The sequence below is a fragment of the Okeania sp. SIO2B3 genome (genome assembly GCF_010672525.1).
GTDB lineage: Bacteria > Cyanobacteriota > Cyanobacteriia > Cyanobacteriales > Microcoleaceae > Okeania.
This window is the reverse complement of the sequence record NZ_JAAHGH010000037.1, coordinates 1-57,671: the sequence shown is the minus strand read 5'-3', so window position 1 is coordinate 57,671 and position 57,671 is coordinate 1. Positions and strand designations below refer to the sequence as shown.

44 protein-coding genes and 3 pseudogenes (1 of these 47 running past the window's edge) are annotated in these 57,671 nt (G+C 38.7%); 14 read left to right on the top strand and 33 right to left on the bottom strand.

The features are described 5' to 3' along the window. A protein-coding gene (gene mutT, locus F6K15_RS21680) for an 8-oxo-dGTP diphosphatase MutT (protein ID WP_293064173.1) crosses the window boundary here: on the top strand, positions 1–159 show its 3' portion. 258 nt of this gene lie to the left of the window's left edge; only the last 159 of its 417 coding nucleotides appear in the window; the start codon falls outside the window, past its left edge; the stop codon is at positions 157–159. A gap of 68 nt (positions 160–227) precedes the next feature. Here the strand turns inward: mutT and F6K15_RS21675 are convergent, their stop codons facing one another. From F6K15_RS21675 to F6K15_RS21645, 7 genes are all read right to left on the bottom strand, one after another. After that, entirely contained in the window at positions 228–2,519 is a 2,292-nt protein-coding gene (locus F6K15_RS21675; protein ID WP_293064170.1) for a dynamin family protein, read from the bottom strand. A gap of 10 nt (positions 2,520–2,529) precedes the next feature. Further along, a complete protein-coding gene (locus tag F6K15_RS21670; RefSeq protein ID WP_293064167.1) occupies positions 2,530–3,384 on the bottom strand; it encodes a hypothetical protein in 855 nt (284 codons plus the stop codon). A 3-nt stretch (positions 3,385–3,387) separates the two neighbouring features. Continuing rightward, a complete protein-coding gene (locus F6K15_RS21665; RefSeq protein ID WP_293064164.1) occupies positions 3,388–5,802 on the bottom strand; it encodes a dynamin family protein in 2,415 nt (804 codons plus the stop codon). Positions 5,803–6,268: 466 nt separating this feature from the next. Next, positions 6,269–7,177 (bottom strand): metal ABC transporter permease, encoded by a 909-nt coding sequence (locus F6K15_RS21660; RefSeq protein WP_293064162.1) that lies wholly within the window; start codon positions 7,175–7,177, stop codon positions 6,269–6,271. A gap of 263 nt (positions 7,178–7,440) precedes the next feature. After that, a complete protein-coding gene (locus tag F6K15_RS21655) occupies positions 7,441–8,286 on the bottom strand; it encodes a metal ABC transporter ATP-binding protein (RefSeq protein ID WP_293064159.1) in 846 nt (281 codons plus the stop codon). Positions 8,287–8,435: 149 nt separating this feature from the next. Continuing rightward, positions 8,436–8,588 (bottom strand): hypothetical protein, encoded by a 153-nt coding sequence (locus F6K15_RS21650; RefSeq protein WP_293064158.1) that lies wholly within the window; start codon positions 8,586–8,588, stop codon positions 8,436–8,438. 274 nt (positions 8,589–8,862) lie between these two features. Further along, positions 8,863–9,861 (bottom strand): metal ABC transporter substrate-binding protein, encoded by a 999-nt coding sequence (locus F6K15_RS21645; protein ID WP_293064157.1) that lies wholly within the window; start codon positions 9,859–9,861, stop codon positions 8,863–8,865. 528 nt (positions 9,862–10,389) lie between these two features. Between F6K15_RS21645 and F6K15_RS21640 the strand changes: the two are divergent. After that, positions 10,390–11,473: pseudogene (locus F6K15_RS21640) on the top strand (IS701 family transposase). A 1,103-nt stretch (positions 11,474–12,576) separates the two neighbouring features. Then, entirely contained in the window at positions 12,577–15,189 is a 2,613-nt protein-coding gene (priA, locus tag F6K15_RS21635; RefSeq protein ID WP_293064156.1) for a primosomal protein N', read from the top strand. Between the two features lie 906 nt (positions 15,190–16,095). Here the strand turns inward: priA and F6K15_RS21630 are convergent. After that, complete coding sequence (locus tag F6K15_RS21630) at positions 16,096–17,151, bottom strand: serine protease (RefSeq protein WP_293064154.1); 1,056 nt, start codon at positions 17,149–17,151, stop codon at positions 16,096–16,098. A 360-nt stretch (positions 17,152–17,511) separates the two neighbouring features. Here F6K15_RS21630 and F6K15_RS21625 point away from each other — a divergent pair, with 360 nt between their 5' ends. Further along, positions 17,512–17,784, top strand: coding sequence for a Uma2 family endonuclease (locus F6K15_RS21625; protein ID WP_375341082.1), 273 nt, complete (start codon positions 17,512–17,514; stop codon positions 17,782–17,784). Between the two features lie 596 nt (positions 17,785–18,380). Further along, positions 18,381–19,145: an alpha/beta fold hydrolase gene (locus tag F6K15_RS21620; protein WP_293064152.1), complete on the top strand. Its 765-nt coding sequence runs from the start codon at positions 18,381–18,383 to the stop codon at positions 19,143–19,145. A 468-nt stretch (positions 19,146–19,613) separates the two neighbouring features. On the opposite strand, the gene F6K15_RS21615 is transcribed toward F6K15_RS21620, so the two are convergent. Continuing rightward, the gene (locus F6K15_RS21615) at positions 19,614–20,132 is read right to left on the bottom strand and encodes a tetratricopeptide repeat protein (protein ID WP_293064149.1); all 519 of its coding nucleotides are present in this window, start codon (positions 20,130–20,132) and stop codon (positions 19,614–19,616) included. Positions 20,133–20,726: 594 nt separating this feature from the next. Here F6K15_RS21615 and F6K15_RS21610 point away from each other — a divergent pair. Next, the gene (locus F6K15_RS21610) at positions 20,727–20,924 is read left to right on the top strand and encodes an NblA/ycf18 family protein (RefSeq protein ID WP_202224006.1); all 198 of its coding nucleotides are present in this window, start codon (positions 20,727–20,729) and stop codon (positions 20,922–20,924) included. 429 nt (positions 20,925–21,353) lie between these two features. Here the strand turns inward: F6K15_RS21610 and F6K15_RS21605 are convergent, their stop codons facing one another. Beyond that, entirely contained in the window at positions 21,354–21,803 is a 450-nt protein-coding gene (locus F6K15_RS21605; RefSeq protein WP_293064144.1) for a hypothetical protein, read from the bottom strand. Positions 21,804–22,699: 896 nt separating this feature from the next. Beyond that, complete coding sequence (locus tag F6K15_RS21600) at positions 22,700–24,343, bottom strand: DUF2079 domain-containing protein (RefSeq protein ID WP_293064141.1); 1,644 nt, start codon at positions 24,341–24,343, stop codon at positions 22,700–22,702. A gap of 736 nt (positions 24,344–25,079) precedes the next feature. On the opposite strand from F6K15_RS21600, the gene F6K15_RS21595 reads away from it, so the two are divergent. From F6K15_RS21595 to F6K15_RS21585, 3 genes are all read left to right on the top strand, one after another. After that, entirely contained in the window at positions 25,080–26,327 is a 1,248-nt protein-coding gene (locus F6K15_RS21595) for a histidine kinase (RefSeq protein WP_293064139.1), read from the top strand. Further along, a complete protein-coding gene (locus F6K15_RS21590) occupies positions 26,287–26,445 on the top strand; it encodes a hypothetical protein (protein ID WP_293064138.1) in 159 nt (52 codons plus the stop codon). Before F6K15_RS21595 ends, F6K15_RS21590 begins: the two co-directional genes overlap by 41 nt. 291 nt (positions 26,446–26,736) lie before the next feature. Then, positions 26,737–27,597: an aldose epimerase gene (locus F6K15_RS21585; RefSeq protein WP_293064136.1), complete on the top strand. Its 861-nt coding sequence runs from the start codon at positions 26,737–26,739 to the stop codon at positions 27,595–27,597. Positions 27,598–28,312: 715 nt separating this feature from the next. Here F6K15_RS21585 and F6K15_RS21580 read toward each other — a convergent pair. The 6 genes and pseudogenes from F6K15_RS21580 to F6K15_RS21555 form a co-directional block, all read right to left on the bottom strand. After that, entirely contained in the window at positions 28,313–31,036 is a 2,724-nt protein-coding gene (locus F6K15_RS21580) for a DUF4347 domain-containing protein (protein WP_293064134.1), read from the bottom strand. 207 nt (positions 31,037–31,243) lie between these two features. Continuing rightward, positions 31,244–31,726 (bottom strand): annotated as a pseudogene (locus F6K15_RS21575) (RNA polymerase sigma factor); the annotation flags it as partial. A gap of 220 nt (positions 31,727–31,946) precedes the next feature. Next, positions 31,947–32,207 (bottom strand): RNA polymerase sigma factor, encoded by a 261-nt coding sequence (locus F6K15_RS21570; RefSeq protein WP_293064131.1) that lies wholly within the window; start codon positions 32,205–32,207, stop codon positions 31,947–31,949. Positions 32,208–32,716: 509 nt separating this feature from the next. Next, a complete protein-coding gene (locus F6K15_RS21565) occupies positions 32,717–33,982 on the bottom strand; it encodes a tetratricopeptide repeat protein (protein WP_293064128.1) in 1,266 nt (421 codons plus the stop codon). A 433-nt stretch (positions 33,983–34,415) separates the two neighbouring features. Then, positions 34,416–34,802 (bottom strand): VOC family protein, encoded by a 387-nt coding sequence (locus F6K15_RS21560; protein WP_293064125.1) that lies wholly within the window; start codon positions 34,800–34,802, stop codon positions 34,416–34,418. 420 nt (positions 34,803–35,222) lie between these two features. Beyond that, positions 35,223–35,618 (bottom strand): Fur family transcriptional regulator, encoded by a 396-nt coding sequence (locus tag F6K15_RS21555; protein ID WP_293064122.1) that lies wholly within the window; start codon positions 35,616–35,618, stop codon positions 35,223–35,225. Between the two features lie 200 nt (positions 35,619–35,818). Here F6K15_RS21555 and rd point away from each other — a divergent pair, with 200 nt between their 5' ends. Both rd and F6K15_RS21540 read left to right on the top strand, forming a co-directional pair. Next, on the top strand, positions 35,819–36,532 hold the full coding sequence (gene rd, locus F6K15_RS38535; RefSeq protein ID WP_363268439.1) for a rubredoxin: 714 nt from the start codon (positions 35,819–35,821) through the stop codon (positions 36,530–36,532). 273 nt (positions 36,533–36,805) lie between these two features. Further along, the gene (locus F6K15_RS21540; RefSeq protein WP_293064119.1) at positions 36,806–39,277 is read left to right on the top strand and encodes an AAA family ATPase; all 2,472 of its coding nucleotides are present in this window, start codon (positions 36,806–36,808) and stop codon (positions 39,275–39,277) included. A gap of 253 nt (positions 39,278–39,530) precedes the next feature. Here the strand turns inward: F6K15_RS21540 and F6K15_RS21535 are convergent, their stop codons facing one another. After that, on the bottom strand, positions 39,531–40,163 hold the full coding sequence (locus tag F6K15_RS21535) for a ThiF family adenylyltransferase (protein ID WP_293064117.1): 633 nt from the start codon (positions 40,161–40,163) through the stop codon (positions 39,531–39,533). A 528-nt stretch (positions 40,164–40,691) separates the two neighbouring features. Between F6K15_RS21535 and F6K15_RS21530 the strand changes: the two genes are divergently transcribed. Continuing rightward, the gene (locus F6K15_RS21530; protein WP_293064114.1) at positions 40,692–41,045 is read left to right on the top strand and encodes a four helix bundle protein; all 354 of its coding nucleotides are present in this window, start codon (positions 40,692–40,694) and stop codon (positions 41,043–41,045) included. A gap of 26 nt (positions 41,046–41,071) precedes the next feature. Here the strand turns inward: F6K15_RS21530 and F6K15_RS21525 are convergent, their stop codons facing one another. The 4 genes from F6K15_RS21525 to F6K15_RS21510 form a co-directional block, all read right to left on the bottom strand. After that, positions 41,072–41,959 (bottom strand): hypothetical protein, encoded by an 888-nt coding sequence (locus F6K15_RS21525; RefSeq protein ID WP_293064111.1) that lies wholly within the window; start codon positions 41,957–41,959, stop codon positions 41,072–41,074. Positions 41,960–42,468: 509 nt separating this feature from the next. Continuing rightward, positions 42,469–42,600 (bottom strand): hypothetical protein, encoded by a 132-nt coding sequence (locus F6K15_RS21520; RefSeq protein ID WP_293064108.1) that lies wholly within the window; start codon positions 42,598–42,600, stop codon positions 42,469–42,471. 2 nt (positions 42,601–42,602) lie between these two features. Further along, positions 42,603–42,791, bottom strand: coding sequence for a cyanobactin biosynthesis PatC/TenC/TruC family protein (locus tag F6K15_RS21515; protein WP_293064106.1), 189 nt, complete (start codon positions 42,789–42,791; stop codon positions 42,603–42,605). Positions 42,792–43,088: 297 nt separating this feature from the next. Continuing rightward, positions 43,089–43,286 carry a cyanobactin biosynthesis system PatB/AcyB/McaB family protein gene (locus F6K15_RS21510; RefSeq protein ID WP_293064103.1) on the bottom strand — a complete coding sequence of 66 codons (198 nt, stop codon included), beginning with the start codon at positions 43,284–43,286 and terminating at the stop codon, positions 43,089–43,091. Positions 43,287–43,947: 661 nt separating this feature from the next. Between F6K15_RS21510 and F6K15_RS21505 the strand changes: the two genes are divergently transcribed. Together F6K15_RS21505 and F6K15_RS21500 are read left to right on the top strand one after the other, a co-directional pair. Then, positions 43,948–46,242 (top strand): PatA/PatG family cyanobactin maturation protease, encoded by a 2,295-nt coding sequence (locus F6K15_RS21505; RefSeq protein ID WP_293064100.1) that lies wholly within the window; start codon positions 43,948–43,950, stop codon positions 46,240–46,242. Between the two features lie 590 nt (positions 46,243–46,832). Then, entirely contained in the window at positions 46,833–48,812 is a 1,980-nt protein-coding gene (locus tag F6K15_RS21500; protein ID WP_293064098.1) for a PatA/PatG family cyanobactin maturation protease, read from the top strand. 349 nt (positions 48,813–49,161) lie between these two features. Here F6K15_RS21500 and F6K15_RS21495 read toward each other — a convergent pair whose 3' ends face one another. The 11 genes and pseudogenes from F6K15_RS21495 to F6K15_RS21450 form a co-directional block, all read right to left on the bottom strand. Continuing rightward, positions 49,162–49,383: a zinc ribbon domain-containing protein gene (locus F6K15_RS21495; RefSeq protein ID WP_293064186.1), complete on the bottom strand. Its 222-nt coding sequence runs from the start codon at positions 49,381–49,383 to the stop codon at positions 49,162–49,164. A gap of 164 nt (positions 49,384–49,547) precedes the next feature. After that, a complete protein-coding gene (locus F6K15_RS21490; RefSeq protein ID WP_293064184.1) occupies positions 49,548–50,096 on the bottom strand; it encodes a transposase in 549 nt (182 codons plus the stop codon). A 4-nt stretch (positions 50,097–50,100) separates the two neighbouring features. Beyond that, positions 50,101–50,214 carry a helix-turn-helix domain-containing protein gene (locus F6K15_RS21485; RefSeq protein ID WP_293064097.1) on the bottom strand — a complete coding sequence of 38 codons (114 nt, stop codon included), beginning with the start codon at positions 50,212–50,214 and terminating at the stop codon, positions 50,101–50,103. Positions 50,215–50,259: 45 nt separating this feature from the next. Further along, entirely contained in the window at positions 50,260–52,488 is a 2,229-nt protein-coding gene (locus tag F6K15_RS21480) for a caspase family protein (RefSeq protein ID WP_293064096.1), read from the bottom strand. 111 nt (positions 52,489–52,599) lie between these two features. Next, positions 52,600–53,004 carry a hypothetical protein gene (locus F6K15_RS21475; protein WP_293064094.1) on the bottom strand — a complete coding sequence of 135 codons (405 nt, stop codon included), beginning with the start codon at positions 53,002–53,004 and terminating at the stop codon, positions 52,600–52,602. A gap of 57 nt (positions 53,005–53,061) precedes the next feature. Continuing rightward, the gene (locus F6K15_RS21470; protein WP_293064092.1) at positions 53,062–53,502 is read right to left on the bottom strand and encodes a CHAT domain-containing protein; all 441 of its coding nucleotides are present in this window, start codon (positions 53,500–53,502) and stop codon (positions 53,062–53,064) included. Beyond that, a complete protein-coding gene (locus F6K15_RS21465; RefSeq protein ID WP_363268433.1) occupies positions 53,405–54,976 on the bottom strand; it encodes a tetratricopeptide repeat-containing protein in 1,572 nt (523 codons plus the stop codon). The genes F6K15_RS21470 and F6K15_RS21465 overlap by 98 nt, the downstream gene beginning before the upstream one ends. A gap of 3 nt (positions 54,977–54,979) precedes the next feature. Then, a pseudogene (locus F6K15_RS38530) lies at positions 54,980–55,069 on the bottom strand (hypothetical protein); the annotation flags it as partial. Positions 55,070–55,212: 143 nt separating this feature from the next. Next, positions 55,213–55,497 carry a hypothetical protein gene (locus tag F6K15_RS21460; RefSeq protein ID WP_293064089.1) on the bottom strand — a complete coding sequence of 95 codons (285 nt, stop codon included), beginning with the start codon at positions 55,495–55,497 and terminating at the stop codon, positions 55,213–55,215. A gap of 5 nt (positions 55,498–55,502) precedes the next feature. Then, positions 55,503–56,111 carry a hypothetical protein gene (locus F6K15_RS21455; RefSeq protein WP_293064088.1) on the bottom strand — a complete coding sequence of 203 codons (609 nt, stop codon included), beginning with the start codon at positions 56,109–56,111 and terminating at the stop codon, positions 55,503–55,505. 778 nt (positions 56,112–56,889) lie between these two features. Beyond that, positions 56,890–57,671: Rpn family recombination-promoting nuclease/putative transposase (locus F6K15_RS21450; protein ID WP_293064086.1), on the bottom strand; the 782-nt coding region annotated here is incomplete at its 5' end.

The window sequence follows — 57,671 nt, the reverse complement described above, 5'->3', positions numbered from 1 at the left end:
TATCATTGTCGCTATTTGCGGGGAACACCAAAAGCTATAGAATGTGATGAGTTTAAGTGGGTGATATTAGATAATATCGAGGAATTTACATTTCCTCAAGCAAATAGTCAGATTATTACTGCTCTGAAAAAAACCCACATTACTGGCAGCTACAGTTAATGTGAGCTTAAAATTGCCTTGTTTGCAGGCCGAAGCGTTTTTATTTGCAAGCCGTTACATATACTCCTTCAAAGGACAAAGTTTTTCAAAGCAGTAGATAACTGACGTAAGCGATCGCTAACTTCTAAATTGACTTCATAAGCCTTTAAATTATCGGGTATTTCAGCCATAAGTAAGGGATTTTCTTCTAACCATTCATTCTGGGCAACTCCTCGCCAAACGGCTTCATATCGGATAAAGCGATCGCGCAGGTCATCAAGTTCTTGTAGACAAAACTGCTCAAAACCCGCTGCGTCAAAAATAGCTGACCGTAAATAGGTTCCAAGAGCTTTAATATCTGTTTCAATTTCTAAGATTACTTCTTCTGCGGAATTATTAGGTGGTTGTGGCACATCCTCAGAAACTTCACGAACACCTAGTATTTCATAGCGTATATTTGAATTATAGAGCAACTTGGAACCCCGATTTACATATCGCTTTAGCACGCTGAAAGCCTTCTCCTCCCCACTATAATAATTATCAACTATTTCTATATCTACTCCCAGTCTTTTGACAATACGCTTACGAGTTTCACTATCTAAAGGTCCAGGAATTAAAGAGTCTGCTACTGGACGTGCAAAGCGAAGAAATAACGCAGTCAAACTATGACTTAATACTTCTACAAATTGTTCTGTATTACCAATCAGTCGTGCTTTCACTTCTGGACTTTCCCAAAGTAAAGTAGTTAGATATTTGACTAACTTTAAAGCCTCCTCTTTGATTTCAAGGGCAAGTTGATGAGCAATATCTAATAAAAGAGTGCTAATATCGCCATCAAGTTCTTCACGCCATTCATAGTCGGTTCGTTTTGGATCAAATTCCTTGCGAGTTGTTTGCTCAAAAATTTCTTCTTTTCGTTTGCTGGTCTTTGATTCCAACTCTTTCATCTTTGTATCAATATCTTGGAGATACCGGGCGCGAAATTGTTTGACTATATCTGAAGAATATTCTACCCCTTCATCTATAGTCAGCTTACGAATATTTTTACTATAATATTTTGTAAAATCTCCTTGAATCTCCGCCCACTTTTTCTCCCACCACTCAGAAAATTCAATACGACGCTGATTTTCTTCTCGTCGTTTAGCTTCGTCTGGATTTTCTGGATAACGCTTACTAACGACCTCAAAAATTTCTTTCGATGTTGTTAATATCGTTTTAATAATAGCATTGCAACGTTTCTCTAAAACTGTAACTCGCTCATTATTAATATAATCATTAATTCGCCCTTTAATTTCCTCAATACCAGTCGCTTTTTGTGGTAAGATTTCTTCATCTTCGATAGCAGTCAAATACTTCAAGTGACTTAAAATGGATTTTGAATCGCCAACTGCTTTAGATGTTTGTTCATTTGCCCTACCATTCAAAACTAAATAAGCTCCAGCAGAACCATGAACAATTCGCTCCGGGGGTAACTTTGCTCGTCGATACCAATCTTCTGATGCTTCTTTAAGGTGTTCTTGCAAATCTTCTGGAGTCTTAAAGCGATCGATCTGACTCAAGAAAACAAAAAGTTTATCTGCTACTTTGACATTTTTATCACCTTGCTCAGTAAACTCTACAATTTGAAGTTCTGCACCCCGAATATTAGAAAATTGCTGCACCACAATTACAGCATCACAATCTGAGAGCATTTCTCTAGATTCATCTATATGCTTGGCTAAACCTGAGTCTAATCCAGGCACATCATAGAAAACAACCCCTTCAGCTTGTGCCAGCTTATTAGTATATAGTCTGGCTTCTAATACCGCATGAGCATATTGCTCATCAGCAACATATTTGTTCAGAGGTTGGTGAATATCTTCCAGGCGAGTAAATGGAACATTTTGCCGACCTTCGTAACGAACTTGTCTCAATGTATCTTCATATTGTCGGATTGTCTCTAAATCTCGTTTAGCTCCATCACTATGTTTAGAATTACTTTGGGATTCTAACTCTAGTTCATTCAAAAGCTGATCGAATTGTTCCTCTGTTTTGGGTTGAACTTCTAGCCTCTGCTGAGAATCTTGTTCAACGGAATAAATTTGTGTGGTTGTAAATGTACAACGAGCTTTTTTTGCAGGTAATAAATCACAATCTAACCACCCATTAACAAATGTACTTTTTCCCGCCTTCTCCAAACCAACAACAGCAATCCTAAATTCTCGTTTCTTCAAACGTTCAAGCTGACGACGAGCGGGTTTTTCTTCTTCTAATAAAGTATCTTTCAGGTGAGCTGGAACTCCAGCTTGGGGAAGACGAGCTAAATCAATTGCGTATCGCAGAACATTTAATGCGTCATCCAAACGAGTTTCATAATATGACGAAGCAGTTTTCCAATCCATTTTTTATGCCTTAAACACGATTAAATTTTTCTAACCCAGATAAATCTTTGAGACAAGCCAGTTTTTCTAAGGTAAACTTTGCATTATCTGGTAAATTGCTCTTCAACCCATAACGAGTTGTTTTATCAATAAGATTTCGGCCTCCTTCACTGACATTAATCCTGATATAAACTTCTCGTTGACTATCAGGTAAAATCTCTTCATCTGTGAGTTTTAAGTATTGCTCAGATGAGTTTGCTTTTTTAGGTGTTGTAGATAAAAAGTATACAGTATCTTCTAAGATATCTGCGACAAAACTGGCATTTAATAGCCCAGAGTTGGTTTCCAGAGTGCTGGCTATCCTCGCTGGAACAACGAGACATAACGAAGCCGGGATTGGAGGAGGAGGAGGAGAATACTGTTGTTGCCTTTCGCTTTGAGCTAAACGCCTTTCTCGTCCTTGTTTTTCTTGTTTAACATCGTCAAGATATTTAATACAAACCCCAACTCCAACTAACATAGAAGCCCCTATGATAATCCATTTAGTTTCTATCATTTCATTATCTCCTGTTTTTATTCCTATTTTGGCTTTCATTTTTTTTACATTATCACCTAACTGTTGTCTGAAACCTTTATTTTTGCTAACAATTGGATGATAGTTTTCTATCTTTTCTATTAAAATTTTGTCAAGTTTTTTTAAGTCTTGCTTTTTATGATCATTTTCATTTATACCCAGACATCTGCATATTGTCTGAGTCTTTTCTTTGTCCTCTCTATGTATTATCGTAATTACCGTATATAGGACACCTCGTTTTTGCCCTTGCACATGAGGATGTACTTCCTTTAAAACTTGCTCAAATATATCTTTATCTTCCCCTTCTACCACAACCTAAGACTCCTTACTTAAGATTTTTGCCAAGCTAGAGAATTCTTCCGTAAGTTGTTGAGCTTTTTGTGCCATAGGTTCCCAAATATTTTTTTCTTTTTCATAATCTATCGTGACTTCTTGGCGAGCTCGATCGAGCCTTGACTGATAACGATCGATAATATCACTCTGAACCTGGCTTACATTTTTTTTAAGACAGTCAATTTGCTCTAGCAACCAATGTGCTATTTGCTTAACATTTTCCACTTCTGCTTGTTTAGATTGAAGTACCCAACCCTCTAACAACTTTTCCACACTAGGTATCTCAGCGTTATCGCTAGAGCGTATTTCATATTCCATTTCATAAAATGTTGATGTCCCCAACCATAACTTCCACCAAACTCTCTTCTGAACAGCTTTTTGTACACTCTCTTCCCAAGTGCCTTTTGTAATGGGAAATCCTGCTTTAAACTTGAAGTTAAATTTGAGCTGCCTATCAACTTTACTGACTTGAGAATCTGGAAACTTAATAGCTATGTTTGGTGCAATGTCATTTGAACCTTTTTCCAGATAAGATAAGTGAAAACTAAAAAGCTCTTCAACCGCTTGATGCATTCTATTTAATTCTTGATTTGAAATTTGATTGACTACATCCTCAAGCACAAGATTCAAATGAATGGCTAACTCGTTTAATTCTTCATTCAGTTGTTTAAGTTCTTTTTTTTCATTCTCAGTTCTTGCCTCCATATTTTTACCATTTTTGGCAACAGAAGCAGTATAGCCTAAATCCACAAGTCTATTTAATTTTCTTTCAAGTAAGTTTACTTTTAAGTAATTTGCTTTTTTTAAATTTGTACTCTCTAGATTTACTTTTCCTTTTTCCAGAGACTCTGCAACTGCTTCCAAAACTTGGCTTATTCCTTGTCTCAATTCTCTTATCCATCCATAGAGTGGATATAACTTTTCTCCTAGTGAGTCATAGGGTTCGACATACTTAAGTTTTATGATTGTGTTTTCTATAGACACAATAGGATCATTTTCATCTTCAGGCTGTTGCTCTAAAAGTTGTTGAATTTTTTTACCTATTTCTTCAAAAGGTTCTCTTAAATTGCGATCGTGAATTTCCAGGAAATGTTCAATGGCTCCTCTAATGTGTTCTATCTCTTCGCATTCTTGCTGATAACGATCCTCTGAACTATTAAGAATAGCAGTTGTTGTTTGTTTCGCCCACTCTGCTACAGCGTTTCCCGCAGCGACATTAAAGCGTTCTACCACTTGTGGTATCACCAATTGCGGAAAATGCTGAGTAATATGATTATTCAAGTTGTCGAAAAATTCACCTGCATAAGACTTTTGCCGTAAAGCGTCAGCAACCCGTTTCCGATCGTGTCTAGACCAGTTTTGTGTTTTACGAGGCAGGTCTTCTAGTATATCTTCAACCATTCCATTGAAGTGATTGTCCGCTTTTTTTGAAGCTTGAAAACTCAATTCATCATGTTCACTTTGTATCTGGAGAGCTAGAAGAGCAGGCCATGTACTAAGTTTTACGACCTGTAAATTCTCAATTTCTTCTGTATATTCCTTCAGTCGGTCAATTAACTCATTTTTTATACTATCGATAGTATTTTTAACAAAACGATTTTCTGTTTCTGGCCAATTTTTATCAGTTCTGAAAACATCAATTTTATTAAGAACAAAAAGCATCCGTGCAGGAGACCCTCCTAAATCTTTAACCTGTGTGACGACTTCCTGTAATAAATTACTAACTTTTTGCCGATCTGTTTCCGCACTGTTGTATGTAACAATACATAAAGCTTCACGGCACTGTCTAATCACACTTGCATTCCCTTCATCACCTACATAGGCTAAACCAGGCAGATCCATTATCCGTATCTTAGTACCTCTAGGAAGTTCAATATCAGACTCTTTTAAGAATTTGAAGGGATAACTAATTGCAGATTGTGGGCAAGCTAAGTTGGGGTTTCCTTCTCTTCGATCGATGTAACTTATCATTACTTGATATAAGCGTTCAGAAATTTCTTCTTCACTAATACCTTGCCATTCTCCACACTCCCAGGTAGCTCCTGGTGTTTCATGGATTACTAAAGATATTTGATCGCTATATTCAATAGTAACTACTCCAGCACTCATTTCACTTACTGCCATAGGAACAATCTCAGCTCCACATAACAAATTCACAAGTGTGCTTTTACCACTGCTGGTAGTTCCAGTTGTTGCAATAGTGAGTGTCGGATTACGAAGTTCTCCAAGCAGGTTTTCTAGTGCTTTCTCTAAATTATTAGAGAGTTTTATCATCTCAGGCTGATATGTATCAGGCAAATGCTGAGATATTTCCATGTAGAAGTTATCCCAAGATTTAGCTAGAAGTTTTGCTCTATCTTCAACATCTTCAAATATTTCGTATACAGGGCTACTCATTTTGATTTTGTTTTTATAGGGGTGATTAACTGTTAAACTTAAACCGTAGAAAATAGTTGTAAAATTTACAAAAGTGTTGTAATATTAAATAGCTAATAACTAAAGAAATTCCCAGAGGCATTTACAGCCGAGGGAATAGTGAGCTGTGCCGTACAGCCAGTATTGGTTAATCCAATATCAAGATAAAAGCTGTCACGATTTTCTACAGTTTTTTTCGTACGGTTATGGGACTTTGCTGATAGAATTAACAAGCTGTTAAATTCTATTCACATCTGTGGTCAAACTATTTACCTACCTATTATACCAATTTTATAAATTTTTACTACAAATAGCTAGTAGCTAGGTTATTGCTTGGGATTCAGGAGTCAGGAGTCAGAATGAATAGCTTTTATATCATTGAAATATTTATCAAATTGATATTACAAGAATTTTCGAGATGTCTAATAGTAAAGCTACATTCAAGTCTCTAAAAATTATCTGTACCTTCCGCTTCATTCAAAACTGTTTGAGAGTTCCGTCTCCAATTTTGAACCAAAATCCCATACTTGGGCGCAAATACTATTGTCACTAAAAATAAGAAGGTCAAAAGCACCACAATAGCACCGCCAGTTGATATATCCAGATGATAGCTGAGATATGTTCCCATCACACAAGAAAACACACTGCTGATAACAGAAATAATTAACATCCGGTCGAAGCGATCGCTCAATAAGTAGGCAATTGAACCTGGTGTGACTAACATGGCAATAACTAAAATAATCCCCACAGTTTGTAAGGCAGTTACGATAGTTAGAGCTAATACAGAAAGTAGGGTATAGTACATAAATTGCGTATTCAGACCAATTGCCTTAGCATGATTAGAATCAAAACAAAATAGCAATAAATCTCTACGTCGCAGCAAAATCACTGCCAGAGTAATAGTACCTGCAATCACAGTCTGAACAATATCTCCGTCAGAAATTCCCAGAACATTCCCAAATAAGATATGAAATAGATCAATTGAACTGGGTATCTTAGTCTGCAGTACAATACCAAAGGCAAAAAAACCCGTAAAAATCACCCCGATAACCGCATCTTCCTTGAGACGGGTGTTTGATTTGATATAACCAATAGCAACAATTGAACCAAAACCAAACACAAACGCTCCCACCGCAAAAGGAATATTGAGAGCGTATGCAACTACCACTCCTGGTACTACGGAATGGGAAACCGCATCCCCCATCAACGACCATCCCTTGAGGGTAATATAACAAGAAAGCACCGCACAGACTAAACCTACAAAAGCACTGACCAAGATAGCTCGAATTAAAAATCCATACTGTAAAGGTTCGAGCAACCAATCTACAACAGGAATAGCAGCAATCAAATTATTCATGTCAAATCCGTTTAATTCACTATCAGGACTTACGCAAAGGCACTATTTATAGAGTCCATTAACTATTGTCCAATAGTTGTGAGCGCTATATATAGCATATCTGCGTAAGTCCTAACTATAAAAAAATGCTCTATCTGAGCGCCATTAGCAAATCTTTCCCTATCTCCCCATGAGGAAACGGAGACACATCGGACGTGGTGTGTCGGTGACATCCCATTCTCTGCGTCTCCCTCTCTCCCTATCTCCGTGTCCTTAAGCAATTTTCAATTTTCCCTCCTGACTCCTGACTCCTGACTCCTGACTCCTTCTTCAATAGCTTGTTCTTGAGAAAACTGACTGGTTTTTTGGGAAAAATTTTGACGCAGACTATTGATCGGTAAACCACCGAAAGTTACAGATAAATTTTCTTCAGTTAAAATATCTTCTGTTTTTCCTGAAGCAAAAATAGTACGGTTGAGCAGAATAGTGCGGTCGCAAAAAGTATAAATTGATGCTAAATCGTGAGTAGACACTAGGATAGTATGACCTTCTTGACGTAGTTGCATCAGTAGATCGATAATTCGCTTTTCTGTTTTCACATCTACCCCAGTAAAAGGTTCATCTAACAAAATCACCTTACCTTCTTGAGCTAACGCTCGTGCTAGAAATGCTCGTTTTTTCTGTCCTCCTGAAAGTTCGCCAATTTGTCGATCGCGAAAATCAATCATCCCCACTCTTTCTAAACTTTCCATCACTAAACGACGGTCTTTATGACTCTCGATCCGCAATAGGTTCATATATCCGTAACGACCCATCATTACGACATCAAACACGCTCACAGGAAAATTCCAATCTACTTCGTCTGACTGAGGTACATAAGCCATCAACTGACGTTTTTGCGCCTTTTGCACGGGCAAACCACCGATCCGAATTTGCCCTTGACTTGGTTGTAAAAATCCCATAATGGATTTGAATAAAGTAGATTTCCCAGAGCCATTTGGTCCGACTAAGGCTGTAATTGTACCAGGTTCTACTGTACAGGTGACATTGTAAAGAGCTAACCGTGCATTACTGTAGGTAACGCTAAGGTTGTTGACTGCAATGTCTAGAAGTTGAGTTGTTGTTTGCATAATTTTTAAACTTTCAGTTAATTTACTGGAGAGTACTAAAGTTATCCTCAAAAATGATTTACTTGCAAGGATAAAAGTACTACTGGGAAAGGCTTATAGCACCGACAGTTCTCAATAGATAGTTTCTAATCTTGAGATGGCTGAAATCCTTAGCTAGCAATAGTTATTTCAAAAACTTTCCACTGTCTAGTTAATTTACTTATTATCTTTTTTTTTGGGTTTAATATCCCGTCGTCTACAGGGTGTTTACAAGCTTGTTGGGGTTTGAGTGCCCATCCACTTGTTCCATCTTCCTTCTTCACTTAATTAATTAGGGATTGCTGATTAAAGCTAAAACCATTGATAGATAAAAAAATTAGCTGTTTGAGGTTGAAAAAATGCCTGGGAATCAGCTCTTCATTCTCAAAAAGGAGAGTATTTTAGGCTCATAGTTGGGAAGAAAAATCATTCTTACAATTCTTACTTCTACCTCCTCTTAATTCCCATTTATCCCCTCCTGGGAGGGGTTAGGGGTGGGTTGTCTCCTGTCTCCTGTCTCCTACCCCTACTAAAAGACTAGTGAAGCGCAAACCCTAATTATTCCTGAGTTTTACTACCAGCTAGTAAACCATTAGTAATAGTGCGGACATCATATTCAAGCAAGTCTAAAAAGGTAGGAACTGGTCCTTCTTCAGTAGATAGTGAATCCACATAGAGGTTGCCCCCAAACCGTGCTCCTGTTGTTTTGGCTACTTGCTTTTGCCCTTCACTACTGACGGTGCTTTCACAAAAAATAGTCGGCACATCATTCGCTTTCACTTCCTCAATTACAGATTGCATCTGTTTAGGAGTAAACTGTTGTTCTGCATTGATCGGCCATATATAAATTTCTTTCATATCGTAATCACGGGTCAAATAAGAGAATGCTCCTTCACAAGTGACTAAAATGCGTTGATTTTCAGGTACTTTAGCTAAATCATTCCTGAGCTGTTGGTCAATTTCTTTTAGCTTTTCACTGTAGGTTGCTGCATTAGCGTTGTAAGTTTCGGCGTTCTCTGGGTCTAGTTCCACAAAAGCTTTACGAATATTCTCTACATAGATTAAAGCATTTTTGGGTGACATCCAGGTATGAGGATTGGGTTTATCGGTATAGAGTCCTTCCGCAATCTGAATAGGTTCAATTCCTTCTGTTAGTATTACCGCAGGAACATCTTCTAAATTCCCTAAAAATTGCTCGAACCAACGCTCAAGATTCATACCATTATAAAGAAGTAGGTCGGCATTTTGAGCTTTAACTAAGTCGCTGGGAGTAGGTTCGTAGCCGTGAATTTCTGCACCAATGCGGGTAATTGATTCCACTACAAGCTTATCTCCTGCCACATTTTGAGCCATATCTGCTAAGACAGTAAAAGTAGTCAAAACTTTCTTTTTGCCCTCAGTATTGGCAGTTTGATTAGAATCAACTTCCGTTGTTTGAGTATTATCTGGAGTAGCAGAGTTTGAAGTTCCTTCAGTTCCACCACAAGCAGTCAACCAAACTCCTAAGATTATACTAGAGAGGAGAATAGTGCTTCGCGTCCAAAAAAAGTTTACCATTCGAGAAATAAAGTATATTCATTTCATAATTTTATCATAATTTTATCATAATTTTATCATAATCATTAATTTTTCTTGAATCTGTAAGATTGCTCTCAAAACCTTTGTGTTGCAAAAAAGAAAAAGTCCAGATAGAAGCAATTTGTATAGTTAAAGATACGGAGATGAGGAGATGGGATCATTTTTCTACTTTTTTCCCCTATTCTATTTCTGAATTTCCTGACTTCACCAGGACTGAGGGATGAGGACTGACTTCTATGCTATAGCAGTCGCCACTATAGTTAAGACATTGGTTCAACAATTAATAATTAACAGGACTTACGCAAGGACACTATATATAGCGTATGTCAAATAGAGCGATTGCTGACGCAAAGCTTCGCTAACGCTATGATTTTTTAAGCGATCGCCTGAACAACAAAATTATCATAACTAACACAAAGATACGCTCATATAATTGATTTTAGCTCTATAATATATGGCTAATTGTAAATGAATTTTGCTCAAATACCCTGATTATTGTAGAATAATATGATTGTTAAGAGCGAGCTAACACTCTGGAATTTTAACTATATTGATTATTGTCAGTATCTACTTAACTCTCATACAAATTATACTATCACGCTCTGTAGCAAATCACTTAGAAAATGTTAGCCATGACAAGATCAATCGTTATTTGAAAATCGAAAACTTTGATAATCAGGAATTAGGTCGAAATGTTAAAAAAGAAATTGTAACTAATACACTTATGTTATTTAATCTTTGATGATACAGTCCTTAACAAGAAACATAGTAATAAAATTGAATTGGTTCGGCGACAGAGAGCGTGGCAATGAACATCAAGTAGTTTGCTGACGCCAGGCTACGCCAACGTGGTATAGGAATAGTAAATTGTATATATTTTCATCCAAAAATCGAACAATTTTGGCACTCTTGATTATCGCGCTTTATGACCCAGATACTGATAAAAAAAACGTGAGGAGCGCTCATGTAGAAGAAATGATTTTATGTGTGGTAAATCAGAAAAAATTACCATCATTGACGGTGTTAATGGATAGTTGGTATGCAACACAAAGATTAATGGGATTGATAGATAATATGGAAAAAATTTCTTACTGTCCCTTAAAAACAAACCGCGCGCGTAGATGATACTGGTGGTATAGAAAAATATAAAAATCTTGGAGAATTAAGTTGGAACTCCTCAGAAAAAATATCAGGTAAAATAATTAAAATTAAAGGTTTCCCAAGAGATAAAAAAGTCAAGCTCCATACGGGCAAATATTTCTACCAATAGGACAGAATATATTGCAACTAATGACTTATGTCAAGCTTCAGTAGATGCAGTAGAGTTTGAATCTCAAACCAGATGGAAAATTGAAGAATTTAACGCCAGAATTAAACAATTAACACGCAAGCGAATTCTGTCAATGTCGTCTCAGAAAAATTCAGAAAAATCATATAGCCTGTGCTATATTAGTCTGGAATTTTTTGAAAAGATTAGCAGTAAAAATAGGAAAAACTATTTACCAACTCAAGCATGAATTACTCTGGTGATTATCTGATACAAGAGCTGGAAAAGCCCACAATAAAGTTCAGAGCTATTTTGATTTTATAGGTATTTTTGTTACTCTTGAATGAATAGCAAAAATCTTGAGGCGATCGCTACATTTTTTTAAGTGATCGCTCTATTTACTATGCGCTATATATAGTGTCCTTGCGTAAGTCCTGATTAATAATGGCTTTGTTGCACAAAAGACGATCTGGTAAGCTATTTTTTTGCTAGTCCCTTACTCAAGCGTTGGCGGAGCCTAGCGGTAGCTATATCGCTCAGTTGAGGCAGATTAATGTTTAATTTAACTATTGTCCAATAGTTATGTTGATTTATATACAGTCACAGGAAGCGATCGCTCAGTTGAGGCAGATTCATGTTTGATTTAACTATTGTCCAATAGTTATGTTGATTTATATACAGTCACAGGAAGCGATCGCTCAGTTGAGGCAGATTCATGTTTGATTTAACTATTGTCCAATAGTTATGTTGATTTATATACAGTCACAGGAAGCGATCGCTCAGTTGAGGCAGATTCATGTTTGATTTAACTATTGGACAATAGTTATGTTGATTTATATACAGTCACAGGAAGCGATCGCTCAATTGAGGCAGATTCATGTTTGATTTAACTATTGTCCAATAGTTATGTTGATTTATATACAGTCACAGGAAGCGATCGCTCAGTTGAGGCAGATTCATGTTTGATTTAACTATTGTCCAATAGTTATGTTGATTTATATACAGTCACAGGAAGCGATCACTCAGTTGAGGCAGATTCATGTTTGATTTAACTATTGGACAATAGTTACAGCAGTTTCCGCGCATTATTGTTGTACATATCGGGAGTCTAGTCGCAGCTATATACTTTCATGCAACAAAGCCCATAAAAAGTACAGAGATTAACAATTAGATATCTCCGGAAAAGATGGAGTAGGGAGTAGGGGGAAATAATTGATAATTTCTGTGCGATAATTAATTTTATTTTTTGGCGTTGGTGAAAAAAGGTATGATATCATGTCTCGATAAGAGTGCAATAGAACTCTATGACCTTTACGTAACCAAAATCCTAAAAGCCTTACCAATCAATACTTTTGACTTTTTACTTTTGACTTCCGCGTAGCGGCACTAGCAAAACTCCCTAATTGTCCTCTAGTTAATTTGACAAAATGTCCCAAACTACTCAAGCACTCTCAAAACTAATATTGGCTGAACCTGGGTCTTCTTACACGAGCAACCATCCTCAAGAGTCGCAAGAGTGGGTGGAAGTTTTAGTTGATGTTCCTTTCAAAACTTCAACAGATGATACTGAAGAGCAGGAAAAATTATTTACCTACAAAATACCTCCCGAACTGGACATTCAACCAGGAGACATTTTAACAGTACCTTTTGGCAGTCAACAGGTAGGAGCGATCGCTATTCGCAAAACTTCCCAACTACCAGAAGGGTTCACAAGGGAGCGCATAAAAAATGTATCAGACATTATTACTAGAGGTTTTTTCCCTCCCACTTATTGGCAACTTATAGAAAAAATTGCTAGTTATTATCAAACACCTATTATTAGAGTTATTCGCACAGCTTTACCACCAGGATTACTCAAACGTAGTCAAAGACGCATCCGCATTATAGAAGAAGCAATACCAACAGGTGCAGAAATTTTTCTCAATGCTACCGCTAAAAAAATTCTGGAAGTTCTGCAAAATTCCAAAACCAAAGATTACACCTGGCAATATATCCAACGTCAAGTCAAAGGTGCTAACAGAGGATTAAAAGATTTGCTCCAACGAGGTTGGGTAGAAAGTTATCTGGAACCTCCTTCTCCTCCAAAACCAAAATTGAGACAAGCTGTAACTTTAGTTGTTCAAAACTTACCCAAAGATTTAACTCCACGTCAACAAGAAGTTATGGAAGTACTACGGCGAAATGGTGGGGAAACATGGTTAACTGAATTGCTTAACAGTTGCAAAACAAACTCTTCTGTGGTCAGAAAACTAGAAGAAAAAGGCTGTGTCATCATAGAAGCACAGGAGGTGTTGCGACGTGAAGAAGGTAGGGGCAATATTAGAGATGAAATCAAAATGCTCACCCCCTATCAAGCAGAAGCATTAACAACCATTACCCAGATTCAAGAATTTGCTCAAATATTGTTGCATGGAGTTACGGGGTCTGGAAAAACAGAAGTATACTTACAGGCGATCGCTCCCATCCTGGAAAGTGGCAAATCTGCTCTGGTACTTGTTCCCGAAATTGGTTTGACTCCCCAACTCACCGATAGATTTCGCGCTCGTTTTGGAAAAAAAGTCTATGTTTACCATAGCGCTCTATCTCCAGGCGAACGTTACGATACCTGGCGTAACATGACATGGGGTATTCCTCAAGTTATTATTGGCACTCGCTCCGCTATCTTTGCTCCATTACCAAAATTAGGTCTAATAATATTAGATGAAGAACACGATAATAGTTTCAAACAAGACCGCCCCGCGCCTTGTTATCATGCTCGCACTGTAGCAAAATGGAGAGCAGAATTGGAAAACTGCCCATTAATATTAGGTTCGGCAACTCCCTCTTTAGAAAGTTGGTTAGAAACAAGAGAATACCATCCAGAAAACCTGAGTCAAGCATCTCCTAATCTACCAGAAAATGTAGATGAAAATGTTTCCCCAAAACCTAACACCCAAAACCTCACACCTAAAACCTATTACCTGTCATTACCAGAGCGCGTCCACTCACGACCGATGCCACCCATAGAAATAGTGGATATGCGCCAACAACTGCGACAGGGAAACCGCACAATGTTCAGCTATCCTCTACAAGAAGCACTGCAACAACTACAGGAAACTAAACAACAAGGCATTTTATTCATCCATCGTCGCGGTCATAGTACATTTGTGTCTTGTCGTAGTTGCGGTTATGTAATGGAATGTCCCCACTGTGACGTTTCACTTTCCTATCATTATACCCACGAAGGGGGGACTCAACTGTTACGTTGTCATTACTGCAATTACACTCAACTACAACCCCAACGTTGCCCTGAATGTGATTCTCCTTTCTTTAAATTTTTTGGCAGCGGTACTCAAAAGGTAACTCAAGAGTTAACCAGACAGTTTCCTGATTTACGATGTATTAGATATGATAGCGACACTACCCGCACTAAAGATGCACACCGAATATTGTTAACTCAGTTTGCTAATGGAGAAGCAGATTTATTAATCGGTACTCAGATGTTGACCAAGGGTTTAGATTTAGCTCAGGTAACATTAGTAGGAGTTGTTTCTGCTGATGGGTTACTACATTTTTCAGATTATCGCGCCAATGAACGTGCTTTTCAAACATTGTTGCAAGTAGCAGGACGTGCTGGTCGTGGAGATAACCCAGGGCGAGTAATTATTCAGACTTATACTCCCGAACATCCTGTGATTCAAGCAGTGCAACGTAATGATTATGAGTCTTTTGTGGAGACTGAATTACAACAACGGGCAGAACTACACTATCCTCCTGATGGGCGGTTAATTTTGTTGCGTTTGAGTAGTTATGACCCGACTGAGGTAGCGGTAACTGCTAGAAAGTTAGGGAGTGTTTTGATGGAAAAAGCGGAAGCAGGAAAATATGATTTATTAGGTCCTGCACCTGCTCCTATTGCTAGAGTCGCTAATCGTTATCGGTGGCAGATTTTGTTAAAGTTATTGCCTGGATGTGATGATGTACCCGATATGACTAAGTTGATTAATTTTTGCAGCCCTGGGGTGAGTTTGACTGTGGATGTCGATCCTATGAATTTGTGATAGTTTGTAGTAGGGTTTTAGCCCGAACTATTGATGTGGCTAAAGAGTAGTTTTTCGCTATTCCAAATATTTCAGTGCGTTACTATTGTCCAATAGTTACAGCAGTTTTCGCACGTTATTGTTGTACATATGCGCAGCAAGTAAAGAACAACTTTTTCTGATTGTCAAGGGATTAGGGTTTGGAGACCAAACTCCTACGGTTATTCAGGTTCTAAAAAAAGAGCCACTATTTTTCCACAATACCAATCTAATATGAGAATATAGCAACTTTTTCTAGTTGTCAAGGTGCGATCGCTATTAAATTACAAAAAACTACTGGACTAATTTCAATGAGCATAAAATATTCTCTGTCTTTCCGAAAACTCCTCAGAGAAAATTGGTTGACGTTCTCCTCTGCCTAAAGGCGAGAGGATTCTAAATATCACTATCTAGAATTTCTCTTTCTTCAACAAACCTTAAAACCAACTATCTCTTACGAGCAGTGTCTAAACCAACTAACCGTTCTACAGAACTAATTAGCGAGTCTAGTTTAGTTAGTCCCAGAGGGCTATATCTCCAGAGACGTAATAGGATACTGGCCTAGCGTTATCGTGCGCCCCACGATACGATCAAAAACCGAAAACTTGATTTTTTCTGGAATTGAATTATTTTTGGTTCGTTGGCTATGTTTTTCTTGGTATTCGCCACCCAATGTTTGTATCCTTAAGCGATACTTTTAAGTTCGAGCATATAGCAACACTCTGGGGTTTCAAACCATTATGATCATAACATCAAAAACAAAAAAATGATAACTAATAGAAAAAAAAAGCCGTCCTCAAAGGACGGGGCTTTAGGCCCAAAATTCCTGTAACTTTTTTCTACTCACGGCTGAAGCTGTTAGATGTTAAAGTATAAATTTTTTCTTATTCACCAGTTCCTCAAGACCATCAAAACCAATGCAAGACCACAAAGAAAAAACGACACAGAGAACCAAAATTTTTGGTGGAAATTTTCTTTTGTCTCTCTGTCAGCCCAGGTAAATAAGCATCTAAAACCAAAGAAAACGCAGACCCAAAAGCCCAAGCCAATCATCAACAAATCTAAAAAATGTTCAAACACTAATCCCAAAAAAAATTCAATTATTGCTTGATAAGGCTGAGTAGAAGAAGTGTTATCCCTTATCTTCTCTTCGTCTTGCAGATCAGTTTCTAACTCTCGCACTCGCCGTTCTGTTTCTTCAAGCTTCTGCCGTTCTTCCTCCAGTTGTTCTTGTAATTTTACTTTCTGTTTTTCTATGGCTTGAGCGATCGCTCTTTTCCTCTCTTCTTCCTGCTGATACTCCTGAAACAAATTAATAGGTATACCCCAACGAAAAGTCAAACCTTCCTTTCCTTCCTTACTCGTTCCATGCACTGCCACAACCTTACCATTCACATCCACAACAGGGGATCCACTCATCCCACCCACAGCCAAAGCATCATAAGAAATTCCATAACCCTCCGTGAAGCTACCAAAACGGGTAACATTACCCAAAATAAAATCCGGTCCTGAATTTGAACCCCCAATTGGAAAACCAGAAATATGAATCAAACTACCCTTGTTCAGACTGTCAGAATTACCTATTTTCAGCGCCGGATAATTACAATTTCTTCCCTCTGGGCGAAAAGTAACCAAAGCCAAATCTATACCACCGGGAAATATTTCCACCCTAGCAACATCCCAGGCTTTTCCATCCTTAGTCTCTAATGCTCTTTCCCCTTTATCTCTCACAACATGAGCAGCCGTTAGTACAGTACAGACTCTCTTTTCTCCAGCCACGAAAAAACCAGTTCCATGTCCTGGTACATTTCTATAGAATACTCTGACAACACTAGGCTCTAGTCGAGAAAATATTTGTTCTGAGGATAAAGAACAATTTGCCAGAATTAGAGTCAGGATTAGTGCTAGGAGAGCTAAACCAAGGAATCTGCGTAGATGTTTCATCTGTTTTAGAAGTTCGGAAATTAGATTTTTCTTGATTTTGCCTACAAATTAAATTATAGGTTTTCCTTTGCCATAGAGAAAATAGAGAAAATTGAAAAAGTAATTGCCCTAAAAAAAGAGCCACTATTTTCCCATAATACTAATCTAATCTCAGAATATAGCAACTTTTTCTAGTTGTCAAGTGCGATCGCTATTAGATTACAAAAAATTCCTGGAGTAATTTCAACGTGTGTTATGTTACCCTTGTAAATAAAAAATTATAAATATTTTTATAAAGAGGTACTGATAACTGATAACTGAAATGACCCTGACGATCTAAAAGCGCGTGACTTTATCCAAAATCCCAAAGTAATTGTTGAGGTGCTTTCCCCAAGTACAACAAGTTACGATCGCGGCGATAAGTTTAAATATTATCGTCAAATTCCTAGTTTGCAGGAATATGTATTGGTAGACTCGGAATCAAATTCAGTGGAAATTTATCGTCGAATAGAGGGAAAAATGTGGTTTTGTAATTATTATGAAGCAGGGGAGGCGATCGCTTTAGAAAGTATTGAATTTCAATGTCCTATAGAACTTTTGTATGAAGGAGTGACGTTTGAAGTCAGAAGTCAGAAGTCAGAAGTCAGAAGTTAGATAAGAATGGTAAAGTGTTTGCAGTGCTGGCATCTTGCCCGCGACTGGTGTACCTTACAAATCAGGACTTACGCAAAATATCACTCCAGTAGTAGACTGACACAGTTAAAACTGTTCAATAAGCGTAGTAGCGCGTCAAGCTTGAAATAGTGTTTTAGGAAAATTCTCCAAACCTTAGTCAGAGCAAGAATTATACTCAAAAATTTAATACATCATTTTCAGCTTGACACGTCAGTAGGTTGGGTTGAGGGACATTAGCGCCAGCTGATCCGTTAGGATAAACCCAACAGCAATCTTTCTCCCCTACTCCCCCACTCCCCTACTCCCCTACTCCCCCACTCCCCCGCCTCTACATATGGCGTTTTCAAGGTAAATTTGCGTAAGTCCTGAAAATGTTATAAAAAACTTGTAGATAATATAGATGGAAAAAATCCATCAAAACTGGACATAGCCATAATTCCTAGCTTTTTTGCCCAGCAATAGCTAGTGCCTACAGATCAAAAGTTTGTAGGATTATTGTAACAGTTCCAAAATGGAACTCAACACAAAGCATAATATTTTCAGTAAACACTTATACATGGGAACAAACTAAAAATATGGTAGACGTTTTCTTTAATTTTTGGGATAATGGCGGATTAGATAATTCACGCTCTATAGACACAAACGATCCTACTTATGTAATCGTACATGGTTTCCAAAGTACAGGTGGAAACCCAAGTAATAACTTCACCCCTGAAGGTTGGATGTCAGAAATGGCACAAAATATACGAGATTTGGAAGGCAATGATGCTAACATTTTATTAGTAGACTGGCAAGATGGCGCTGATACTCTCAATTATTGGGCTGCTGCTGACAGAGTTGATGATGTGGGAGTTGAGGTAGCAGACTACTTGTTGGGTCAAGGTGTTAATCCTGCTGATACCACACTTATTGGTCACAGTTTAGGTGCTCATGTAATGGGTGAAGCAGGAGAAGAATTTCGCGAACGTAGTGGTGAAGTCGATCAACTTATTGGTCTCGACCCAGCAGGTCCTGAGTTTGAAGGAGGTTGGTTCTCTAGTGCTAACCCCACAGACGATCGCCTAGATCCAAGTGATGCGGATAAAGTTGTTGCTTTCCATACCAGCAGTACATTGGGATACGATGCTCCATTAGCTGACTTAGATTTATACATTAACTGGAACGATCTATTTCAACCAGGTTCCTTTAGTTTTGTAGGTAATCACGGCTATGCTCATACATTGTATAACGATCTATTAGATGGAGCCACATTCGCGCAAAACAACGGCACTACTTTATCACTCGCGACTGTTAATGGTAACACAACAGGTTCAGTATTTGTAGACACTTTTGCTGTATAGAATCCCTAAGCGTATCTTTGCAAAGGTACAAGTTTTTGGCAAAGGAGTCAGGAGGACCGAGTCAGGAGTTCCAGAAATAGGATAGGAGAAAAAGCGGATGCGACCCCGCGACGACGCTAGCGCAGCTTCTCTGAAGGAGGCAAGTCGCAAGCGGTCAGACCCCGCGTTACTGTCAGCTTCCTTGCGGAATACTGACTCCTTTTCGGGAACGCGCACCAAGCAGATAGAATAATGCTTCCATCTCCCCACACTCCCCACACTCCCCACCCTTCCCACACCTCCCACACTCCCTTTTAAATAGATCCCAAATGGGTTCTACAGTTTGATGGATAAGATGACGCTGTTTTCCTAATCAAAGCCATAACAACTGTAGCATTAGCAAAGCTTTGCCTTAAAAACTAACAAAAAAAATAGTGGTTTGCATATAAATAAATCACAAACCACTATGTTTTTTTACCTACTTTTCTCTTAAGATTCTGCTTGAATTCTTTGTATTGCTTTCTCGATTTTTTCTGCATCTTCTCCTTTACCTTGCTCTTTTAATAGGTCTCTAGCTTTAGTGAGAGATACTAATGCTTCAGGTCGTTTATTTTCCAAGTATAATGCTACCCCTAGTTGATAATGAAGCACTGCTAAGTCTGGTTTGAGGCGAACAGCATTTTCAAATTGGGAAATTGCTTCTGACAAATTATTTTGATTAGCTAAAAGACTGCCAAGATTAGCATAAGCTTCTGCAAATTCTGAATCTAATTCAATAGCTTTGCGAAATGCTGCTTCTGCTGATGTCAGGTCTCCTTCCTTATAAAGTTTCACCCCACGATCAAATTCTGCTTTGGCTTCTCCTTCCAAGGCAATAATTGTTGTGTTAGCTAATTGGGCTTGTTTTGCGGTTGGTTTGAGAGTTGAAGCATAAGCTGAAGTAGTGCTGACTAAGCTTAGTATTGTGCCTATGGCCAATAAGTTGTACTTAGATTTTTTATAAAACATTTTTAAGAATGATAGTACTCATAGTTACTTGTTTCAGCATACTACTTATTTTTAGATTTGATCCCCTCTTTATGAAATAAATCTTAAGAGAACTCAACTTGTTCAAATTTCTGCTTAAGGCTCTTGAGAAATTCTCTACTCATCAGAAATTGGTTCAAAATGAGCATTTTTACTCTTGACTCTTATCTAGGATTTCTTTAAAGCAGAATCAAATTCTAAATATTTGCTATTTTTATATCCGTGATACAAGGAAAATGATGGCAGTTTTGTCAAATATTTGTTATATTTTGTAATATGATGCGGTCGTCTTATGAATTCTCATTAGTTCCAGAAAATTTATCAAAATAATTGGGTCTCGCAACCCAGCCTTTTAAGGGGAAATGTTTTTGGAGGCTTGCTCAAATTCCCTACTTCCTCTCCTGGGAGGGGTTAGGGGTGGGTTGACTTTTGACTTTTGACTTCATTAAGGCGATCGCTGAATCAAACAAGGCACATTTGGAGCAATCCAGATGAATTTTTCGTATCTAAATTTACTGAATTTACTCGCTAAGTAAGCTCAGTACATAGTTGTTATTATGAATATGGAGTAAAGCTATGGACCAACCGATGGAAATGCCACTGGAAAAGCAATTTAGCGTTCGGTCTTTTGAGGCTCAGGTACGCCAGATGAGTTTACAACAGGCTCAAGATTGCTTGGTTCAATTATATGAACAGATGTTGATGAGGGAAACTCTTTATCAACAATTTTTAAAGCATAAGTGGGGATTAGAATCGAACCCTGATTTTGATTAAAACGGAAGTTGTCTTAGGGACGACCTCTTTCTCTCACTCATTTTCAAACTAATGAAAGAGGGTCGGGGATCATGGGGCGTCATTTCAGTTATCAGTTATCAGTACCTCTGCAATAAAGAGGCTACAAAAATACGGAATCTTCTTTTTTTTATCCTGTTAAAAGAGGAGGCGTAACTACCCAAATTTTTGGGTTAACTAATACTGTTTCACTGAACTTAAAAGTAAAATTTTATGAGCTAAGAAGTTTAGTAGACAACAACTTTAGGCAATTATTTCATATCAATATATATTGTGCGACATTATTTATTAATTGCATTGGTATAAATATACAAATATTACAAGTATAAGTATTAAAAACATCATTGAGTGACTAGCTAAAAAATTAAGAAGACTCAAGAATATTAAAAAATATTAATAATTGTTTATGAATTAGTCTGGTTGACGTTCCATAGTAGCTTCCATCGCACTACTCAAAGAAAGACCACTTAAAACCCCGCCAGTAGAATAGTACCGCTCTTCGTCTAAGCGTAGTAAAGTTTCAAAGCCACTACGACGTTGGACATCATTCCCAATTACCCAATAGCGCTGAATAATTGAATCAATGCCCAGCCATCCTTCTCCTTCTACTTTTCCTAGTTCGCTATGCTGAAGAAGAAAAGTATAGTGTCGTTCATCACTGTCGAGACGTCCTTTGTACTGTAAGATAATATCCTCACGGTCTTTACTGGGAAATATCAGTTTTGTAACCATAGAGAACCAATCTGTGCGGTCCCATGTCACAATAGTCTTACCCTTAACAGTAATTAACATTCCATTGCGTTCTAGCCAATTTCCTTCTATTGTCCATTGGCCTGATTCTAGTATAAAAGTATGAACCACAGTGCTATTCCTATGCTGCTAATGCTAGCTTCATTGATAAGGCAATTTGGTAAGTTGACAAAAACCATGATTGGTGCTAGCGAAATACCCGTCAGGCAGAGTCAAGATAATTTTATAAAAAGTCCAATATCCTGAAGCCTTGGCCGGGAAGGGTAGACAGGTTGACTTACCATTTTTAGTGCCAGCACTATGAGTGTATTTTAGACTATATAGACCACTTATGTGTGTAAATAACAATATAGGAATTACAAACTTTGGGGACTTTATACTTTCTTCAGCTATCTTGAGTTTAATGGTTAAATCAAAGGCTCATTTCTTTTTTGGATGTCTATTTGGATGTTTAGATAGATTCTCTGTATAAATACATAAATACATTTTCGTACTGAGCTGGTAGAGAAAAAAATTGAGAAATTACTATTGTTGAAAATGGAATCTGGGAGTTTAACCAAAATTACTCGTAAGGAACAAAAAAATATATCTTGTCTCATCCGACAGATGATGAAGTAATTTGAGAATTATTTATTAATCGCAGAAATCCTAATGTTCAAGTTTTCCCCTTTTTCAAAGGGGAAGTTCAGTAATATCATGTATCAAAGTTTTTAGTGCAACCCGCCCCTACAATTCGGAAATTTTCCCATCCATCAACAGCATCCAAATTAGAAACAACTCCCTTTTCCATCAACACCACACCATCTGCAAAATCAGTAATTCCATACTTACCAGATTTATAAAGCTCTTCAATGCGAGGTACAATTTTCTCTAGTCCAGTAGGGTGCGTTAGGCGCTTACTACAAACTACGGTTGAACTGTAAAATATTATGTTGCGCCGTAACGCACCGTTGAGTAGTTTGTAGCTATCTCAAATATCTCGCTCAGTTACGCTGGGCTAACACATCCTACTGAACTCCTGACTCCTGTCTCCTGACTCCTTCTTCAAAATTTTGCCATCCATCAACAGCATCAGGATTAGAAACAACTCCCTTTTCCATCAACACCACACCATCTGCAAAACCAGTGATTCCATATTCACCAGAATTATAAAGTTCTTCAATTCGAGGTACAATTTTTTCTAGTCGTTGGCGATCGCTCTTAAATGCTACTCGATATCTATTCAACCGCCACAGGTCAACCATTATATATTCCACCTTTTCCACCTCTCTAGCATCATTTCTCAATTGCATTCTGGGAAACCGCAAAATTGCTCGACGACCTGATAAGTGAGGAATAATATAAGTTGTTGCTGCCACACTAGCATCATCAGGAATTTTCCCTAACAATGGTCGCATTTGACTAACGTGCTGCCACTGCTGATGTGCAGGTACATAGACCCAAGGTTGTACTGAGTCTGGCACCAAAAAATAGAAGGTACGATTAGGATTAGATGTAAATGTAAAAAATAGTGACAAGCAAAGACAAATTACCCAGAAACGCTGAAACTTTGGTGATGGCAGTTGTGAATTTTCAACTTCTGATTCTCTCTTTCCCCACCATAAAATTGCACCGTAAAATAATCCAGGTACCACTGTCATTGCGTAGCGAATTGTAATTGACAGTACAGACAAACCCTGAGCAGAAAATAACTTTAACAAAGGAAACCCGGCGACCATCCAAGCAGCAGGAGCAACAGCAGGGACAAATGCTAGAGGCAACCATTGACCCAATAAATATTTGATGGTGCCAAAGAATGGGGTAAAAATTTCTCCAATTAAACGCCAAGGGTTGCTAATCATACCCCAAATAATTTCTAGAGTAGAAGCTTCTTCTCCTTCTGCATATTGACCGAATCTTTCCATCATAAATCTCTGGGAAATATCTTCGGAAAATATAGGCATAATCAGATTTGTTAAAGCCACCATATAAACAAAACTGAGAGTACAAATAGCTAAACCTATTTTGGGGTAACGTTTACTCAAAATTAGATAGAATCCTACTCCAAATAAAACTACTCCCGCATCTTCCCTCACTGCTAAAATTAATATTGCTAAAATCCAAAATATAGACCATCGGCGTTTTTCCATTGCCAATAGTAGGCTAAATACAAATATAGGTATCTGACAAATATCATGGAAATTTGCCAGAGTAGGGCCAATTACTGCATTAGCACAATAGAAGCTAATGGTAATCATTACTGATAAGGGTGGCTGGAGATAGTGCCTAGCTAAAATGTATAAAACTAAACCAGCACCAGTAACTAATGTGACTTGTAAAATTGTTAAGGTGATGGGATATGGAAATAGAGCATATATTGGCAGCCACAATAATAGGGCTGGAGTAAAATGTTGGCCTAAGCGGTGATAGTATACTTCTGGTATTTGGCCTTGATGAACTACATTTGTTGAAAGAGCAGAAGACAGAGAACTTTGAAAAAAACGACCGTGCATACTATTCCAGAATACTTGGTTAAATATACCTTGGTCGTAAGAGGCGTAAAAACTATAATAGCGGTGCAGATTAAATAATAGACAGAGAACAAAGAAAGCGATCGCCGCCACAAGCACCATTCTGAGGGACTGATTTTTTTGCCAGCTAACCAACTTCATCCACTTTTAGAAATATTTCAAAATTAAAATTTTATAGTGCTACGCCCTAGGGAATAGGGAATAGTAAACTGTTAAAGGGTTTTCGGTGCGGAAACGCTCCACGAACAGGGTTTAGAAATGTCAAACACCTTAATGCGTAGCGCTATAAAAAAAATTTTAGAGTATAGCAATGTGCCCTGGCATATTTACAAATTACAAGAACTGTCCAATAGCTAAAAGTCTTATATTATCGTTTTTTATTCCCCTCCTGGGAGGGGGAGGAGCGAGGGGTGGGTTGCCTGTTGCCTGTTGCCTGTTGCCTGTTGCCTGTTGCCTGTTGCCTGTGCACAACGCTATAAATGAGGCACGAAGTCATCAGAGTATCCTCAGCAAACCCACAATTACCATAAAATTTAAGCTTGCAGTATACCACTTACCAGAAAATTCTCCCTCACTTGAGTCATTATAACCACTGGTAAGATTTATCTGTGCTTATATACTATAAAATATCAATTATGTCAAGTAAGCATTAGATAATCTCAATATACTCTAGAAGGCGAATTTAAAGTATTAGTGTCACAATATAAAATAGATATTAAATTATCTCAGAAACTAATTTTCTTTTATAGGCCATTAATAGAAAAATATAAAATTCATCCAATTAGTTTTTTAATCGTAAGTGGTAAACCCCGCCCCGCTTACATGATCGGGCCAAGTATCTAGGTAGGCGGGAATATTCAATATGGATTACTACTAAATGGTAAATTATTCTATTTGCAAAACAGATGCTAATAGCCTATCCCACTTACCTAGAGATTTTGTACAGGTGTCTTCAGAAAAATCTAATAATAATAATGAGCAGGGATTTTTACAGATTTTATTGTTTATCAATAAACGTCCTGGCTCTCAAGAGCAAATTCAAGCCATTCGTAAGTCTCTCAACAATTTAAAAAAAGATTATGATTATCCTTTTGAATTTCAAGTCATTGACGTAGAAGAAAAACCCTATATGGCAGAGCACTTCAAGTTAATTGCTACTCCTGCCCTACTCAAAATTTATCCTGAACCGAGACAAACCTTAACTGGTACAGATTTAATTGCCAAATTGGAATATTGGTGGCCACGCTGGCAACGTTCCATCGCCGAATATTGGCACACTCATAACTCTCAAGCTCAGTCTAAACAGGTCCCAGATCAAAAATTATCTGTTAGTTCCATCGACTGTGCAGCAGAATTAATGCAAATGTCAGATGAGATTTTTCGTCTCAAACAGGAAAAGGAACTACTTCAAGCTCAACTAAGATTTAAAGACCGTATTGTGGCCATGTTGGCTCACGACTTACGCAACCCTTTGACAGCAGTGTCATTGGCTCTAGAGACTTTAGAATCAACTCAAAAAACTGCTAATAGTGAATTTCCCAGAAGTTCTCCAACTCTTATGGAAAGGTTAATTAAGCAGGCACGTTACCAAGTTCGCGCGATCGACAGAATGATTACAGATATTCTGGAGAGGCCAAGAGGCAAAAGTACGCAGTTACAAATTCAGCCTGAAAAATTAGATTTGGGGGCATTGTGTCGCGAGGTGATAATTAGTTTTCGAGACCGACTTAAGTCAAAAGATTTGCAGTTGAAAACGGATATTCCTCATGATTTACCATTAGTTTATGCTGACCGAGAAAGAATACGTCAGGTAATAGTTAATGTGTTGGATAATGCCATTAAGTATACTCCTAAACAAGGAAAAATACAGGTGTTAATCCTCGATCGCACTACTCAAAAGATTCAAGTGACAATTTGTGATAGTGGTCCTGGTATTCCTAAAGAAAATCACGGTCGTATTTTTGAAGATAGTTTTAGGCTCAAGCGTGATGAGTCAAAAGAAGGTTATGGTATTGGTCTAGCTCTATGTCAGAGGATTATTTTATCCCACTATGGCAAAATTTGGGTAGAGTCTAGTCCAAATAATGGTAGTTGTTTTAAGTTTACTTTACCAGTTTATCGGTGAGGAGATGGGGAGATGGGGAGATGGGGAGATGGGGAGATGGGGAGATGGGGAGATGGGGAGATGGGGAGATGGGGAGATGGGGAGATGGGGAGATGGGGAAATATTTGGTAATGGTTGAAGATGGAACATTTTTTACGTGCCGAATTAAACAGATTTGATATAGAATATCACTTCTAACTTTTAACTTCTAACTTTTAACTTTTGACTTTTGACTTTTGACTTTAGTGAATGGGGAGATGAGGAGATGGAACATTTTTTGATACCGAATTAAGCGTATTTGATATAGAATATCACTTTTAACTTTTAACTTTTGACTTTTGACTTTAAATTCCACATTATGTCCAAAATGAATAGTTTTTCAGACTATTTTATGAGATTTTAATGGCAGTTGTTTATAGGTAAATTATCTATGCCTGCTAATATTGGACAAAATCAACCCTATATCCTTTCTGATGAAACTACTCAGTCTATGGTAGTTGTTGTTCCCGAACGAGGTGGCATCATTACTGACTGGCGTACTCAAGACCAAAAAATATTTTACCTTGATAAGGAACGTTTTGCTGACCCCACTCTTTCGGTGCGCGGTGGTATTCCTCTATTGTTTCCTATTTGTGGCAACGTGGTTGACGATACCTATACGTTAGATGGAGAAAGCTACAAAATCAAGCAACATGGTTTTGCTCGTACCCTCCCTTGGGAAGTTACACAACAGTCTACTGAAAATGGCGCAAGTATTACTGTGACTCTTCGCAGCAGTGATGAAACTCGCGCAGTATATCCATTTAATTTTGAGTTGAATTATACCTATATATTGCGGGGTAATACTCTAGAGATGCGATATTCTCACACGAATTTGTCTCAGAAACCTATGCCATTTGCTACAGGAATTCATCCTTATTTTGCTGTGACTGATAAGAGTCAATTAGAGTTTGATTTACCTTCAAATGAGTATAAACTTAAGGGCGAACAAACTGTTAATACTTTTTCTGGAGAGTTTGATTTTAATGCCGAAGAAATTGATTGGGCTTTTGTAAATTTGTCGAAACAATCAGCGGTAGTTACTGATAAAAGTCGTAATTTAAAGTTAACTATTAACTACGATAGTAATTACTCTACTCTAGTTTTTTGGACTGTAAAAGGTAAAGATTTTTATTGTTTAGAACCTTGGACTGCACCTCGGAATGCTATGAATACTGGGGAAAGTTTATTAATTGCTGAACCGGGTAAAACTGTGGAAACAGTTATTAGTATGACTGTGGAAATTGGCTAGCTTTAAAAAAGCGGTCAGCATTTCAGCACTCAGCACTCAGCATTATAACGTTTAGAAGGGGATTTAAACTAAAGTAGGGACGAATGCCATTTGCCCTGACAAGCTGATGTTAATGGGGAAATGCTTGTAGTGCGGGCATCTTGCCCGCGATGGTTGTGCCTCACCAAGATACAATCTGTTGTATAACTATCTAGCAGATTTTCCTATACGAATGATTTGCGTTGGCGGAGCAAGTGCGGCAGCTACATCGCCTCCTGCCTCATACTATACAGCGCTTTTCAAATTGATGGACTACATCTTCACAAGCAAAACCTTGTAGGGACGTTCCCATGGGAACGTCCTTACTGTGGTTTACCCAAATGAAAACTGCTGTAAGTCTAAATACTTATATCATGTTCGGATAATCAGTTATAAAAAACCTTCTGCCTTCTAACCTTGCTCTTTCCCTTCTGCCTCACAGGAGTGCGCATTCCCTCTCTTGGTCGGCGTTCCGCAAGCGAGCTGGCGTCGTCGCGGGGTCCGACCGCTTGCGTCTGACGCGCCCCGCGGGGTCGCACCGCTTCTGCCCTCTGCCTCCTGCCTTCGGTCCACAGATATTATAAGTATTCAACCGAACATGATATTACTCAAGTTTCCGTTCTTTATATACTACATTTTGTCGTGCGGAATGTAGGTAATAATATTACTAGTAATTTCAGTCAGGAGTCGGTTCCGGTTAAGGAGCAGGAACAGGTACACTAAAATCATCAGCACCAACTAAGCCAAAATTAATACCCGACAACCTAGCTAAAGCTTCCCCAGTCGCAGCAACCTTAATCAAAGTGGTACTGCCGCTCCTGACAATATCTAAGTCATCAAAACCTATACCTTCTAATTGAATAATATCCGTGCCATTCTCAAACCGTTGAATCAGGTCTATACCCATTCCTGGACCGATGATGAATGTATCTATTCCTGCACCGCCATTATACCTGTCGTTGCCAAGACCTCCATTCAAAGTATCATCTCCTGCACCACCGTTGAGGATGTCGTTACCATTGTCACCCAGGAGTAGGTCGTTGCCACTGTCTCCATTGAGTATGTCGTTGCCTACACCTCCATCTAAGGTGTCATCATTGTTACCACCATAAATAATGTCATTACCTTCATTTCCCTCAATGTGATCATTTCCTCCTTGGCCGTATACTATGTCATTCCCTGCTAATGCTGAGTAATTTTCTGCAATGTTGGTGCCTCGAAATATATCCCCGCCAGGAGTTCCTTCCAATGTGGGAGTTTCATTAATGTCGTTAACATTAATTGTCAACTGCTCTTGATAAGTATTTCCTGCTGTATCAGTGGTCTGAACTCGGATATTGTAACTAGACTGAGTTTCATAGTCTGGGGAACTATTGACTAGCAGTTGGTCGTTGTTTGTACCGCCAATGGTGAAGGCTGTGTTATCTGTATCTCCATCTCCTGAGACTAAATCATAAGTAAAGGTATCTCCAGAGTCAGGATCGGTGGTAGTAAGTGTACCAACTACGCTGTTAGCTGCTACGTTTTCGTCAATAGTGTTGTTGTCAAGGCTGATGTCTGTAGGAGAGGCATTATCAGTAAACTTAACTACATAGCTATCAACACTGCCATTACTGGTCAAATCATTGTTGCCATCAGAGTCGATGTCGATGCTGCCCTCGAAAGATCCAGTAGCCCAGACATTACCATTGCTGTCCGTGGCTATGCCATTGCCCACGTCACCACTGCTACCGCCGATATTTTGAGCAAACAGGAAGTTGCCATCACTGTCGAATTTAGCTACATAGCTATCAACACTGCCATTACTGGTCAAATCATTGTTGCCATCAGAGTCGATGTCGATGCTGCCATTGAAAAATCCAGTAGCCCAGACATTACCATCGCTGTCCGTGGCTATGCCATTGCCCCTGTCAAAACCGCTACCGCCGATATTTTGAGCAAACTGCAAATTGCCATCACTGTCGAATTTGGCTACATAGCTATCAAAATCGCCATTACTGGTCAAATCATCCGTGCCATCAGAGTCGATGTCGATGCTGCCATTGAAAAATCCAGTAGCCCAGACATTACCATTGCTGTCCGTGGCTATGCCTAAGCCCACGTCAAAACCGCTACCGCCGATATTTTGAGCAAACTGCAAATTGCCATCACTGTCGAATTTGGCTACATAGCTATCAGCATTGCCATTATTGGTCAAATCATTGTTGCCATCAGAGTCGATGTCGATGCTGCCCTCGAAAGATCCAGTAGCCCAGACATTACCATTGCTGTCCATGGCTATGCCATTGCCCTGGTCAACAGTGCTACCACCGATATTTTGAGCAAACAGGAAGTTGCCATCACTGTCGAATTTAGCTACATAGCTATCAACACTGCCATTACTGGTCAAATCATTATTGCCATCAGAGTCGATGTCGATGCTGCCATTGAAAGATCCAGTAGCCCAGACATTACCATCGCTGTCGGTGGCTATGCCGAAGCCCGCGTCAAAACCGCTACCGCCGATATTTTGAGCAAACAGGAAGTTGCCATCACTGTCGAATTTGGCTACATAGCTATCAAGAATTCCATTACTGGTCAAATCATCTGTGCCATCAGAGTCGATGTCGATGCTGCCAGAGAAAAATCCAGTAGCCCAGACATTACCATCGCTGTCCGTGGCTATGCCTATGCCCTGGTCAACAATGCTACCGCCGATATTTTGGGCAAACAGCAAGTTGCCATCACTGTCGAACTTGGCTACATAGCTATCAGCACTGCCATTACTGGTCAAATCATTATTGCCATCAGAGTCGATGTCGATGCTGCCCTCGAAAGATCCAGTAGCCCAGACATTACCATCGCTGTCGGTGGCTATGCCTAAGCCCTGGTCATTACTGTTACCACCGATATTTTGGGCAAATTCCAGTTGCAAGTTGAGGACACCACTATAAGTTCCCATTACTTCTGTTTGTAGTGCTGTGGTTAGGTTGGCTTTACCTATATTTACCTCTAACTCCCAGTTACCACCTTTAGTTGCATTTCCTGTCAAAGTCTCAGAAGCTGCAATATTGGCTCTTGTAAAACCCTGCAATTTACTGACAAACTCTTCTCCCGCATCCCCAGCAGCAACATGACAACCATAAAGCAGCAGGTTATCAATATCCCACTGTTGCAGTTGAGGTGCATATTGTTTAAGGGTATCTAAACTCAATTGAGTATTTCCCAGGTACAAACATCCAGGGGCACCGTGAGAAATAATATGAACAGTTTTTTGTCCTGGATATTGTTGTAATATTTGGTCTATTTGTTGGATACCGTCAGTGGCAGTATTCAGAATAAAAGGTTGAGCTTCCGCAACTACACCATCAAATAATTGTTGATAGTTGTCAACTCCGGCATCGATAAAAACTAGAGTGGAAGTTTTAGTAGTATTGTTCATTTTATTCCTTGGGAAAATTTATTGGTTAAATTGATCGCTGAAATGACTTCTACCTTGTTGTTGTCCAAGGTAGGCACTATATTTATGTATCTACTTAGTCGGTTACCGAAAAATTGTGGTTTAAAGCCTCCCCTTGATCGGGGATAATAAAGAAAAATTTTCATTATTAGTCAATCCTATCCGCTTTCAAGGAGAGGTAATTATTCATTATTCATTATTCATTATTAATTGTTGAAGTTTGCGTTGTTTTTTAACTTTCGGCTTTTGCTTAGTCCCTCTCAATAATTCTACTAACACTGACAGAGTAATGAGCTGTTGTTCTCCATTCCCAACATTTTCTATTTCCGGCAACTCCTCCTCAAAAGTTGCCTCGACTAAAATAGGCTCACTTTTCTCTTCAGAAAAAACTGCCTCCTGGGGTTTCTCTAGAACAACAATTTTTGTTTCCAACTCTTGAGGTGGGGAATTTTCTACTTTGTGAGACTCAACAATAACTACTTCTTCTTGCCTTTGATATTCCTCGTACCTTTTTCGCAAAATAGCTCGTGCTTGAGAAATTAGCTTGCGGACATTAGGGTAAGAAATATTCAGCTCTGTAGCTATCTCTTGATAAGAGTATTGTTTCTCAAAATAGAGAACAAAAGTTTCCCGTAGTCTCTTTGGTAGATCGTCAATGGCCAGGCAAAAAAATTTTTCTAGTTCTTGTTATGTAGCAGCAAGAATTGGACTTTCTTCTTGAGAAACCCCATTAGAAATAACCGAGTCTACATCTTCAACCTCTAGATCGTACAGAGTACGCTGCTTATATCATGTCCGGTTGAACAGTTATAAATAAACGACGAAGGAGTCAGGAGACAGGAGACAGGAGGGTAGAAAGAATGAAGAAGGAGAAAGTTTTTTGATCACGCTCTTATCCGGACATGATATTAAATAGATCCATGCAAAGATTATAAGTTAGTTTAACCAACCAAGCTTTAAAATTCTCAATTGCTTTGGTGGAGTGTTGTATTTTTTCCCTAGCCTTGAGCATGGCCATACTCAGAGCATCTTCTGCTTGTGTGGGGTTGCCTCCCATCCATTTGATACAGCAACGGTAGAGATAGTCTTGATGCTCTTGCCATTGTTGCCAAAATACTGAATCAATATCTGCAGTCCTTTTGTGTCTATCCAAGATTTTAAGTTTTTATTCAAAACAACACATTTGGGTAGTTTCCCTGGTTTTCTATCAGTAGGAAGTATATTGTTATTTAACGATCTAATTTCCTATAGTTTAATTTTTAGCTTTTGTTAACATATTACTTATTTAATTATTACTTATTTAGTTATTACTTATCAGGACAAAAATTTTAAAGATTTTAGTAAAATTATAGATAGAGGTTATTTGAGTCAATTTACTGATAATTTCTTCTTAAAAAAGATAATTTTTGTTATTCTAGCGATCGCTTTATAGGGGTTAACTAGCTATCAGCTATTAGCCTAAAAATTTGCGCATTTAATACAGCTAATTCCAGCGTTGGGATTGAGGGCGAATGGCATTTGCGCTCCGCAGAGCTGCCGCTAACGCCTCTACAGATGATGGTTTAAAAGTCAATTTGCGTAACTACTGTGTATATGTTTCAAATTCTATAATTACTCCCCCACTCCCCTACTCCCCTACTCCCCTACTCCCCTACTCCCTTACTATTGTTGATAATCAGATATAACTTTTTCCAAATACCAAATCCTATCTCTTCCAGGATATTTTTCTCGGACTTTTGCAATTAATCTTTCTGCCATTTCCCAATGCCCACCAACCATTTTTAAAAGTTTTTGTTGTAGTTGTTTATATTGATTATCTTCATTAATATTTTGATTTTGACTAGGAGCAGTTCCCTGAATTTTCTTCAAGTTATCTAAGGTTTTTTTATAATTATTCCAATCTTCAGCATCCCCGAATAATTTAGCAGCATTCTGATAATCATCTATGGCTTTTTTCATTTCTTCTAAACGGGAATAAACAATGCCTCGATGATAAAAAGCTTTGGCTTCATTAGGGTTAATTTTTAATGCTTGTTCATAATCTTTCATTGCCTCTTGATATGCTCCCATATCCCGATAAGTATTTCCCCGACTTACATAAATAAGTGAATTATTCGGTTCAATTTTTAAAGCTGCATCAAAGTCAGCGATCGCCCCTTTAAAATCTCCCATTTTACTGCGAATTATCCCTCGATTTTGATAAGCTAAAATATCTCGGTCGTTAAATTGCAAGGCTTGATTAAAGTCTGATATTGCGCCTAAATTATCCCCTTGTTTATGACGAATAATTCCTCGACAACAATAGGCTTGAGAATCTTTTGGATCTACTTGTAAAGCCCAGTTTAAATCTGATATTACTCCCTGGCGATCGCCTTTTTCAAATTTTCTTAAAATCTTAGCTAAAAATGTTTTACTATCTCCTTTTTGGAGATTATTTTCAATTTTTACAGCAGTAGTAGATACAGATTGTATTTGTTTAATATTATCCAAACATTTCCGACAATTAACTGCATCTTTCTGTTCTAAATACAATTCTGCTCCTCGCTTAAAATTCTCTATTGCATCTGCTTGATTATGTTGTTTACGGTAAGCATTACCTAACAATTTATATGCCGGAGCATAGTGATTATTAATAGCAATTATTTGATTCGCATCTACAATAGTTGCCGAAATATCTTTTACTGCCAACTTAGCAATACCACGAGCTAAATAAGCATCTATATAATTAGGATTAATTGCCAAAGCTTGAGTATAATCAGCAATGGCTTCATTGTTATTTCCTAAATCAAACTTTGCTAAACCTCGGCCATAAAAAGCTTCAGCAAAATTAGGATTAATTTCTATAACTCGACTAAAATATTGAATTGCTGCCTGATAGTCTTTAGCACGAGATTTTGCTACTGCTTGCTTATAGATTTCTTGTTCCATTAAATTCTAAATTAATTGTTTTATAAATAATCCTAGCATTTATTTGAAGGAAGAAGGAAGAAGGAAGAAGGAAGAAGGAAAAAGTGGATAGGTACTCAAACCCCTTCTTGAGTAGCTAGGGACGTTGTATGCAACGTCCGTACAGGGAGATAACCCACCCCTAACCCCTCCCAGGAGGGGAATTCATTAATTGATAATGGATAATTACCTCTGGTTAAAACCGCTGTTGATTGAATATAAGGAAATATTATTTCTTCTCTTGGTTGATTGGATATGGCGAGGGGACCTCGCCATCCCTCAACCGCTTTTTTCCCCTTGAAAAGGAAGGCTTTAGACCTTATTTTTTGCTAAACAATTAATAATTATCTCTCCTTGAAAAGAAGAGGTAATTATTAATTATTAATTGTTAATTATTAATTGTTAATTGCCTTCTTCAACTTTCATAAATTTCCAGAGGCAACCCATCTGGATCGGGAAAGAAAGTAAAACGTTTGCCAGTTATTTCATCAATTCTAATATCTTCTACTTCTATATTGTGAGACTTCAAATAATCGACAGATTCATCAATATTATCTACTTCTAAAGCTAAATGTCTCAAACCACAAGCTTCTGGACGAGTTAATCTTTTTGGAGGGTTGGGAAATGAAAATAACTCTATGCGATCGCCACTTCCTACAAGTAAATCTAATTTATAAGAATTGCGTGGTTTTCTCCAAGTTTCTTGAATAATTTCAAACCCTAAAATGTTCACATAAAAATGTTTTGATTTTTCATAATCAGAGCAAATAATTGCAACGTGGTTGAAGCTTTTGATTTTCATAGGGTAATCCTGTAGTTGGCAATAGTAATTAACAAAAAGAATATCATAAACGAAGGCAGAGAGCAGAAGGAAAAATTGGTTGGAGTTTGAGTCTCCCATCGATTTTTTCTTCCTTCCTTCTTCCTTCTTATTTCTTAGTGATACTAAAATATTCGCGAGCAAGATGCTCGCACTATCAAATTTATCTTTTCCCTGATGGGTTTAATACCCCAATGTCACCCGCAGTGCCCAGAATTGGTTGGGTATCATTCGAGGGTCGTGGCAACTTTTTAGTATCCCTTCTTTCTTACTTCTTCCTTCTTACTTCTTTCTTCTTTTTTAGCGATACTAAAATATTCGCGAGCAAGATGCTCGCACTATTTTTCTCTTATTCTTTCTTCCTTCTTCCTTCTTTCTTCTTCCTTCTTCCTTCTTCAATACCTATACTTTATTACAACTTTCACGACTGCATGTACCCTTAACAATAACCTCATAACTTTCAGGATAAATTCCTGGTGGTAAGCGATCTACTTGTAAATTACTAAAAATTTCCCAGTCTAAGTCAACGATCGCGCCACACTTTTGACAGCAAAAATGATGATGAGGTTTAACGTTAGCATCATAACGAGTTACTCCCTCTTCCAGCAATACTTCTTTAACTAACCCTACTTCTCGTAACACAGTTAGGGCGCTATAAATAGTTGCCTTGGAAGAAATTGGTAACTCACGGTTGACTTCACTCAATATCTCCTCAACTGTGGGATGGTCTGAACGAGATAAAAGATTAGCATAAACCGCAAACCGCTGAGGAGTAATTCTCAGTCCTTTAGATTGCATTTCTTTCTTAATATTTGTTGCAGTATAGTTACTGTTCATTAACTTAAGCTTATTATATACATTTTATACCAGCTTCAGATTATAACACATCTCAACAAATATTGGTTGTTAAATTAAATTTAATATTATCCTTGACATTTTCTTAAATCAGAATTATTCTTAGATATAACAGAGTAAAAGAAATAATTCAGGAGAACACCATGGACTTGTCCAACTCTAACACCGCCAAAAACTTGTCTGATGCCTTTGGAGGAGAATCAATGGCTAACCGTAAATATCTCTTCTTTGCCGAAGTAACCAAAAAATTGGGCATGGAAGATTTAGCCAAACTTTTCCGGGAAACAGCTAACCAAGAAACTCAACACGCCTTTTCCCACTTTCGTCTACTTCACCCAGAGTTAGTGGTAGACGACCCATCTACTTTGACTGAAGAGCAGAAAAAAGCGATCGCCTCTCGTTGTCTAGAATTAGCAATTGAAGGAGAGACCTACGAATATACAACCATGTACCCAGAATTTGCCGAGCAAGCACGGGTAGACCGCGATAGTGCAGCAGCAGCAGAATTTAAGGAGCAAGAGGAAGAGTCTCGCGAACACGCTTCCATGTTTCGCCAAGCAACTCATAAGTTTGGTTTATTGACTAGCATTGAGCATCACCACGCGGATCAATATACAGAAGCTCTCGAAGGTTTGAATGGTGTTGCACCGAAACAAAAAGCTGCTGGGAAGGAAGCTGCAACCCGTAAATGGATCTGTCGCGTGTGTTCGATGATTTACGATCCAGTTGTTGGCGACCCTGACTCTGGTATTGCTCCTGGTACAGCATTTGAAGATATTCCTGAAGATTGGTCTTGTCCTATTTGTGGAGCGCAGAAGAAATCTTTTGTTCCTTATGAAGAAGCGGTTGCAGCTTAGGTGTTTTTTTTGCTGAAGGAAGACTGAAGGGAAAAGTTACAGGACTTACGCAAATTCACCTTTAAAACACCATATGTAGGGGCGAATGGCATTCGCCCTTACTTGATTTAATGTCCGCTTGGCTACATTTTAAGTAAAACCAAAACCCGCCTTTATAACCAGATAATTAAGTTCGCACTCTGACTATGGAACCTATGGTGCTGAGTTTGTATGATTGTTTAATTTTAGACTAGAATAGTTAATGTTCACAGCCTAAAATTTATAACTTACTGAATGATTCTCAAAACTTTATACATTCGTTTTTACAAGTCTTTTAATTATGATTACCTAAGAAAGCATCATCGAAATGCTGTACAAAGACCTTGGGAAATGATTGATAAGATGTGGTATCCGTATGTACAAATTCCAATTGATTCCAAAGTAACTACAGTAGTAGGGGCAAACGAGTCTGGAAAGTCTCATTTATTGAGCGCGATTAAAAAGGGAATTTATGGTGAAGGAATTACATATCAAGACTTCTGTCGTTACTCAAAGTTTTTTACGGTTAGACAAAATGAGCTAAGATTGCCTGATTTTGGCTTTGAGTTCTCAAATTTAACTAAGCAAGAGCGGGAAGAAATTTGCCTTGTTTGTTCAATTCCGGAAAATACTGAATTTGATCGTTTCTTTCTCTTCCGAACAGATGGAAAAAATCTTTGTGTTTATATACAGCAGGAAACAGATAATTACAAAAAATATGAAATTACCGATCAAGAAAATATAGCAAAAGTTTCAAAACAATTGCCTAATGTATTTGAGTTAGAAGCAAGAGTTGCTGTTCCTGGAAGTATTCCCATTAAACAACTGGTCAAGAGAATCAAAAACCAAGAAATTAAGAGTACAAAATATGAATTAATAGCACGTCAAGGTCGGGCTAAAGTTCGTGAAATTGTTGATAATATTTTTGACAAATCTGATGCTTATATATCAACAAAAAATTCAATAGTTTCTAGGCAAGATAAAGAAGTAAAAAATAATATTGAATCATTAATTACGATTTTCAATAGTTTAGAAAACTATAACCTTTTAGAGTCGCAAAAAAAAGAATACGATCTTGTTTTTGACTTAATCTGTAAAATTGCTAATATCGATCCAGAAGTATTGCTTACTCTGGCAGATTCCTTAGCAGAAGGAAAAGAAGGTCATGCTAATAGTATGATAGCCCAAATTAATACTCATCTATCTGATAGCCTCAATTTACAAAAGTGGTGGACACAGGATAAGGATTTTGGCTTGCTGGTATCAGCACGAGAACATGATTTAGTATTTACAATTCGCGACCGGACTGGTACTGAATATTCTTTTGAGGAAAGAAGCAATGGACTTAAGTATTTTTTAAGTTATTACATTCAATATCGCGCTCATAAACCCCACCCCGAAAAAGATGAAATTCTCTTGATGGATGAACCAGATGCTTATCTATCTAGCCAAGCTCAACAAGACCTTCTCAAAATATTTGAAAAGTTTTCCAACCCCGATAAAGGAAAGCCTATTCAAGTTATCTATGTGACTCATTCTCCATTTTTAATTGATAGAAACCATGCTGAAAGAATTAGAGTTTTAGATAAAGGAAAAAAAGAAGAAGGAACAAGAGTAGTTAAAGATGTAGCTAGAAATCATTATGAACCACTAAGGTCTGCTTTTGGTGCTTTTTTAGGTGAAACAACTTTTATTGGAAACTGCAATTTAATGGTTGAAGGAGTTGCCGATCAAATTCTAATTGCAGGAGCTTCAACTCATCTATTTCGGAAGGGAGCATCAAAGGAAATAGAAACTCTTGATTTGAATCAAATTACTATTGTTCCAACAGGTTCAGCTTCACATATTCCCTACATGGTTTATCTAGCTCGTGGGAGAGATAAAGAACAACCTGCAGTGATTGTTTTGTTAGATAGTGATGAAGCAGGTAATAATGCAAAGAAAGCTCTAAAAAGAGGGGGAGCAAACAGAAAAGAATTGCTCAAGGAAAGCTTTATTCTTCAGATAGGAGATTTAAAAAAAGATTCGGGTTTAACTTTGCCAGAAGGATTAAGACCAACTGAAATAGAGGATCTTATTCCTTTATCTATTTGTGTAAAAGCTGCTCAAGATTATGCGAAAGATATTTGTCAAGTGGAAAATAGTATTGTTGAGTCTATAACAGAATCAGCTATCTTGGAAAAAATACCAGATAACAAAACTATCTTCAAAGCTATTAAAGCTTATTTTAAAGAGTTATCTGAGGAGGGTTTTCATATTGACAAAGTAGGATTTGCCAGAAATGTAGTTGAGTCTCTTAAAAGTTATAAAGAATATTTTAAAGAGGAAGATGTTACAAATTTTGAAAAAAACTTTAAGATATTATTTTCTGAGTTAAATAAAAGGAAGCGACAAGCTGAAAAAAAGCTAACTCAAGAGCATATTTCACAAAAAAAAGAACGCCTTATAGACTCTTTCCTCCAAGATCATCCTACAGCAGCAAGACGCGAGCAGGCAATAATTTTGTTTGAGGAATTAGAAGCTGTTTTATTAGATGATGATAATAGTGTTGATAACGAAGGAGCTATGAAAATAATTGATAATTTACGCTCCGTTCATCAACTTGGCACTGATATAATAAAAGTCATAGAAGATTATGAATCTTTTCAGCAAGGATTAAAACAAATTAAGTATCTGGAAATAATGGCTAGTCAAGAAAAAGATGATGATTATCAAAATCAGGAATAGGAAAATTTATAATATAAATGGTAATAGTTTAGTTAACTTCATTGCCAAGCTTTATGTCTGATTAAATAACCAATTTTATCTCTGGAATACTAAAAAGATGAACGTCAAATAATCAAGCAGAATATATTTTTGAAATTGAATATATTCGTTATATTCAGTGGGTTACAGAAGATAATTATAAAATTGTGTAATTTTTTAGAATTGTTCTTGCCTAACCCACTCTACTAAGTATTGAAATTCTTTCTTTCCCCCTCTAAAAATCTATAGACCTAACAGCAAAATCTCCTAAAGTCACAGTAAAATTATCCTGCTGTTTTGTCGCTGCAAAATTCACCACAACTTCACAAGCAACAGCAACAGTTAACATTACTAAATTTCTCGCTAATGGATAATCACAAATATCATCATTTACAGGAGAAGGTACTCGATAATTTTCATTCCAAATTATCTCTGAATATTCAGAAGCTAACCCTACATGAAGACAAGAAATATTAGCATCAGCACAATAATTTTTCACAGCACTCCGACTAATACTATTATCAAAAGTGTCAATCACTAACTCACTTTTTCCTAATAGTTTGCCCACATTTTCTCCAGTTAATTTTTGAGTTTGAACATCAATTTTTACTCCTAAAGCACGATAGAGACTATTAGTCAAAATTTTAACCTTAAAAGCTCCTACATCAGAACGATAATAAGGTTGAGTAGATAGGTTACGCTCCTCAATGCGATCGCAATCTATAACCCGTAATTTACTAAACCCAGAACGAGCTAAATTTTCAGTAATATTTGCTCCTAAAGCACCTGCACCACAAATAGTTATTGACAAATTCTTTAGCTTTGTCATAACTTCTGAACTGCGGTAAAGTTGTTCGTGAAAAAACATAGTTTTGAAGGAAGAAGGAAGAGGGAAGAAGGAAGAAGGAAGAAGGAAGAAGGAAGAAGGACTAAAGTTGGAAGTAAGAAGTAAGAAAGAAGGAAAGAAGAAGTAAGAATGACTAAAGTTGGAAGTTAAAAGTTATCAACTCGAAGGAAGAAGGAATATAATTTATTAGGAAGAAGTAATAATCGGTAAAGTTGGAAGTTAAAAGTTATCAATGTTTTGAAGGAAGAAGGACTAAAGTTGGAAATAAGAAGTAAGAAGGAAGGAAAGAAGAAGTAGGAAGGACTAAAGTTAGAAATAAGAAGTAAGAAGGAAGGAAAGAAGAAGTAGGAAGGACTAAAGTTGGAAATTAAAAGTTATCAATTGGAAGAAAGAAGGGATATAATTTATCAGGAAAAAGTAAGAAGGGGTAAAGATTGCTTGGAGTTTATAGACTTGGAGTAGCTTTTTGGAGACTACCCCTATCTACTTTTTCCTTCTTACTTCTTACTTCTTACTTCTTCCTTCTTCCTTCTTAAAGGTATTTAAATTATGGGTAGTCATCGAGAACAATATATATGGAAAAGAGGTGTTAAAATGGCTATTAACTGCTACAAAATAACTCAACATTTTCCCACTTCTGAACTTTACGGTTTAACGAGTCAAATTCGTCGTAGTTGTGTTTCAGTTCCCTCAAATATTGCTGAAGGATATGGCAGAACAAGTAAAGTTGAATATATACGTTTTCTCAGAATTGCTCTAGGTTCTCTCAGAGAGTTAGATACCCAGTTAATTATTGCTAAAGCAGTAAATTTAGCTAAACCAGAACTATTTAATTCTATCATTCAAGAAGTTGATGAACTACAACGTCTTATTATAGCTACTATTCGTAAATTAGAAGCATAATTTTCCTCCTTCTTACTTCCTTCTTCCTACTTTTCGGTCTTTCCTCCTTCCTTCCTTCTTCCTTCTTCCCTCTTCCTTCTTCCTTCTTTAACAACACCCACTAAAGACTGCAAGTCAAAATGTCGATCGCCTCCACTCAGACAAATACCAGCACTCACCACAGTTAAATCATTTTTATCAATAGCAGAAGTATGGTGTTCCCCATCCCTTGTCACCCATTCTACTTGCCAATAAGTAGAGCGATCGCGAAAGTTCTGCAATTCACCCCCTCCCATTTCTAACGCTTCACGCAGTTGTTTTTCATCCCTTTGTTGTTGCATTTGCTTCATAAATTCTTCTTTTTGTCGTGCTACTAAGTCATAAACTGTTTTCATTTCTGGAGTTATCCCCTTAAACTTAACCTCTTTGGGTGGCGTAATATTTTTCAACGCTTCCCGTAACTGTTCCGCAACAAAAGGATCGGCACGGCGATCGATATCTTCAAACCACCAAGAACTACCATCAAATCTAGCAATTATTGACTCAAACATAGCTCCTTCTGTTACTAGATGAACTACTATAGGTTTAGCAAAACCAAAACGTTGTTTAGCATCAGATTCATTAGTTGGATATGCTAGCCATTTTTGCCCTTTTAATTGACAGGCAAGAAATAATCTCAGAGGTTTTAAAAGTTGGAAATATTCCTCTAATTGAGGTAAGCTTGGCTCTTCTACAAATTTTGCTATTTTGTCATTAATTGGTTGAAAAATTCCCCAACCTTCAAATTTTTTGGGTTTAGTTTGAAAGGTATAAACCATTCCTGCTACTCTTGTTTTGACTCGCCCACCTCCCACACAAGGTGCTAGAAATTGAATATTATTTAACTGTGCTTCTTGGGCAGCTAATTGGTTTAATAAATTCCGAATATCTGTCATATTTTTTGATTTATTGAAGAAGGAAGAAGTAATACCAATTTCATAAAATATTGCAAAGCGTGACGACACAGGCAACAGGCAACAGGCAACAGGCAACAGGGAAAGAAAAACATAAATATTAAAGAGGAAAAAAGGTGAAAATTTTAGAATTTATGGAATTTATAATTTTTTCTTTTAGGAATAAATCACAAATTAAGATGTAACTACCTTTTTTGAATTTGGTCTAAGAAGGAAGAGGGAAGTAGGAAGAAGTAAGAGGGAAGAAGTAAGAGGGAAGAATGGGTAAATTTGGAAGTTCAAATTTATTAACTGGAAAGAAGATAGTAATATTTAATTTCTGGAGATGTCTATTTATCAACGAGAAAAGCGAGGAAATAGTATAGTATCAAGATTTTTTAGTTTTAATTTCTTAATATCAAATCCGTTTGCTTGGTGAGCAATATCATTTCTACCGTAAGTAGAGGCAAACTGCCATTTGCCCCTACAATTTTGACTGTTATTTTTTAATTTCAATACTGAATTATAGCAGTCGAAGCAAAAGGTGCGGACAGATCGAAAGCTGAAAACTCAGACAAAGGAAGATTTTTCTTTCTTCCTTCTTCCTTCTTCCTTCTGCTATATACCAATGCTACTGGGTTCAATATCAAGCCCAAATGCGTCCGCGACGGAAAGATGGACTGTCTTCCCTCTTATGGTCTTTGAACATAATTTTCCAACGTGCGTAGTCTTCCAAACCAGTTGCCAGCATCATAGATTTTTGTTCTTGCTCAGATATATCTTGTTTTTCGCTGTCACTTAAATTTTGAGAAGCTTGAGATGTTTGCTCTGACATAATTATCCTTATTATTTAACAACATTAAACTTCTTGCAGAAGTCAGGGAATAGGGAATAGGGGAATGAAATTGTTTATTTGAGATCTTGAATTAATTTAATTAACACTTTTGCAAGAGGTCTATTATAAATTTTTTCAAGATTAGCGATCGCCCAACTATACAGGTGCAAATGACTCTCAACGACCGTTCTTAGAAACCGCTGATTTGTGGGATGCAACTCAGTCTTAAATCATAGTATCATAACACAGATAATTAGAGATTATCACACGATTATACCAGATTATGAGCAACAGTTATTAGCCCCAACCAGAGAACTTGATCTGATTATAAGTCGGATAATTATAGGGAGCTGGATCGTTATAATTAGCCCCATGCATCAAGTCCATACGAATTCTTACTAGATCTTCACCGCGACCATGAACCACATCTACTGCTAGACTGGGAGAAATCAGATCGGGTCTTTTCACTGGAGGTGTTTGTTTCGGTAATCTCATATTTATGATTCCTTACTATAGGTTCAATTTAACTAGCTATCAGCATTTTCCGTACCGGAATGCTCCGCAAACAGCTTTCAGCGTGCTAAAAGCTTGGGTTTAAATCCTCGACTTCTAGTGCAGGATAGCAGAAATAACTAACCAGTTACAAAATCCTAAAAGCCTTACCAATCAAAAATGATTGACTTTTAAATTTTGACTTTTGACTTCCGCGTAGCAGCACTAGCTTGTCATTTAATTTTAGGAGGGGTCGCGTATCCCCTTTCCGTACCGGAATACTCCGCAAACGCGCTCGTGCTGACTTCTAAAGGCCGATCAACTGAAAGCGGAGCATTCCAGACCGAAATGCTTTTTAACAATTATAATGTTAACAGCAATAGAATCAGGGCGACAATTATTGACATACTCCCGACATTGCGCATGGCGCGACAACGCGGGATTCTTCAACCCGCACGCGGAGTTGCAGTTTATACAGAGGTGATGCCCTCCCCCTGTGTTCTTATATATTATAACATGGTCGCTTTCCCATACGACGTTCCCTTGCAAGAGAACGCGGGACTTCTCGCTATTTTTTGTTAAATTTTTTTCCCAAGAATATTCTCAAGTATATATTTAGGTGTATACTCAGTCTGAAGATATAATTAAAAATTAACTTGAAATTGTGCCAGATTTTGCAGATATCCCTGGGCTAAACGAACTGTGGACCCACACCAGAGGCGACCCTCGCATTACTGTAGCTCTCCTAGATGGAGCTGCCGATCTAGACCGAGGTTGCTTTCAAGGAGCTAACGTCACAAAAATCAACCCTTATTGGCAACAACCACTAGAATTCGACCCCAAATATATAGACATCTTCCGAGAAATCCAAAATTTGGATCAAAAGAATGAGGTCACAGAGACAAAACTAAAAGAAGCTATCCCAGACAAACTCACCAGAGAAGTCCTTGGGGCAGCTTTCCACGCTACCCATGTTTTTAGTAACATTTTCGGACAACCAGGTACTCCCGTTGAAGGTATTGCTTACAAATGTCGGGGCATTAATATTCCGATAGGTTATGGTAATGACTACTACGTCGATCCTATAAACTTAGCTCGTGGCATTAACCTGGCCGTAGATTTAGGGGCAAACATTATTCACTGTGCTGCGTGCCGCCCTAGCAAAACTGGCGTTGCTCATGAACTATTGGAAAAAGCAGTACGTCAAGCTCTAGAAAATAATATTTTAATCGTCGCTCCGACTGGAAACAATAAAGGCGAATGTTGGTGTCTTCCCGCTATCTTGCCTGGAGTAATGTCGGTAGGAGCAATGAAAGATAATGGTCAAATATTCAAATTTAGTAACTGGGGTGGGCAGTATCAAACACAAGGTATTATTGCTCCCGGAGAAAATATTCTTGGTGCTCAACCGGGAACAGAAGAAACTGTTCGCAATAAAGGTACCAGTTGTGCAGCACCAATGGTCACAGGTATTTCAGCACTTCTAATGAGTTTGCAATTGCAGCAAGGAGCAACTCCAGATGCAGAAGCAATACGAGCAGCATTAACAAATAGTGCTATTCCCTGTACTTTGGAAGATACTGAAGAAGTCGAACGCTGTATGTTAGGTAAACTAAATGTTGCCGGAGCTTTTCAACTTTTGACAGGAAAGCAGTTAGCAGTAGTGGAAGTTTCTACGGCAGAGGTAATATCAGAAGATGTTAGAGATGAAGTATCTGTAGTTGCTGCACAGGAAAATACTATATCACCTCTTTCTCTCAAAGTGGGAGACAGTGGGGAAAAGCTGACAAATACTCAAACAAATATTACTGCCTCAGAAGGAAGAAGGAAGGAGGAAGAAGGAAGAAGCGATGGGACCCCGCGTCGGCGACAGACGCAAGCGGTCAGACCCCGCGACGACGCTAGTCGCAAGGGAATGCTGACCAAGAGAGGGAATGCGCACCAAGAGAGTAAGGAGGAAGAAGGCATTCCCCCTTTGAAAGGAGGGGGGGAAAAGTTGATGGGGAATCAAACCCCAACCAATGACCCTGTAGAAGGCAGGGTATTAAACTCAACAGAAAAAGGTAACGACCCAACAACGATCGCTCAACCTACTAATGGTATTATTCCCAGTGCTACTTCCAACAAAATTTATGCTTTGGGGACAGTGGGTTATGATTTTGGCACAGAAGCACGGCGCGATTCATTTAAACAGTTGATGCCAGCAGCAGTTATTTCAGGAGTTCAAGCTCCTGCAAACCCTTATGATGCCAGCCAAATGGTAGATTATCTAGAGACTAATTTATATGAAGCCAAATCTTTAATCTGGACATTAAATATAGAATTAACTCCTATTTATGTTCTCCAACCTGTAGGCGCATTTGCCGAGGATATTTATGAAACTCTGCAAAATATGTTATCAGGACAGGTTGAGGCAGAAGACAATGAAGGTTACATCGAAAGGGTCAGTATCACTGGTAGGTTGAGTGACGAAACTGTGAAATTATTTTCTGGGCAAACTCTACCTGTGGTAAAAATATATAGTCCCAGAGGAATGTATGGTTGGACAGTGAATATGCTGATTGATAGTGCCCTCACATCAGTAAGTGCAGAGCGAGAAGAAGCGGAGGAGGAAGCAATACGAAAATCTCTCAGAAGTTTTCTGCAACGAGTTTATTATGACCTCCGCAATTTGGGACGAGCAGACCGCGATCGCGCTATTAACTTTGCTGCGACAAATGCTTTTCAAGCAACAGCTTCTATTTCTGAAGCAGTAGCAGTTGGTATGGAGTTGCACAGTATAGAAGTAGAAAAAAGTCCTTTCTGTCGTTACAATAGCAACTGTTGGGATGTGAAGCTCAAGTTTTTTAATCCAGACAACACTAGGAGGGCAAAAAAAGTATATCGTTTTACTATTGATGTGTCTGACTTGATGCCTGTAACATTAGGTAAAGTGCGGTCTTGGTCTGTTCCTAACTAGGGTCTGCTGAAAAAGTCTTTTAGTAGAGGTAGGAGACAGGAGACAACCCACCCCTCGCCCCTCCCCCGACCGTGGAGGGGAAGACAGGAGACAGGAGAAACGGGGAATTATAGAGGAGGTAGGAGGAATTATTGTCAGAGTGATTTTTCTGCCATAATCGTCCCAAAATACTAGCATGCATGAGCTTCTGCCGCTGAAAAGCTGGTACTTTTTTAGACCAAAAAATGCGCTCAACCAATATCAGTCAATGCTTTGATATTTAATCAGCAAGCCCTAACTAATTTGAAGAAGGCAGAAGACAGAAGGCAGAAGGCAGAAGGCGGAAGGAAAAACTGCATGGGTTTTATTACCCCAAACAATTTTAAGCACTGTATGGACGGTGGAGTATTATATCAAATCCGGGTAATTAGCGATGAAAAATCTTCTTCCTTCCAACTTTGATCCTTCCTCCTGCCTTCTGCCTTTAAGTCAAAATCTCTGTATTCTATGAAACATGAAAACTGCTATGAATCTTTCTCCCTCTTCCTTCTTCCCTCTTCCTTCTTCCTTACCCTTAGCTTAAAATCAAGTTAAAAATAATAGGACTAAAGATGCCCGAAATCGCTAATATTCCAGGAATCAAACAACTATGGGCAAAAACCAAAGGTAACTCTGAGGTTTGCGTGGCAGTGCTTGACGGTTTAGTTGACCTGAAGCATCCCTGTTTTGCAGGAGCCAACTTGACCCAACTACCAACCTTGGTGGAGGGCGAAGCTAGTCCTACAGATCAAATGTCCGTCCATGGTACTCATGTTGCTAGTATAATTTTCGGCCAGCCAGAATCTTCTGTCTCGGGTATTGCCCCCCACTGTCGAGGGTTAATTGTTCCTATTTTCTCAGACTCTCGTCACCGAGTTTCTCAACTAGACTTGGCACGGGCGATCGAACAAGCTGTGAATGCAGGAGCAAATATTATTAATATAAGTGGAGGCGAGTTGACAGACGATGGTGAAGCTGAAGACTGGCTTAACCATGCGGTAAATTTGTGCCGAGACAATAACGTTTTGCTTATTGCTGCTGTAGGTAATGATGGCTGTGAATGCTTGCACATTCCCGCAGCACTTCCTGCTGTATTGGCAGTAGGGGCAATGGGAGAAAACGGACAACCTCTAGATTATAGTAACTGGGGTCAGACTTATCAAACTCAGGGTATTCTTGCCTTGGGAGAAAATATTTTAGGCGCTCAACCAGAAGGCGGTACAATACAATTAAGTGGGACTAGCTTTGCAACGCCAGTAGTATCAGGAGTGGCAGCATTACTGATGGCTCTGCAGTTGCAGAGGGAAAAACAATTGGACCCACAAAAAGTCCGTACTGCCTTGCTGGAGACAGCCATTCCGTGTCTTAGTGAAGACACAGGTCGTTGTTTAGTAGGTCAGCTCAATATTTCAGGTGCTGTTGCACATTTAACAGGAGAAACTATGTCAGAATCAGAACAGCAAAATAGTAGTATCGAAGCTAGTGGTTGTGGTTGTGGGTCAACTCCAGAAGTGAGCCTGCAAGCTTCTGCTAGTCCAGAAAATAATCATGAAATTCCATCGGACACTGGCGTGGTAGCTGCTGGTACCATTGAAGCTAGTGTCATTGCCTCACAACCATTATCAACAACTAATACATCAGATAGTCAAATTTCTTCTATGCCAAATAATCATACAAATGGAATAACTGCCAGTCAACCCCCTCAAGAAATGGGTTCTATAGTTTACGTTATCGGTACATTGGGTTATGACTTCGGAACAGAAGCTAGACGCGACTCATTTAAACAGTTGATGCCAGCGGTTACTATTGAAAATACCCAAATTCCAGCTAACCCTTATGATGCACGCCAGATGGTGGACTATTTGGCAGCTAACCTTTCAGAAGCTAAGTCTCTGACTTGGACTTTGAATATGGAGTTAACTCCCATCTACGCTCTTGAACCTTCGGGGTCATTTGCGCGGGATGTTTATGAAGCTTTTCAGCAGTTGCTATCAGGGGAAGTGGAACCAGAAGATTCTGAGGAGTATATTGAGCGTGTGAGTATTCCCGGACGACTAACTGGGCGTACAGTGAGGCTATTTTCAGGACAAGTGGTGCCTGTGGTTGAGCCTGTTAGTCCTCGTGGTCTTTATGGCTGGCGGATTAATACTTTAGTGAATTCGGCTTTAACAGCAGTGCGTGGAGAACAAGCAGAAGCTGACGATGATCAAATGCGGAGGAGTTTGAGTAGTTTCCTCAATCGAGTTTATTACGATTTACGCAACTTGGGGCAAACTTCTCAAGACCGGGCGTTGAATTTTGCTGCTACTAATGCTTTCCAAGCGGCTATAACTTTTTCTCAAGCGGTTTATGCTGGCATGGAGTTGGATAGTATTGCGGTCACCAAGAGTCCATTTTGTAGGATGGATAGTGATTGTTGGGATGTGAAGTTGAAGTTTTTTGACCCTGAAAATAATCGTCGAGCGAAGAAGGTATTCCAGTTTACCATTGATGTTAGCGATTTAATTCCGGTGACTATGGGTGAGGTTCGCTCTTGGTCTTCTCCTGATTAAATTAACTAGAAGGTAGGAATAGGAGAAAGGAAGGCAGAAGGAAAAGAAAGATTCAAAGGGTAGAAGTTTTTTGATCACTAATTATCCGGACATGATATTACTTCTGACTTCTGACTTCTAACTTCTGACTTGCTAAGACGTATTTAAAATGCGTCTTAGCTTAAACCGCCGTTCTTAGAAACCTACGATTATCTATATAAATCTATGATTATCTATAGATAGTCTGTTCTATTCCTGTTTCTACCTGGCAACGTCGGCGTTATCCAGTCCACAGGCTGTCACGGTCGTTCGCGCTAGCGTTGCGGAGCAAACTGACCGCCATAGCTAAATTTAACGCCGCATTCAAGTCTCACACGCAGCTTAAATTGCAGTGTTCGCAATTGAAAACGCGCTCTGATAACAGCAGAGACTGCTTTACCTTTCCACACCTACTGCAAGTCTTAGAGCTAGGAAACCATCTATCAACAACGATTAACTTAGAGCCGTATAGTTGACACTTATACTCTAACTGTCTTCTGAACTCATAAAAACCCATATCGGCAACAGCCTTAGCTAGCTTATGGTTTGACATCATACCTGATACATTCAGGTCTTCTATTACTATTTGACTGTGGTTTTTAGCCAAATAAGTAGGCGCGTTTATGCAATGTATCTTTCCTGATGTTAGCTATTCTCAGCAATGTAACTGAGCTATTTTTAGCTGTGCTGCCCTCCAGTTAGAGCGAAAACTTGGTTTTATGCCTGTGCCCGGTATTGCAATCGTGATAGTTTAGATTCTAACTTTCTGTAAGATTTAGCTCCATCAAATACTTCCCCTGTTGACAATGTTGCCAACGTTTTAATTCCTAAGTCTACACCAACTACATCTACTGGTTTCTCAGTAATTTGACATTCCCTTTCTTCTTTGAAACTGACAAACCATCTATTGGATGTCCTACTAATAGTTACTGACTTGGGATTAATATTATCGGGCAGTATTTCATAAGTTTTAATCCATCCAATTCTTGGTAATTTAATCTGATTAAAACCTACCGATATTGATCCATCTAGAGTAAAACTATCATCTCTACCTTTTTTCTTAAATCTAGGTTGACCAGACACTTTACTAAAGCAACGCTTCCAAGCTGATGATAAATATCTCAAAGCATATTGAGGCGCTGTTTTAGATACTTCATAATACCAATAGTTATTAGGTTTAACCATTGCTACTAAAAGTTTATGCAGGTCGATAGATGTGGGAAATTTAAGTTTACCTGAAGGATTATTGGAATTGTGAGTAAGGATATTTCTAGTCAGCCATAATCCCCAATTCCAAGCGTGACGAGCTACAAAGCGCGTGTTTAGCCAGTAATGTTTTTTGCTGCTTATTTGGGTGTAACTCTGTTTTGAATCCTAGTAGCATAAAATCAAATATAGATATTCTGAGATTATAGTAGATAATCTATGATTATGTCAAGCTGTTAATTACCCTAAATGTAATCAACATTGCTCCAATTTTCGTCGTATCCACCACCCGTGCTGTTGGGTCAAACTCCGCCACTAAACCACCACGACTACCAGCATTAATATCTTCTAGCAAAGCATCGACTACATCTGTGTCTGCTAAATCCATCAGTTCTCCACTACGCAAACCTCTAGCAGCCGCGATCGCCTTTAGGGTTTTCAAGGTTTCCCGCAATGGTGTGACGCTAGCAATAACCAAAACCTCCGTATTTCCCAAAGGCTGACTGACGGTTAACTTAAACCTATCCACCCCTGCTTCAGGTAATAACTTCCTTTCCCCAGATTTAACTAAAGCTGCATCTACTTCTTCTACCCAAGTATTGGGAAAAACTATCCCCATTTCTCCACTAGAATCAACTACCAACACCGCCATATATAAATCTCGGTCTTCCCGATTAGTTATTTGTAACTGCACCTGAGTACCGACAGCTAGTAAAGGCACTCCCGCTTCAACTTTGATGGGAGTATTCGAGGGAATTTCCTCTGCTTCAGTTTGGCCTGTCCCCCTGACAGTAAAGGTGCTGGCAACAAATTCCTGGTTAAGAGTTTTCATCAGCGCCAACGCTTTCAACTGGGACGAGTCAGCATTCAAGGTCAATTTCACCAACCTCGCTGCTAACAAAGATTTAAACTTCGGTCTCAAACGCTGCAATGCTTCCTCCAGAGTTTCCCCCGTTTTGCCAAAAGAGTCGGGAATTAATTCTAATCCGGGAGTATATAAACCAAAACTCCCGACTTCCGGTACTTCTAATTTCTGGGAATCATTTTCTCGCGCTTCTGTTGCCAAAGTTTCTGTCATTCGCCCCAAAATGTAATGCACTTCTCCTCGTTGCAGGGGAACCGGCTTGATGCGAGGAATTTGTTGCAAACTTCCTCTGGTCTGAATTGCCGCATTACCCAGAGAATTGTCTAATCCTATTTTCAAAGTTAAATCTGTGGGAATGGCTCGGGCTATTTCCTGCAATAAGGCACCTGGCGGCGGGGTTTGACCAGCAATAACTTTCCCAGAGCCAATTAAACCGTTGCGAGATGTTGACTGTATTTTTCCCCGCTCCTTGCCCGCTTTATCTACCCAAGCAAATACGGCATCTTTATCGAAGATTTCCAAGGATTCGGCATTGACTCCACCCAACCAAAAATTGACTTTTTTCTCGACTACTTCTATCACTACTGCTTCTGCTGGAGGTGTCTGTTTTTTTAATAAATAAGTCGGTCGCTCTTCCTTATCTGTATTTTTCTTGGCTTCTAATTCTGGTACCTGACCTGTAGTGGAATATTTCGCAGTTATCCGGGAGACTTTTCCCAACATACTGATAACTTTTTGATTGTTGGTTTCTTGCCATAAATATTGAGTCATTGCATAAGTAAATGCCCCCGCAAGAAAACCGTCAAAGGGTGCATCTGCTGCTAGTTCGTCTCTGGCTGCGGAAGCTATGACTACGCCTTTAGCAACGGTTTGTTGTCGGGTTTGGATAAATTCCGCTTCCGACATTTTCAGGCGGGAAAGCCATTGCTTTTGATATTCTAATTCTTGGTCGTTGGGATAGTAGCTAAAGGGGCTGCTTCTGTCGAGCGATCGCACGATTAAATTTCCTCGTTTTCCACCGCCTGAATGACAGCTATCTAAAACTACGGTGACATTTTCGCTATCAATTGCTGACATTAGCAAAAAGAGAGTGTGTCCCATAATATCGGACACTAAATTGCGACCGTCTCGTTTAACTTCGGTCTGGTCTATGGGAACAAATGTGCTATTTAAACCGTCCGGTTCGTCTTTATCTTTGTCTGCTACTCGGGAGCCATGTCCTGAGAAGTGAAAAACTACTACATCTCCAGGTTTTGCTTGTTTAATTAGGTGTTCTTCAAATGCGGTTAAGATGCCATCGCGGGTTGGTTTAATTTCGGTGTCATCGGTGACTGATAAAATATCTGCGGGTTGAAAACCGAAGCGATGAATTAACAGTTGTTTTTGTAATTCAACATCAGTGATGCAACCATACAATTTACTTTTATTAATGTAGTTATTGATGCCAACCAATAAAGCAAGTTTGCGAGGAGTATTTTGGGCTAAGGTTTTGGCATAACGTAAGCTTCGGCGTTGAATATCTAATTGACTGATGCCGAGAGTGGCTAACATCGAGCCGGTAAAGAGTAGGAGTTGACGGCGTTTCATAAGCAATTGAGATGCTTGGTTAGCAATGGATGGTTGGCAACAGATGTGGTAACGGGTGTAACGGATGGTCGGCAGGGCTATTTGATTCTAAATTGTTGCGCTTCTCTGAAATTAAAAGCCTCCATCTCCGCGTCTCCGTGTCTCCGCGTCCCCGTGTCTATCCATTGTTGGCACTCCATACATATAGCTTTCAAAGTTGCGAGCAAAATCATTTGGCAGTTTTTCCCATTCCTCCCGGGGAACTTTAGTGCCTATTTCTTTGATTTTTTGCCAGAAGGGTTTGACCGCAGGCTCCGAAGGTTTTTTTTCGATCGCAGTGGTTTTTGCATCGTCTTGAAGAAATTCTTCTAAGGTTTCCTCTGCTTGTTGCCCCAATTGCGATTGGGATTTTTCAGAGGCTTCTTGCCCCCTTTTTTCCGAAGCAATCTCTTCTAAAATTAGAGTAGCAATGCCATCTTGTTCTGATTCTGGGAGTTTGGTTATGGCTGCGATCGCCTCTTCTAATAGTTTTGTCATCTTTTGGTTTGATTAGTTTTTTAGTAGGCTTATTTTCGCAGTATAGCGCAACAGTATTTAATTTGTCAAGATTGGAAGGGGCGATCGCTGTCTTACCACTTCAGCATCAGACTCAGTTAACAGAGTCACTTCTGAAAGCATGGGTGCAATGGCTTCCGCTTCTGCTTTAGTTCCCGGTAAGGCCGCAAATTTCAGGGTAGCTAGGTCTGTAGCGCGTCGGTTGTTGCTGCGGTTATTGGCGACGAGTTCGGCAGAAGCGGGATTGCCGGGAGAGTCGTATTCGGGATTGGCAACTAATACTGGTGGTTGCTGATGGGGGAAATTAACGGAAAGGCGGATGAGGTCGCGTCCGGTTGTGAGGTAGGTAATGGTATAGTTTTCGACGAGGTATTGGTTGTTTTCATCGACGAGGGTGGCAAAAGGAATCAAGTTGAGTTGGGAGTCTGGGGAGAGGAGGATGTGTTTGGTGTTGCCGAGTTTTTGGCGGATAGGTTGCATCACTTGTTGGTCTAAGGTGCGGGCTATTTTTTGGGGGGGGTGTACCGGGTCGCGATAATCGATAGCGAAATTCGGCGACAGCTTTGTGGATGGGTTCGGCAACTCCCAGGTCTAGCCATTGGGGTGCGCCTGTGGAGTGGAGGATGTAGGCTGCGTAGTGTGGTTGTCCGAATCTTTCACTTGATTTAGCTTTGGCATTGTCAGGTTTGTACTGCATTATTTCCAGCAATGCAGCATCGGGGGGAATTAACTGTTGAACTATTTCAATAGTTACTGGTTGAGAAGTTTTGCCGAATGCTGCGCTGGCACGAGAGAGGTCGGCTTCTAATTTTTCTGCTTTACCCTTGAGGTTGGCGACTTGTTGGCGGTATTGTTCCAGTGGGAGATTTTTGGGTTTATTAGACCTCTTATATAACTCCACAATTTTGCCTAAAAACCTTGGTGGCACTTGACAATAATCGGCTTTTGCAGGTCTATTGTAGATCAGTGCTGCTAATTGGGCACGGGTAGCTGCCAGATCGCTGAGGAGTTTTTTGTTTTCTGGAGTTAGATTATCGCGAATAATTTGGAGGGAGTCGGTGATGGAGTCGAGGATGCGAGCTTTGCGTCGGAGGATGGTGGTTAGAGCGAGGCTTACTGCTTCTGGGTTTGTGGGGGCATTTTGGAGGTGTAGGGATATTGTTCGGTTAGTAGAGTTTGAGAGGGCGATCGCGGAGGCTTGTTTTTGGCTTTCGGAACCTGTGGCGAGGAAGGTAGTCAGGGTGGTTTCTTCCACTTCCATTCCCCGGTGGTGAAAATCAATGGCATCGGTTGTATTACCTTGAGCTTGGTAGAATAATGCCAAGCTATGGAGGCTAGTAGCGACATCAGGATGGTCAGCACCCAAAGCTTTCTCTCTGATAGCTAAGGCACGTTGTAAAAGGAGTTTGGCTTCACTGTATTTTTCTTGGCCACAGTAGAATACTCCCAAGTTATTGAGGGTAGTAGCCACTGCGGGATGGTCAGCACCCAAGGCTTTCTCAGTAATAGCTAAGGAACGTTGGTAAAAGGATTCGGCTTCACTGTGCCTTCTTTGGTCATAGTTGATTTCTGCTAAGTTGTTGAGGCTGGTAGCGACACTGGGATGGTCAGCACCCCAGGCTTTCTCTAAAATAGCTAAGGAACGTTGGTACAGGGGTTCGGCTTCACTGTACCTTCCTTGCTTATGGTAGAATGTTCCCAAGTTGTTGAGGCTAATAGCGATACTGGGATTTTCAGCACCCAAGGCTTTTTCATCAATAGCTAAGGAACGTTGCAAAAGGGGTTCAGCTTCACTGTATCTTCCTTGGTGACTGTAGATATCTGCCAAGTTGTTAAGGCTTTCTGCAACACTAGGATGGTCAACACCCAAGACTTTCTCTCTAATAGCTAAGGAATTTTTGTACAAGGGTTCGGCTTCTGTGTACCTTCCTTGGTCGCGGTAGAGTAATGCCAAACCGATGAGGCTGATAGCGACATCAGGATGGTTAGCACCCCAGGTTTTCTCTTTGAGAGCTAAGGCACGTTGTAAAAGGAGTTCGGCTTCTATATACCTTTACATATGAGAGGTGCAACTATTTTGTACTATCCATTAGATGGAGCTACTCCCAGTTATTCGCTACAATTTGAGCCAGTCTTTTGGTTTAAAGATATTAGTATTTTGGTTCAAGCTTATCAGTCTATTACTGGGGATTAAATTATTTCCAAAAATTCTAAATTTTCTAAAGTTTCTGTCAAATAATCATCCATTGAAATACAACCACTAGCTTCAACTTTATCTAAAAACGTAGTGACAGATTCTTTTCCTCTTAATAGGTTATTCAAAGAAAGCTGAATATCTAAATAATGCTTCATGGCTTCCTCTTGTTCACTAGGATGAGACTGCATATTAATCTCAAACCCTATCGCGTTTTGGAGTTGTCTATACCTACCAGGGTGGAAATTTTCAGGCAAGACTATGCAATTAAGGTCTTTCATTGTTATTAGAAGGCTGTTACAGCTCCGACATCTTCTAGCGCATCTAGCCATCTAGAAACAGTTACTACAGGCAGATAAACCTCTGGTTCTGACGATTTAGACAAAATCTTGCTATTTGTTGGCTGTGTAGGGGTAGGGTTTAAGCTGGCTACGATAGCCTTTAAGCAATCCTCGTAATCTCTATCACCTACTGCTGTTGTAGCAGCTCCTGTCCGTGCATCAGGTGTCGCTATAGATCGTCTACCAAATGGCATAGTTCCACTTCTTGTCTTTTTCTTATTGTATTTGCGGGTTGATAATTGCGAAGTCTCTTCCTCGCCGTTATCGTCCACTCCTACTAATGTGATAGTAAGAGTTGCTGGATACCAGCCAGCAGGCCCGGCAGTGGATTCATTGCTGCTTCTGACTATTCCTAATTTGTCCCATGAGTCTCCTGTTATAGCAGAGACCGCCATTTTTGCTCCGGCTCTACTAATCGTAGTATTCATGTGAATCGTAGCACCAGCAGCAGTGCTGGGTGAAAATCCAAAAGGGACAACACCTACACCAAATAACTCTTTGTCTTCTGCTGGTGCTTTTCTCTTAACAGTATATGTAGCCTCTCCCTTTTTCACTTGGACGTATTTATCCCAATCAGCTGCTTTGAATAAAGAGAATTTAGGTCTGCGTCTTCTTCCCATCTTTTTACCTCATCGACTATTACTTTTAAAGTAGCTTGAAAATTTTTAATTCCAGCAAATTGCTAAATCAGTACTTAGGTGCTGAAGGGAAATTCCAGCACTTAGGAATTAGCGATCGCTAATCTTCCGGAAGAGACATTAATTGTCTATTGTCTATAAGAGCTGATTTATAAAGTAAATGTTAAATTAGCTAATCTCTTGACCATTAGGCAGATTAAGGAACCATATCAAATTCCAGTAGCTACGCTTATAAATATCAGTAAAAACAAGATAAGAAATATGTTAATGCTTGAAGAATCTCACAAGATAACTCCAGAGCAGGTGAAGCAGTGTCAAACAAAGCTGAATAAACATTATCGTTCTAAGATTGTCAGTTAACTGACAACCTTGGTTTTGTAAGATTTAATTTAATCATTAGACATCTCCAGAAAATAGGGAGTAGGGAGTAGGGAGAAAGAATTGATGTATAGACAATTGGGTTCTTTTTCATAACGCTCTTATCCGGACATGATATAAGTTCCTTAATTATTCTGATAATTCAACAAGCGATCGCTCACAATCCTACATACTTATCTTTCAAGTCCAGCCTTAGTTTTTTCAAGCAGTATAGGTTGGACTTCTTTAAAAAAGCGCGTGGTTTTCTGTAAATTTGCTACCGATACCCCTATAAGAAGAGGTAATTATTAATTATTAATTATTAATTGTTGATTATTTACTCCTCTCTTTCTCTTTGACTCTCTAACCAATTTTCTACATCTGCAATAGTTTTTATGTCAAAAATTTCCTCCCCTAAAATATCTAATTTGGCCAAAGATAATTGTTGGATTTGACTCTCAATTTCTGGAGAAATTTCTCCTAACATTCGCCGAATTAGACGCAATATTTGTTTAACTGCTTCCTCAATTTTTCCTTCTTCTCGACCTTCTTCTTTAGCTTCCTGTTTCGCTAAACTAATCTCACCTTTCCTATCCCCAATAAATACTTCTTGTTTATGTAACTCCTCTAATTCCTCATTACTTAGATTAGCTCGGTTAGCAATATTTAACGCTGCTTCGATTTCTGCTACTTCTCCAAGAGAATCAGGAATTACTTCTAAGTTAGGAGCAGATTTAAGGAAATAAATCCATTTATCACTCTCGGTTTCTAACTCTGATAATTCTTTGTTAAATTTGGGTAATTCTAAAAATATTAGTTTTAACTCATCTCGATAGTTAAATGAATCTTTCTCCTCCTTGAATCTAAATTTGTTAATCATTTTTTTTGCTTCTTTGAATAGCACAAAATCTGTAATAGTCAAAGCAATAAAGGGTTTTAAAGTTCGATATCCTTCCCCAGTATCTAGCTGGTTACCATAAGCTTTAGCTAGATTATAAATTACTCTTTTTTCAAATGCTTCAACGTTCAATACCTGCATCTCAATTATGACTGTAGAGCCATTATCTAATACAGCTCTAACATCTAGATAAGTATCTTTAAGAGTTTGAGTAATGCCTG

Coding starts and splice junctions, on each gene's coding strand:
- F6K15_RS21675 (WP_293064170.1), bottom strand. CDS start 2,519: ATGGATTGGAAAACTGCTTCGTCATATTATGAAACTCGTTTGGATGAC.
- F6K15_RS21665 (WP_293064164.1), bottom strand. CDS start 5,802: ATGAGTAGCCCTGTATACGAAATATTTGAAGATGTTGAAGATAGAGCA.
- F6K15_RS21660 (WP_293064162.1), bottom strand. CDS start 7,177: ATGAATAATTTGATTGCTGCTATTCCTGTTGTAGATTGGTTGCTCGAA.
- F6K15_RS21655 (WP_293064159.1), bottom strand. CDS start 8,286: ATGCAAACAACAACTCAACTTCTAGACATTGCAGTCAACAACCTTAGC.
- F6K15_RS21645 (WP_293064157.1), bottom strand. CDS start 9,861: ATGGTAAACTTTTTTTGGACGCGAAGCACTATTCTCCTCTCTAGTATA.
- priA (WP_293064156.1), top strand. CDS start 12,577: ATGTCCCAAACTACTCAAGCACTCTCAAAACTAATATTGGCTGAACCT.
- F6K15_RS21630 (WP_293064154.1), bottom strand. CDS start 17,151: ATGAAACATCTACGCAGATTCCTTGGTTTAGCTCTCCTAGCACTAATC.
- F6K15_RS21620 (WP_293064152.1), top strand. CDS start 18,381: ATGGTAGACGTTTTCTTTAATTTTTGGGATAATGGCGGATTAGATAAT.
- F6K15_RS21615 (WP_293064149.1), bottom strand. CDS start 20,132: ATGTTTTATAAAAAATCTAAGTACAACTTATTGGCCATAGGCACAATA.
- F6K15_RS21610 (WP_202224006.1), top strand. CDS start 20,727: ATGGACCAACCGATGGAAATGCCACTGGAAAAGCAATTTAGCGTTCGG.
- F6K15_RS21600 (WP_293064141.1), bottom strand. CDS start 24,343: ATGAAGTTGGTTAGCTGGCAAAAAAATCAGTCCCTCAGAATGGTGCTT.
- F6K15_RS21595 (WP_293064139.1), top strand. CDS start 25,080: ATGGTAAATTATTCTATTTGCAAAACAGATGCTAATAGCCTATCCCAC.
- F6K15_RS21590 (WP_293064138.1), top strand. CDS start 26,287: ATGGTAGTTGTTTTAAGTTTACTTTACCAGTTTATCGGTGAGGAGATG.
- F6K15_RS21585 (WP_293064136.1), top strand. CDS start 26,737: ATGCCTGCTAATATTGGACAAAATCAACCCTATATCCTTTCTGATGAA.
- F6K15_RS21580 (WP_293064134.1), bottom strand. CDS start 31,036: ATGAACAATACTACTAAAACTTCCACTCTAGTTTTTATCGATGCCGGA.
- F6K15_RS21565 (WP_293064128.1), bottom strand. CDS start 33,982: ATGGAACAAGAAATCTATAAGCAAGCAGTAGCAAAATCTCGTGCTAAA.
- F6K15_RS21560 (WP_293064125.1), bottom strand. CDS start 34,802: ATGAAAATCAAAAGCTTCAACCACGTTGCAATTATTTGCTCTGATTAT.
- F6K15_RS21555 (WP_293064122.1), bottom strand. CDS start 35,618: ATGCAATCTAAAGGACTGAGAATTACTCCTCAGCGGTTTGCGGTTTAT.
- rd (WP_363268439.1), top strand. CDS start 35,819: ATGGACTTGTCCAACTCTAACACCGCCAAAAACTTGTCTGATGCCTTT.
- F6K15_RS21540 (WP_293064119.1), top strand. CDS start 36,806: ATGATTCTCAAAACTTTATACATTCGTTTTTACAAGTCTTTTAATTAT.
- F6K15_RS21535 (WP_293064117.1), bottom strand. CDS start 40,163: ATGTTTTTTCACGAACAACTTTACCGCAGTTCAGAAGTTATGACAAAG.
- F6K15_RS21530 (WP_293064114.1), top strand. CDS start 40,692: ATGGGTAGTCATCGAGAACAATATATATGGAAAAGAGGTGTTAAAATG.
- F6K15_RS21525 (WP_293064111.1), bottom strand. CDS start 41,959: ATGACAGATATTCGGAATTTATTAAACCAATTAGCTGCCCAAGAAGCA.
- F6K15_RS21515 (WP_293064106.1), bottom strand. CDS start 42,791: ATGTCAGAGCAAACATCTCAAGCTTCTCAAAATTTAAGTGACAGCGAA.
- F6K15_RS21510 (WP_293064103.1), bottom strand. CDS start 43,286: ATGAGATTACCGAAACAAACACCTCCAGTGAAAAGACCCGATCTGATT.
- F6K15_RS21500 (WP_293064098.1), top strand. CDS start 46,833: ATGCCCGAAATCGCTAATATTCCAGGAATCAAACAACTATGGGCAAAA.
- F6K15_RS21495 (WP_293064186.1), bottom strand. CDS start 49,383: ATGTCAAACCATAAGCTAGCTAAGGCTGTTGCCGATATGGGTTTTTAT.
- F6K15_RS21485 (WP_293064097.1), bottom strand. CDS start 50,214: ATGCTACTAGGATTCAAAACAGAGTTACACCCAAATAAGCAGCAAAAA.
- F6K15_RS21480 (WP_293064096.1), bottom strand. CDS start 52,488: ATGAAACGCCGTCAACTCCTACTCTTTACCGGCTCGATGTTAGCCACT.
- F6K15_RS21475 (WP_293064094.1), bottom strand. CDS start 53,004: ATGACAAAACTATTAGAAGAGGCGATCGCAGCCATAACCAAACTCCCA.
- F6K15_RS21470 (WP_293064092.1), bottom strand. CDS start 53,502: ATGCAACCTATCCGCCAAAAACTCGGCAACACCAAACACATCCTCCTC.
- F6K15_RS21460 (WP_293064089.1), bottom strand. CDS start 55,497: ATGAAAGACCTTAATTGCATAGTCTTGCCTGAAAATTTCCACCCTGGT.